Annotated in this window: 52 protein-coding genes, 2 pseudogenes and 2 riboswitches (2 of these 56 cut by a window edge); of the genes and pseudogenes, 11 read left to right on the plus strand and 43 right to left on the minus strand. The window is 58.6% G+C overall.

What is annotated here, in order from left to right:
- Nucleotides 1–673: the 3' portion of an NCS2 family permease gene (locus ACKXF7_RS01280; protein ID WP_348584693.1), read on the plus strand. It extends 698 nt beyond the left edge of the window; only the last 673 of its 1,371 coding nucleotides appear in the window; its start codon lies off the left edge, out of view; it ends in the stop codon at nt 671–673.
- Between the two features lie 138 nt (nt 674–811).
- Here ACKXF7_RS01280 and ACKXF7_RS01285 read toward each other — a convergent pair whose 3' ends face one another.
- From ACKXF7_RS01285 to ACKXF7_RS01345, 13 genes are all read right to left on the minus strand, one after another.
- The gene (locus ACKXF7_RS01285) at nt 812–1,015 is read right to left on the minus strand and encodes a hypothetical protein (RefSeq protein WP_249238125.1); all 204 of its coding nucleotides are present in this window, start codon (nt 1,013–1,015) and stop codon (nt 812–814) included.
- Nucleotides 1,016–1,065: 50 nt separating this feature from the next.
- Nucleotides 1,066–2,253 (minus strand): sodium/glutamate symporter, encoded by a 1,188-nt coding sequence (gltS, locus tag ACKXF7_RS01290; RefSeq protein ID WP_423741916.1) that lies wholly within the window; start codon nt 2,251–2,253, stop codon nt 1,066–1,068.
- Nucleotides 2,254–2,267: 14 nt separating this feature from the next.
- On the minus strand, nt 2,268–3,254 hold the full coding sequence (locus tag ACKXF7_RS01295; protein WP_423741917.1) for a TAXI family TRAP transporter solute-binding subunit: 987 nt from the start codon (nt 3,252–3,254) through the stop codon (nt 2,268–2,270).
- Nucleotides 3,255–3,354: 100 nt separating this feature from the next.
- Complete coding sequence (locus ACKXF7_RS01300) at nt 3,355–3,675, minus strand: hypothetical protein (RefSeq protein ID WP_423741918.1); 321 nt, start codon at nt 3,673–3,675, stop codon at nt 3,355–3,357.
- Nucleotides 3,676–3,774: 99 nt separating this feature from the next.
- Complete coding sequence (locus tag ACKXF7_RS01305; RefSeq protein WP_120080912.1) at nt 3,775–4,773, minus strand: ABC transporter permease subunit; 999 nt, start codon at nt 4,771–4,773, stop codon at nt 3,775–3,777.
- Nucleotides 4,774–4,791: 18 nt separating this feature from the next.
- Nucleotides 4,792–6,330, minus strand: coding sequence for a sugar ABC transporter ATP-binding protein (locus tag ACKXF7_RS01310; protein ID WP_423741919.1), 1,539 nt, complete (start codon nt 6,328–6,330; stop codon nt 4,792–4,794).
- A gap of 163 nt (nt 6,331–6,493) precedes the next feature.
- Complete coding sequence (locus ACKXF7_RS01315; protein ID WP_348584688.1) at nt 6,494–7,540, minus strand: substrate-binding domain-containing protein; 1,047 nt, start codon at nt 7,538–7,540, stop codon at nt 6,494–6,496.
- 238 nt (nt 7,541–7,778) lie between these two features.
- Nucleotides 7,779–7,976 (minus strand): hypothetical protein, encoded by a 198-nt coding sequence (locus ACKXF7_RS01320; RefSeq protein WP_423741920.1) that lies wholly within the window; start codon nt 7,974–7,976, stop codon nt 7,779–7,781.
- Nucleotides 7,977–8,036: 60 nt separating this feature from the next.
- Complete coding sequence (gene mgtE, locus ACKXF7_RS01325; RefSeq protein WP_423741921.1) at nt 8,037–9,398, minus strand: magnesium transporter; 1,362 nt, start codon at nt 9,396–9,398, stop codon at nt 8,037–8,039.
- Between the two features lie 344 nt (nt 9,399–9,742).
- The gene (locus tag ACKXF7_RS01330) at nt 9,743–12,496 is read right to left on the minus strand and encodes an insulinase family protein (RefSeq protein ID WP_423741922.1); all 2,754 of its coding nucleotides are present in this window, start codon (nt 12,494–12,496) and stop codon (nt 9,743–9,745) included.
- Between the two features lie 388 nt (nt 12,497–12,884).
- Nucleotides 12,885–14,141, minus strand: coding sequence for an MFS transporter (locus ACKXF7_RS01335; protein ID WP_423741923.1), 1,257 nt, complete (start codon nt 14,139–14,141; stop codon nt 12,885–12,887).
- A gap of 300 nt (nt 14,142–14,441) precedes the next feature.
- The gene (locus tag ACKXF7_RS01340; RefSeq protein ID WP_348584682.1) at nt 14,442–15,239 is read right to left on the minus strand and encodes a zinc dependent phospholipase C family protein; all 798 of its coding nucleotides are present in this window, start codon (nt 15,237–15,239) and stop codon (nt 14,442–14,444) included.
- A gap of 225 nt (nt 15,240–15,464) precedes the next feature.
- Entirely contained in the window at nt 15,465–16,502 is a 1,038-nt protein-coding gene (locus tag ACKXF7_RS01345) for an NAD(P)H-dependent glycerol-3-phosphate dehydrogenase (protein ID WP_418268251.1), read from the minus strand.
- Between the two features lie 356 nt (nt 16,503–16,858).
- Between ACKXF7_RS01345 and ACKXF7_RS01350 the strand changes: the two genes are divergently transcribed.
- From ACKXF7_RS01350 to ACKXF7_RS01360, 3 genes and pseudogenes are all read left to right on the plus strand, one after another.
- Nucleotides 16,859–17,542: an amino acid ABC transporter permease gene (locus tag ACKXF7_RS01350; protein ID WP_423741924.1), complete on the plus strand. Its 684-nt coding sequence runs from the start codon at nt 16,859–16,861 to the stop codon at nt 17,540–17,542.
- An 18-nt stretch (nt 17,543–17,560) separates the two neighbouring features.
- A pseudogene (locus ACKXF7_RS01355) lies at nt 17,561–18,374 on the plus strand (amino acid ABC transporter ATP-binding protein).
- 181 nt (nt 18,375–18,555) lie between these two features.
- Nucleotides 18,556–19,404: a transporter substrate-binding domain-containing protein gene (locus ACKXF7_RS01360; protein ID WP_423741925.1), complete on the plus strand. Its 849-nt coding sequence runs from the start codon at nt 18,556–18,558 to the stop codon at nt 19,402–19,404.
- Between the two features lie 238 nt (nt 19,405–19,642).
- On the opposite strand, the gene uvrC is transcribed toward ACKXF7_RS01360, so the two are convergent.
- The 8 genes from uvrC to ACKXF7_RS01400 all read right to left on the minus strand — a co-directional run bounded on the left by uvrC (nt 19,643) and on the right by ACKXF7_RS01400 (nt 26,346).
- Nucleotides 19,643–21,490, minus strand: coding sequence for an excinuclease ABC subunit UvrC (uvrC, locus tag ACKXF7_RS01365; protein WP_423741926.1), 1,848 nt, complete (start codon nt 21,488–21,490; stop codon nt 19,643–19,645).
- A gap of 67 nt (nt 21,491–21,557) precedes the next feature.
- Entirely contained in the window at nt 21,558–21,821 is a 264-nt protein-coding gene (locus ACKXF7_RS01370) for an HPr family phosphocarrier protein (RefSeq protein ID WP_005920365.1), read from the minus strand.
- A 330-nt stretch (nt 21,822–22,151) separates the two neighbouring features.
- Nucleotides 22,152–23,399, minus strand: coding sequence for a tRNA (guanosine(37)-N1)-methyltransferase TrmD (gene trmD / locus ACKXF7_RS01375; protein WP_423741927.1), 1,248 nt, complete (start codon nt 23,397–23,399; stop codon nt 22,152–22,154).
- A 3-nt stretch (nt 23,400–23,402) separates the two neighbouring features.
- A complete protein-coding gene (gene rimM / locus ACKXF7_RS01380) occupies nt 23,403–23,939 on the minus strand; it encodes a ribosome maturation factor RimM (protein ID WP_249238110.1) in 537 nt (178 codons plus the stop codon).
- Between the two features lie 60 nt (nt 23,940–23,999).
- Entirely contained in the window at nt 24,000–24,233 is a 234-nt protein-coding gene (locus ACKXF7_RS01385; protein WP_005920371.1) for a KH domain-containing protein, read from the minus strand.
- Nucleotides 24,234–24,250: 17 nt separating this feature from the next.
- A complete protein-coding gene (gene rpsP, locus ACKXF7_RS01390; RefSeq protein WP_249238109.1) occupies nt 24,251–24,493 on the minus strand; it encodes a 30S ribosomal protein S16 in 243 nt (80 codons plus the stop codon).
- A gap of 92 nt (nt 24,494–24,585) precedes the next feature.
- The gene (gene ffh, locus ACKXF7_RS01395) at nt 24,586–25,941 is read right to left on the minus strand and encodes a signal recognition particle protein (protein WP_423741928.1); all 1,356 of its coding nucleotides are present in this window, start codon (nt 25,939–25,941) and stop codon (nt 24,586–24,588) included.
- Between the two features lie 24 nt (nt 25,942–25,965).
- Nucleotides 25,966–26,346, minus strand: a complete 381-nt coding sequence (locus ACKXF7_RS01400) for a sigma factor-like helix-turn-helix DNA-binding protein (protein WP_249238107.1) — start codon at nt 26,344–26,346, stop codon at nt 25,966–25,968.
- A gap of 309 nt (nt 26,347–26,655) precedes the next feature.
- Between ACKXF7_RS01400 and ACKXF7_RS01405 the strand changes: the two genes are divergently transcribed.
- Together ACKXF7_RS01405 and ACKXF7_RS01410 are read left to right on the plus strand one after the other, a co-directional pair.
- Nucleotides 26,656–27,570: a pyridoxal-phosphate dependent enzyme gene (locus tag ACKXF7_RS01405; protein WP_423741929.1), complete on the plus strand. Its 915-nt coding sequence runs from the start codon at nt 26,656–26,658 to the stop codon at nt 27,568–27,570.
- Nucleotides 27,571–27,649: 79 nt separating this feature from the next.
- On the plus strand, nt 27,650–28,984 hold the full coding sequence (locus tag ACKXF7_RS01410) for an MATE family efflux transporter (RefSeq protein ID WP_423741930.1): 1,335 nt from the start codon (nt 27,650–27,652) through the stop codon (nt 28,982–28,984).
- A 204-nt stretch (nt 28,985–29,188) separates the two neighbouring features.
- Here the strand turns inward: ACKXF7_RS01410 and ACKXF7_RS01415 are convergent, their stop codons facing one another.
- The 12 genes from ACKXF7_RS01415 to hemW form a co-directional block, all read right to left on the minus strand.
- The gene (locus tag ACKXF7_RS01415) at nt 29,189–30,331 is read right to left on the minus strand and encodes a ribose-phosphate pyrophosphokinase (protein WP_423741931.1); all 1,143 of its coding nucleotides are present in this window, start codon (nt 30,329–30,331) and stop codon (nt 29,189–29,191) included.
- Nucleotides 30,332–30,617: 286 nt separating this feature from the next.
- Nucleotides 30,618–32,366 carry a right-handed parallel beta-helix repeat-containing protein gene (locus tag ACKXF7_RS01420; RefSeq protein ID WP_423741932.1) on the minus strand — a complete coding sequence of 583 codons (1,749 nt, stop codon included), beginning with the start codon at nt 32,364–32,366 and terminating at the stop codon, nt 30,618–30,620.
- A gap of 336 nt (nt 32,367–32,702) precedes the next feature.
- Entirely contained in the window at nt 32,703–33,857 is a 1,155-nt protein-coding gene (gene metK, locus ACKXF7_RS01425; protein WP_423741933.1) for a methionine adenosyltransferase, read from the minus strand.
- A gap of 117 nt (nt 33,858–33,974) precedes the next feature.
- Nucleotides 33,975–34,073: riboswitch (SAM riboswitch) on the minus strand.
- Between the two features lie 166 nt (nt 34,074–34,239).
- On the minus strand, nt 34,240–34,905 hold the full coding sequence (deoC, locus tag ACKXF7_RS01430) for a deoxyribose-phosphate aldolase (protein WP_339395377.1): 666 nt from the start codon (nt 34,903–34,905) through the stop codon (nt 34,240–34,242).
- Between the two features lie 15 nt (nt 34,906–34,920).
- Complete coding sequence (locus ACKXF7_RS01435) at nt 34,921–35,055, minus strand: hypothetical protein (RefSeq protein WP_005944717.1); 135 nt, start codon at nt 35,053–35,055, stop codon at nt 34,921–34,923.
- A 230-nt stretch (nt 35,056–35,285) separates the two neighbouring features.
- Nucleotides 35,286–35,903: a GtrA family protein gene (locus tag ACKXF7_RS01440; protein ID WP_423741934.1), complete on the minus strand. Its 618-nt coding sequence runs from the start codon at nt 35,901–35,903 to the stop codon at nt 35,286–35,288.
- Between the two features lie 244 nt (nt 35,904–36,147).
- A complete protein-coding gene (locus tag ACKXF7_RS01445) occupies nt 36,148–38,055 on the minus strand; it encodes a bifunctional 4-hydroxy-3-methylbut-2-enyl diphosphate reductase/30S ribosomal protein S1 (RefSeq protein ID WP_339395380.1) in 1,908 nt (635 codons plus the stop codon).
- Nucleotides 38,056–38,058: 3 nt separating this feature from the next.
- Nucleotides 38,059–38,670, minus strand: a complete 612-nt coding sequence (locus tag ACKXF7_RS01450) for a lysophospholipid acyltransferase family protein (RefSeq protein ID WP_348584669.1) — start codon at nt 38,668–38,670, stop codon at nt 38,059–38,061.
- A 214-nt stretch (nt 38,671–38,884) separates the two neighbouring features.
- Nucleotides 38,885–39,550, minus strand: a complete 666-nt coding sequence (gene cmk / locus ACKXF7_RS01455) for a (d)CMP kinase (protein WP_423741935.1) — start codon at nt 39,548–39,550, stop codon at nt 38,885–38,887.
- 299 nt (nt 39,551–39,849) lie between these two features.
- Nucleotides 39,850–40,656 carry an NAD(P)/FAD-dependent oxidoreductase gene (locus ACKXF7_RS01460; RefSeq protein WP_423741936.1) on the minus strand — a complete coding sequence of 269 codons (807 nt, stop codon included), beginning with the start codon at nt 40,654–40,656 and terminating at the stop codon, nt 39,850–39,852.
- Nucleotides 40,578–41,141, minus strand: a complete 564-nt coding sequence (locus ACKXF7_RS01465; RefSeq protein WP_423741937.1) for an NAD(P)/FAD-dependent oxidoreductase — start codon at nt 41,139–41,141, stop codon at nt 40,578–40,580. The genes ACKXF7_RS01460 and ACKXF7_RS01465 overlap by 79 nt, the downstream gene beginning before the upstream one ends.
- Before the next feature lie 87 nt (nt 41,142–41,228).
- Nucleotides 41,229–42,311, minus strand: coding sequence for a radical SAM family heme chaperone HemW (gene hemW / locus ACKXF7_RS01470; RefSeq protein WP_423741938.1), 1,083 nt, complete (start codon nt 42,309–42,311; stop codon nt 41,229–41,231).
- Nucleotides 42,312–42,421: 110 nt separating this feature from the next.
- Between hemW and ACKXF7_RS01475 the strand changes: the two genes are divergently transcribed.
- Together ACKXF7_RS01475 and ACKXF7_RS01480 are read left to right on the plus strand one after the other, a co-directional pair.
- The gene (locus ACKXF7_RS01475; RefSeq protein WP_339395384.1) at nt 42,422–43,132 is read left to right on the plus strand and encodes a Bax inhibitor-1/YccA family protein; all 711 of its coding nucleotides are present in this window, start codon (nt 42,422–42,424) and stop codon (nt 43,130–43,132) included.
- Between the two features lie 329 nt (nt 43,133–43,461).
- A complete protein-coding gene (locus ACKXF7_RS01480) occupies nt 43,462–44,229 on the plus strand; it encodes a peptidoglycan DD-metalloendopeptidase family protein (protein WP_418265543.1) in 768 nt (255 codons plus the stop codon).
- A gap of 100 nt (nt 44,230–44,329) precedes the next feature.
- Here ACKXF7_RS01480 and ACKXF7_RS01485 read toward each other — a convergent pair whose 3' ends face one another.
- Together ACKXF7_RS01485 and ACKXF7_RS01490 are read right to left on the minus strand one after the other, a co-directional pair.
- Nucleotides 44,330–44,905: an ATP-binding cassette domain-containing protein gene (locus ACKXF7_RS01485; protein WP_423741939.1), complete on the minus strand. Its 576-nt coding sequence runs from the start codon at nt 44,903–44,905 to the stop codon at nt 44,330–44,332.
- Complete coding sequence (locus ACKXF7_RS01490; protein WP_423741940.1) at nt 44,899–45,666, minus strand: ABC transporter permease; 768 nt, start codon at nt 45,664–45,666, stop codon at nt 44,899–44,901. The genes ACKXF7_RS01485 and ACKXF7_RS01490 overlap by 7 nt, the downstream gene beginning before the upstream one ends.
- Nucleotides 45,667–45,905: 239 nt before the next feature.
- On the opposite strand from ACKXF7_RS01490, the gene brnQ reads away from it, so the two are divergent.
- Nucleotides 45,906–47,183 (plus strand): branched-chain amino acid transport system II carrier protein, encoded by a 1,278-nt coding sequence (brnQ, locus tag ACKXF7_RS01495; protein WP_423741941.1) that lies wholly within the window; start codon nt 45,906–45,908, stop codon nt 47,181–47,183.
- A gap of 75 nt (nt 47,184–47,258) precedes the next feature.
- Here brnQ and ACKXF7_RS01500 read toward each other — a convergent pair whose 3' ends face one another.
- The 8 genes and pseudogenes from ACKXF7_RS01500 to ACKXF7_RS01535 all read right to left on the minus strand — a co-directional run bounded on the left by ACKXF7_RS01500 (nt 47,259) and on the right by ACKXF7_RS01535 (nt 56,113).
- Nucleotides 47,259–48,644: an alanine/glycine:cation symporter family protein gene (locus ACKXF7_RS01500; protein WP_423741942.1), complete on the minus strand. Its 1,386-nt coding sequence runs from the start codon at nt 48,642–48,644 to the stop codon at nt 47,259–47,261.
- 233 nt (nt 48,645–48,877) lie between these two features.
- The gene (locus tag ACKXF7_RS01505) at nt 48,878–49,015 is read right to left on the minus strand and encodes a hypothetical protein (RefSeq protein ID WP_339395390.1); all 138 of its coding nucleotides are present in this window, start codon (nt 49,013–49,015) and stop codon (nt 48,878–48,880) included.
- A 256-nt stretch (nt 49,016–49,271) separates the two neighbouring features.
- The gene (gene thiC / locus ACKXF7_RS01510; protein ID WP_044953845.1) at nt 49,272–50,582 is read right to left on the minus strand and encodes a phosphomethylpyrimidine synthase ThiC; all 1,311 of its coding nucleotides are present in this window, start codon (nt 50,580–50,582) and stop codon (nt 49,272–49,274) included.
- A gap of 202 nt (nt 50,583–50,784) precedes the next feature.
- Nucleotides 50,785–51,421: pseudogene (gene thiE, locus ACKXF7_RS01515) on the minus strand (thiamine phosphate synthase).
- A complete protein-coding gene (gene thiM, locus ACKXF7_RS01520; RefSeq protein WP_339395391.1) occupies nt 51,408–52,229 on the minus strand; it encodes a hydroxyethylthiazole kinase in 822 nt (273 codons plus the stop codon). The pseudogene thiE and the gene thiM overlap by 14 nt, the downstream one beginning before the upstream one ends.
- A gap of 15 nt (nt 52,230–52,244) precedes the next feature.
- Nucleotides 52,245–52,760, minus strand: coding sequence for an energy coupling factor transporter S component ThiW (thiW, locus tag ACKXF7_RS01525; protein WP_339395392.1), 516 nt, complete (start codon nt 52,758–52,760; stop codon nt 52,245–52,247).
- Nucleotides 52,761–53,045: 285 nt separating this feature from the next.
- Nucleotides 53,046–53,154: riboswitch (TPP riboswitch) on the minus strand.
- 189 nt (nt 53,155–53,343) lie between these two features.
- A complete protein-coding gene (locus ACKXF7_RS01530; protein WP_423741943.1) occupies nt 53,344–55,779 on the minus strand; it encodes a GH36-type glycosyl hydrolase domain-containing protein in 2,436 nt (811 codons plus the stop codon).
- A gap of 67 nt (nt 55,780–55,846) precedes the next feature.
- A complete protein-coding gene (locus ACKXF7_RS01535) occupies nt 55,847–56,113 on the minus strand; it encodes a hypothetical protein (protein WP_423741944.1) in 267 nt (88 codons plus the stop codon).
- A gap of 172 nt (nt 56,114–56,285) precedes the next feature.
- On the opposite strand from ACKXF7_RS01535, the gene ACKXF7_RS01540 reads away from it, so the two are divergent.
- Together ACKXF7_RS01540 and ACKXF7_RS01545 are read left to right on the plus strand one after the other, a co-directional pair.
- Nucleotides 56,286–57,293, plus strand: a complete 1,008-nt coding sequence (locus tag ACKXF7_RS01540) for a LacI family DNA-binding transcriptional regulator (RefSeq protein ID WP_249238082.1) — start codon at nt 56,286–56,288, stop codon at nt 57,291–57,293.
- Between the two features lie 89 nt (nt 57,294–57,382).
- Nucleotides 57,383–57,514: the 5' end (the start) of a carbohydrate ABC transporter substrate-binding protein gene (locus ACKXF7_RS01545; RefSeq protein ID WP_423741945.1), read on the plus strand. 1,308 nt of this gene lie beyond the right edge of the window; 132 of the gene's 1,440 nt are visible here — the first part of the coding sequence; it begins with the start codon at nt 57,383–57,385; the stop codon falls past the right edge of the window.

Below are 57,514 nucleotides of genomic sequence, written 5' to 3' on the forward strand. Positions count from 1 at the left end.
TCCCACCGCCTTCGTCAGCTTCGACTTCTCCGCGCTGGGCAAGACCTTTGGTCAGGTGTTCAAGACCGATTTCTCCGGCGTTGGCATCCTGAACTTCTTTGCCGTCATGTTCTCCTTCCTGTTCGTTGACCTGTTCGATACGCTGGGCACCCTGATCGGTGTTGCCTCCAAGGCCGACATGCTGGACGAGGACGGCAAGCTGCCCCACATCAAGGGCGCACTGATGGCCGACTCCATCGCCACCTGCGCAGGCGCTGTGCTGGGCACTTCCACCACCACCACCTTCGTGGAGAGCGCTTCCGGCGTCACCGAAGGCGGCCGCACCGGTCTGACCGCTATGACCACCGGCATCCTGTTCCTGCTGGCCACCATCTTCAGCCCGCTGTTCCTCACCATCCCGTCCTTTGCAACGGCTCCCGCCCTGATCATCGTGGGCTTCTACATGATGGGCTCTGCCGTCAAGATCGACTTCAACGACCCCAGCGAGGGCATCCCCGCCTTCCTCACCATTCTGGCCATGCCCACTGCCTACAGCATCTCTGAGGGCATCGCCATCGGCGTCATTTCCTGGACCATCATCAACGTCGTCTCCGGCAAGGCCAAGGAAAAGAAGATCAGCCCGCTGATGTACGTGCTGACCGTGCTGTTCATCCTCAAGTACGTGTTCCTCTAAGCCGCTGATCTTACCGCAAGCAAAAAAGCTCCCGTCCTGATGATGGACGGGAGCTTTTTTGCTTCCTGTGATCCGGAACAGCCTGCGCATTCGCTCCGGGCTGTCCGGCGTGGAACTATTCTTTTTTAGTGATCAGAGTTATTTGCGCCGCGGGTGGATATGCACTTCCGGGATCGCTACGTTATCGTAGTGGATCGGCTTATCTGCCGCCGGAGTACCGTCCGCATCCGTATGATGTGCCACCTTGCCGGTATGGATCTCCGGCAAGGCCACGGTTTCTTCCTCATGGGGATGCTCCTGCTTTTTTCCGAGCCACGTTTTCAGATGGTGATAAAGCGACATTGCACGTCTCCTTTCCCGGTGCGGCTCTCCGCCCGGACCGCCAGATACACTCAGATAAAATTGATGAACACCGTAATGACCAAACTGTTCAGGAAGTCCGCAAACAGACTGCCCACCAGCGGGATCAGCAGATACGCCTTGACCGAGGGCGAATATTTATCGCAGATGGCCTGCATGTTGGCCATGGCGTTGGGCGTTGCACCCATGCCAAAGCCGCAGGTGCCGGATACGATGACCGCCGCATCGTAATCGCGGCCCATGATGTTGAACACCACCAGCACCACATACAGGATCATGAACAGGGTCTGCCCGGCCAGCAGTACGATCAGCGGCAGGGCCAGCTCTGCCAGCTGCCACAGCTTCAGGGTGATCATCGCCATGCCCAGGAACAGCGAAAGGCAGATGCCGCCAATATCGTTGATCTCGCCCATATACACGGTGTACTGGCCGCTGTATTCGCCCACATTGCGGATGATCGCCGCCGCGATCATGGCACCGATATAGATGGGGAAGGTCATGCCCGTCAGGCTCAGAAGTCTGGACAGCACCGTGCCGATGCCCATGGCGACGATCAGTTGAAAGCTTGCCGCCGGGTACATGGTAGTGTGGCGCTCGTGCTTCATTTCTTCTTCCACCAGCAGGCTGTCATCCTCCGGTACCACCGTGGCCAGCAGGTTGTGCCGCTCAATGAGCATCTTGCCGATGGGGCCGCCCATCATGCTGCCTGCGATCAGGCCATAGGTGGCCGCTGCCGTGCACAGGGTGGTGGCCCCCTGAATGCCAAAGTCCTCCAGCACCGGGCCAAAGGCACCGGCGGTGCCGTGGCCGCCCACCATGGGGATGGAGCCGGTGCAAAGGCCCACCAGCGCATCCACGCCCAGCAGCTTTGCCAGCCCCACGGCCATAAAGTTCTGGCTGACGATCAGCACGATGACCACGCCCAGAAACACGATCATCGCTCTTCCGCCGCTTTTCAGCACCTTGAGGTTCGCCTGAAAGCCCACTGAGGTGAAGAACATCACCATGCAGACTTCCTTTAAAATATCATCAAATGCAAACTCGGCAACGCCGGTCACATAGCACACGCAGGTAAAAATGGCGAACAACACGCCGCCAATGACCGGGGCCGGAATGCAGAAGCGTTCCAGCACCTGCACCCTTGCCCGCAAAAACTTGCCCAGCATCAGCACCAGCACGGCAACGGCCAGTGTCTGATACATATCCAATTCGATCTTCATTGCTCTACTTTCCCTCAGTTCCCAGCCGTTTGATCGACCGTAATTCCTGCCGCCTTATAGTATGCGGCCGCGCCCGCATGGAACGGGATGCCAACGCCCTCTACTGCGTTTTCCTCCGGGTCCAGCGGGATGCCCAGCTGCTCTTCCAGCCCCTCCCGGCTGGAGAACAGAAGCTGTGTCAGCTGCTGCACCTGCTTTGCGGGCAGCGCGTTGCTGGCCAGCAGAACGGCTTTCACACCCACCGTCTGCACCTCCTCCGTCTGGCCGGGATAGGTGCCTGTCGGCAGCGTGACCGTGTTGTAGGCGCTGTAAGCGCTCATCAGGCGCTGTGCCGCCGCGCCGTCCACCTTCAGCAGCCGGATGCCGCACTCGCCTGCCAGAGCGGTCAGCACCGGGCTGGGCGCACCCACCGTCATAAAGATGGCATCCACCCTGCCCGCCTTCAGCTGGGCAGCGGCATCCTCATAGTTCAGGTTTACCATGCTCACCATCTTGTCGTTCAGACCATAGGCAGATAAAATCTGCAGCGCGTTCTGCTCCGAGCCGGATTCTTCCGCGCCAATGCTCACCGTCCTGCCGTGCAGGTCCTCAATGGACCGGATGTCGGAACCCGCCCGCACCACCACCTGACAGGTCTCGGTGTACAGCGCCGCCACGGCACCAAAGCCGCGGTCCTCCTCCTCGTCGGCAAAGATGCCGGTCTGGTCATAGGCATCCTGCACAAGGTCTGCCTGTGCAATGGCCAGCTGCAGGTATTCGCCGGTCAGCAGGCGCAGGTTCGCTGCGGAACCGGCGGTAGCCTTCAGCTCCACCTGCCCGTTGTCCGTCTCGTTTTCCAATGCTGCGAACCGCTCACCAAACTCCCGGTAGATGCCGCCCTCGCCAGCCACACCGAAGCGCAGCCGTTTGGCCTTTTCTGTCGATGCACATCCGCTCAGAACCGCAGCTGCCAGCAGAATGCCTGCCAGTGCCGCCGCGAGCCATTTCTTTTTCAAAATCACCACTCCTCTTCCTGCCGCCGCAGTGCGGCAGAGCTTTTATCCTAAATTATACGCATATTGCGGATGAAATGCAATCACCTGCTGCAGAAAAGGAATGCACTTACCCTCCGAACAGCCCGAAGAAGCTGGTATGGGTCACCCCCAGCACAAGGAACAGTGCGATCAGTGCAAACAGTACCCCGATGATAATATCCATCTGGTGCACTGTCAGCGGAAAATGGTCGTACATTTTTTCCTTCGCATTCACAAAGTTTTTGTCGCCGTTGTTCAGCAGGCTCTTTTTTCCTTCCTCAAAGTCTGCCTTCCGGTCTGCCAGCTCCGCCTGTTCCTGCGCCAGCTGTGCTTCCCGGGCCGCAAGGGCAGCTTCCCGCCGGGCAAGCTCAGCCTCGCGCTCTTCGGGCGTCTGTTTTTCCTGTGCCATAACGTACCTCCTGATGGTGTTTTTATTATAATACCACACAAATGCAGATAAAAAAAGCGGGCCGCCTGCCCAAAAGCAGACGACCCACAGAAAAAGCTCTTACTTCTTTGCCAGATACTTGCGGATATCGATGGCCACAGCCACAATGATGACCAGGCCCTGAACGATGTAGGTGTAGGAGGAGTTCACGTTCATGAACTGCAGAGCCACCTTCATCAGCTCAAAGACCAGAACGCCGACCAGAACGCCGGGAACAGTACCAACGCCGCCGGTGGTGGAAACACCGCCGATGGTGCAGGCTGCGATGGCGTCCAGCTCATAGCCCATTGCAGTGTTGACGGATGCGCCGCCGGACTTTGCAGCCAGCAGGCAGCCTGCCAGACCGAACATGCAGGAGGCCAGGATGTAGATGCGGATCTTGGTAGCGTGCACGTTGACACCGGCCACCTCAGCAGCAGCTTCGTTGCCGCCGATGGCGTACATGTACTTGCCGTGGCGGGTCTTGTTGTACAGGAACCAGAAGCATGCAGCCACCACCAGTGCAATCCAAATCAGCACAGGCACACCGATGATGGTATTGGAGGCCAGAGAGGTGAAGTTTTTGTTCAAAGAGCCGATGGGGGTACCGCCGGTGTACACAAGGCAGATACCGTAGACCACCTGCTGCATACCCAAGGTAGCAATGAAGGGCTGCACCTTCAGGTAGCTGACCACCAGTCCGTTGCACAGACCCACGATGGCGCAGATGGCAATGACCAGAATGAACACCACGGGGGTGGACAGGGTGGGCATATTGGGGTAGAACTTGCCGGAAGCGCCTTCGGTCTGCGCAAAAATGCAGGCCAGACATGCGGCAAAACCAGCCAGACGGCCAGCGGACAGGTCGTTACCGGTGGTGATCAGACAGCCGGAAATGCCCAAAGCGATGATGTAGCGGATGGACACGTTCTTGAACAGGTTGATCATGTTGGTGCCGGAGAAGAAGTTGGGGTGCATGATGCCAACGATCAGAGTGATGGCCAGCATCATCATAATAATGGCGTTGTTGCTGAGCCACTTGCCCACAGCCTTGCCATTCAATTTTTTGGTAGCTTCCACGATAGACAGCCTCCTTATTTACTGATTTGCCGCAGCGGTGGGTGCGGTCTCGAACTGGGTAGCCAGTGCCATGATGTTTTCCTGCGTAGCGTCCTTGCCGTCGATAAAGCCGGTGATACGGCCATCGCACATGACCATGACACGGTTGGACATACCGATGATCTCGCTCATTTCGGAGGAGATCATGATAATGCTCTTGCCCTGCTTGGCCAAATCGGCGATGATGCAGTAAATTTCATACTTTGCACCGACGTCGATGCCGCGGGTAGGCTCGTCCAGAATGAGAACATCGGGGTTGTTGGCCAGCCAGCGGGCGATCAGCACCTTCTGCTGGTTGCCGCCGGAAAGGCTCTTGATCTGGGTCTTGGGGCTGGGTACCTTGATGGCCATCTTTTCCTTGTTGGTAGCCACCAGATCCAGGATCTTCTTGTTGTCCAGCATGATGGGGCCCTTGCGCAGGGCATCCAGCGATGCAATGGAGATGTTATCCGCAACACTCAGCACACCCATGATGCCGGTGGCACGGCGGTCCTCGGTCAGCAGAGCCACGCTCTTCTGGATGGCGTCGCGGGGCTGCTTGATGTTCACCTCTTCGCCCTTGATCCACACCTTACCGGAGGTATGGGCACGCAGGCCGAAGATGCCTTCCATCAGCTCGGTGCGCTGTGCGCCCACCAGACCAGCCACGCCCAGGATCTCGCCTTTTTTGATCTCAAAGCTGCAGTGGCGGAAGGAACGCGGATGGATGGAGGTAAAGTCCTCCACCTTCATCATGACCTCGTCCGAGGGATGGTTCTCCAGCGGGGGATACAGGTTCGACAGCTCACGGCCGACCATCTTTGCAATGATCTGCTCCTTGGTCATGTTGGCAACGTCCCACTTACCGATGTACTGGCCATCGCGCATGATGGTGACTTCGTCCGCGATCACCTTGATCTCGTCCATCTTGTGGCTGATATAGACCAGTGCCACGCCCAGAGCCTTCAGCTCGCGCATGATGCGGAACAGCGACTCAACTTCGTTTGCGGTCAGCGAGGAAGTGGGCTCGTCCAGGATCAGCACCTTGCAGTTTGCGGAAACAGCCTTTGCAATTTCCACCATCTGCATCTGTGCGATGCTCAGAGAGCCAAGCTTTGCATGAGGATTGATCTCCAGCTTCAGCTTTTTCAGCAGTTCCTCCGTATCCTTGTACATTTTGGCGTGATCCACCACCGTAACAGGGCCGTACTTTTTGATGGGGTAGCGGCCCAGCCAGATGTTCTCGGCCACAGTACGTGCCGGAATCGGCTGCAGTTCCTGATGCACCATGGCAATGCCGCGGTTCAGTGCATCCAGAGGGGTGGTGATGGTAACTTTTTCGCCCTCGTATTCAATTTCGCCCTCGTCCATCTTGTAAATGCCAAACATGCATTTCATCAGTGTGGACTTACCGGCGCCGTTTTCACCCATCAGCGCCATGACCTTACCGGGGCGAAGCTCCAACTGGGCGTGATCCAGCGCTTTGACGCCGGGGAAGGTCTTGACCACGCCTTTCATTACCAGACGGTATTCTGACATTCCGCAGAGCCTCCTTGTCGTTTATCATCAGGCCGCAGAAAAACCTTTTTTTCAAAACAAGGCGCGTGCGCGGAGAATATTTCTCGCACGCACGCGCTTTATAGCTTTGTTCAAGCCGTCAAGGTCCACTGCGCACCTTGCATTGTTTCCGGAAACTTTGGTCTTACTTCACGTACTCGGAAGCGTTGTCCTTGGTCACCTTGACATAGTCGACCCAGTAGTACTGCTCGACCTTGGAGCCTTCAACGTACAGCTTGGTAGCCTCAGCAGCTGCGGTAGCCTGACCCACGTCGTCGTTCAGAACGGTACCGGTCATGTTGCCATCCAGAACGTCCTGAACAGCCTCAGCCAGTGCATCGACACCGACCAGATAGATGTCCTTGCCGACGGTGCGGCTTGCCTGCTGGATGGACTGCAGAGCGCCCAGTGCCATTGCGTCGTTGTTGCAGAAGACGACTTCGATCTTATCGCCGTACTGAGACAGAGCGTTTGCAACGTCCTGCTGAGCGGTGGTCTGATCCCAGTTGTCCAGGTACTCGTACAGGCACTCAACTTCCTTGCCTGCATCGGTCAGGGCCTTGATGGAGTACTCGGTGCGGTACTGAGCATCGATGTTCTCGGGGTCGCCCTTGCACATAATGTAGGTGATCTTGCCGTCGCCGTTGATATCGCCCTGAGTCTCGGTCTCCAGGATCAGCTCGCCCTGATAAGTACCGGACTGACGTGCGTCAGCACCAACGTAGCAGCACTTGTCTGCGTAGGAGTCCAGAACGCTCTTGTCGGGCTCACGGTTGATGAAGACGATAGGAGTCTCAGAGGGCTTGACGGTATCAACGATGGTCTGTGCGGAAGTGGTCTGCACGGGGTTGATGACCAGCACGTCCACGCCCTGCTGCAGGAAGGTGTTGATCTGCTCGGTCTGGGTGTTCTGGTCGTTCTTGCCGTCCATGATGGTGACGGAGTAGCCCATATCCTTCAGGTACTCTTCCAGATCGGAGCGGTACAGGGTCATGAAGTTATCAGCAAACTGATAGATGCACACGCCGATGTTGGCAGAGCCGTTGGTAGCAGCGGCAGAAGCAGCGGTGGAAGAAGCAACGCTGGAAGCAGCGGTGCTGGTGGAGGAAGAGCCGCCGCAGGCGGTCATAGCAGCAGTTGCACCAACAACAGCAGATGCCTTCAGGAAGTCACGACGCGAAATCATTTTCATAATAGTGTTCTCCTTCAATTCGTATCTCAGCATTTTCACAGGAGCATTCTTGCACGTTCCTGTAATTCCTGTTCGTATTATACCCTTGCAGAGCCCCCCTGTGCAAGAGAACAAGTTCACAAGATTGAAAGAGTTTTTTTGTGCCATTTCAACAAATGCTTTTTGGACTCGCCAATTTCTTTTCTCGAAACATCACAATTTTTCATGCATTTGCAACCTTCCTACAAAAGCAAAAAAATTATGTCATTTTTCTCTCAAAAAGATTACAAAATGTTGCATGGTCTCTTTTGGGGACGCCGTGCATTTCTTGTATATCTTGAAAAATATTTTCAGGGACAGTTCTGCCGTCACTTTTTGCGGTTTTGATCGCTTTTCCCGCAAATTTCTGCAAATATCTTCCGTTCCCGGCAATGCCGCGCATCGTATTTTGGCTCAAAAAAGCTCCCGGAAGGTCATACGGCCTTTTCCGGGAGCTCAGACAGTGGTTCTTTCAGTTTTACAGATGCAGCAGTGCCTTTGCAATGTTGAAGTATACCAGCAGCGTGGTGGTATCCACGATGGTGGTGATCAGGGGCGAAGCCATCACAGCGGGGTCTACGTGCAGCTTTTCTGCTGCCACGGGCAGGATGCCGCCGATGATCTGCGAGAGCAGGATGGTGCAGATCAGGGTCAGGCACACCACCAGTGCCACCGGAGCCGCAATGCGGTCGAACAGCAGCATCTTTGCAAAGTTGCACACCGCCAGCGTGCCGCCGCACAGCAGGGCCACACGGCTCTCGCGCCACAGGATGCGGGGCAGATCGTGGGGCTGGATATCGCCCACCGCCATGCCGCGGATGATGGTGGAGGTGCTCTGGCTGCCCGCGTTGCCGCCTGCATCGGTCAGCATGGGGATGTATGCAGTCAGCACGGTCACAGCGGCCAGTGCGTCCTCGTAGCCGCGAATGACCAGACTGGAGAAGGTGGCGCTGATCATCAGGAACAGCAGCCACGGCGCACGGCTCTTGTACAGGTCCCACATGCTCTGCTTGAAGTAGGGCTTGTCGGATGGGCCGATGGCGTTCATTTTTGCGATATCCTCGCTGGCCTCATCCTGCAGGATGCTGATGGCATCGTCAATGGTCACGATGCCCACCAGCCGGTTCTCGGCGTCCACTACCGGGATGGCCAGAAAGCCATATTTCTCGAACAGCTTGGAGACGTCCTCCTGATCCGTGGTGGTGCTCACGCTGACTACATTGGAATCCATCAGGTCCTTGATAGGCTCCTCCGTGTTCTTTGCCAGCACCAGCGCCCGCAGGGAGACCACACCCACCAACCTGCGGCTGCTGTCGGTCACATAGCAGTTGTTGATGGTCTCCTTATCAAAGCCGTTTTCCCGGATCGTGTCCATGGCCTGTGCCACGGTCATATCCGGCCGCAGCGCCATCAGCTCGGTGGTCATCACGCCGCCGGCCGAGTCCTCCGGATACTTGAGCAGCTCGTTGATCATGCGGCGGGTAGCGGGATCTGCCTGCGCCAGAATGCGCTTGACCACATTCGCAGGCATCTCCTCCACAAGGTCAGTGGCATCATCCACGAACAGTTCATCCACCACCGCCTTCAGCTCGGTATCGGTCAGGCCGTCGATGAGCTGCTGCTGGGCCGCGGGCGTCAGCTCGGCGAACACATCTGCCGCAAGGTCTTTGGGGCACAGACGGAACAGCACCGGGAGCTTTTCCGCAGGCAGATCCTCGAACACTGCAGCCAGATCGGGTGCAGGCAGAGTCTCCATCACGTCCCGCAGGCTCTGGTACTTTTTGGCATCATCCAGATTTGCCAGCATGGTCTTGAGGGTATCGATCGAAATTTCAGACATAAAAAAGCTGCCTCCTTTTCAGTGGCAGCTCTCGTTTCTTCTTTTCAGGGAACACAAACACGCACCGTGTGCATTCACACACAGCAGGGTCTGCGCAAAGCAGAAACGGCGGCTGCCATCCTATAAAGTAATCGGGGAGAAAGACTGCTGCTACTGCCAGCAGGTTCCATGACAACCACCTCGTTTTCCTGTTGTAAAAAGACACTTTTTGCCTTTTCCGCCCATTACTTTACCACTGCTTTTTTGCCGCGTCAACCCTGCTTTTAAAATTTTTCCGTTTCTTTACAAAAAGTAAAAGTGCCCGACGACATTTTTCGTATCATCAGGCACTTTTTAAAATTCATTTACAATGTTTCCACCGTATCAAACAATTCTTTTGCGGCTTCCACAGCATCCTTGCTGCCAAACACCACCCGCACGCCGTTTGCCATGGCGGCACCCAGCTCTGCGGCCTGCTCCTTCAGCAGGGCAGCATCCACAGCGCACAGGGCTCCGCGGTCGGCCGACACCATCTCGTCCGTGATGCCGCAGAAGTACCGGCGGTCGATCTCCCGGGCCTCGGCGCGGGGCTTGCGGGGAGTGTCCAGCTTGGCTGCGGCACCCACGATAAAATCGTTCAGATCTTTTTCGGTGTACTCCCGGGCTGCCAGTTCTGCCGGGCCTTTTGCAAAGGTGTCGTAGCTTTCCTTTACATGGGGGTCGCGGTAGGTGTACAGGTACTCCACGCCGTCCGAGGAGAGCATTCCGGTGCCGTAAGCGCCGCCCACCTCGCGGATACTGTGCCACAGGTATTCGTAGCTCATCACGCGGGCCAGCACCTTGCGGTCGCTGCGGCGCTCCATGGGCCACACCAGCACATCGTAGTTCACGCCGCCATCGATCACGAAGGCTTCATTCACCGGCGGGGTCAGCGGCTCGGTATAGGGTCTTGCCGCAGCACGGCCCTCGGCGGCAAAGCGGCTTTCCGGCAGCAGGGTGCGCAGTCTGGCAAAGGCATCCTCGCTGCCGTGCAGGCTGACGGTGAGCTGCGCGTGCTGCAGCACCTCGGTGCGCAGAGCATCCAGTTTTTCGCCCAAAGCGGCCCAGTTGCCCCGCTCCTGCACGCCGCACAGGAACTTATAGTAGCTCACGCCGCTGCAGCGCTCGCTCACCGCACCGTCCACCGTGTAGTGGGCACCGGCGCGGGTGGCTGCGTATACGTTGCCCTGCTGGATGAACTGCTGTTCCATGTTCAGCTTCTGCTGGCTCAGCACCCGGGCAAAGGCAGCTTCTGCCGCCGGGCCGGTGAGGATGGTGTCATACAGCCACTCGCCGCCCAGCTCCACTGCCTTATCCAGACTGCGTTCCAGAAGGCTCAGGCACAGGCTCAGCTTTGCGTGGCAGGGTGCGCCCTCCTGACGGCCGGTCCAGATGTCCAGCTGCACGCGGCTGTCGCCCAGCCATGTGCTGCGCAGGGTGTTCAGCTGCCGGGCGGTGTGACTGCTGCTGTCCAGTTCGTCCAGCACATCGGTCAGCAGATCAAGATACTGCATGTCCTCGGGCTTCACATTGCCGAGGTCATAGTAGAAATTCAGATACAGGCTGCCCGCCGAGGGGTGATGCAGCAGCTGTGCCCCGGCCAGCAGTTCCCGCGTTCCGGGTGCGGTCTTTGCGCCGTCGCCAAGGTCGGCGGCGGTCAGCGGGTGTTCCAGCACCAGCTTGCCGTCGGTGCGGACAGGCGCGTTCTCCTCGTCCTTTCCGGGCAGAGTGGGCACCTGCACCACCTGCACCGGGGCCGGTGCAAACAGCTCACGCAGCAGCTCATCGAACCAGCCGTCGGCCATCTTTTCCCGCAGGGAAGCAAACAGCCTGTCCGTGTGCAGCAGCAGAGCCGGGTCGCCGGTGTGCAGCCAGCCGGTGGAAGCGTTGATGGCATCCAGCACGCCGTCCGGCAGGCTGCCCGGGCGCTCAAGGGACGCAAACTCTGCCGCGTTCAGCGAGGCCAGCAGCAACTCCTGCGGGATGCCTTCGGCCAGAATGCCGTCCACAGCCTTGCGCACAGCGGCAGAGAACCGGCCTGCAGTCTCTCTGGTGGCACCGCGCAGCACCAGCTCCAGCACCGGCTGCAGGGTGCTGTCATCAAAGCCGATGTCGATATCCGCACCCAGCTTTTCCGCCAGCAGCGCGGCTTTCAGCGGCGAGTTGTTGGTGCCAAGCAAGGCGTCCAGCAGGACCTCCACGCCCAGCTGACGCTCCCGGTCCGCAAAGGCACCGGTGTACCATGCCAGTGCACACTGCACCTCGTCCGGCTCCGGGTTCTCCGTGTAGTAGGGCAGCTCCACGCAGGCTCCAGCCTGCTCGTCCTGCACGGTCAGCCGCGGACGGCTGGTGCCCTTGGGCATTTTAGAGAGATAATCCCTGTCCAGCAGTTCCAGCTTTTCAGCTATATCCATCCTGCCGTAAAGGGTAATGCAGCAATTGTCTGCACTGTAATGGCGGCGGTACACCCGCTTATATTTTTCGTAGGTCAGTGCCGGGATGCTGGCCGGGTCACCGCCGGAAACAAAGCCGTAGGCTGTATCCGGGAACATGGCCCGTTCCAGTGCATTTTCCAGCTGTGCATCCGGTGCGGCCAGCGCACCCTGCATCTCGTTGTACACCACTCCGCTCACGGTGCCGTCGGCACTGCGGTGCCAGCCCTCCTGCTCGAACACCGCCTTGTCCACCATAGCCAGCGGGCAGAACACCGCGTTCAGGTAGACGTCCATCAGGTTCTTGAAGTCGGTCTCGTTGGGGGTAGCAAAGGGATACACGGTCTTGTCCGGGAAGGTCATGGCATTGAGGAAGGATGCCATGCTGCTTTTGAGCAGCTGCAGAAACGGCGAAGTGACCGGGTACTTCTCGCTGCCCGCCAGCACCGAGTGTTCCAGAATGTGGAACACACCGGTGTCATCGGACGGGAAGGTACCGAATCCGATGCCGAATGCCTTATTGATATCTTCATTTTCCACCAGCAGCACGGTGGCACCGCTCACATCATGGGTGAGCACGGTCAGGGTCCCGTGCTGTTCCGGGCAGGGCTCGGTGCGCAGGGTGGTATAACCGGGAAATCGTTCCATTTCGTTTTCTCCTTTGCGGTTTTGAAGTCATTGCCCCTATTGTATCATTCGAGGGCGAAAAACACAATTACAGGTTTGTTAATTATAACCAGCAGAACGATTTAAAATGGCCTCCGTTACACTCTGGCCATATTCAGCGGAAATTTTATTTTTATTTCGCGTTTGTCGCGGCCTGCGGGCCGCTCCAAACGCACTTTCACGAATAGAGTCGCTGCCGAAAGCTGCATCTTTACTGCGCAATGGCAGCAAAATGCCGTTTGCCGTTACGCTCTTCCCGTAAAAAAGCAAATAAGCCAGCCCCGCAGGGCTGGCTTGTTCGCAAAATTATAAAACAATCTTTCCTCTGATATTGCCAGAGCAACCGCGTCGGCTGTTCTAAATCGTGTTATTACACCTGTTTTGCGTCCTCAGTCCTGCAGGAGACCCGGAACAGCACAAAGCCCACCGCAAACAGCACCGCCAGCATTCCGATGCCCACATTGGCGCTGCCGGTCAGCTGGCTGCCCACACTCACGATCATGGTGCCAAGGAAGGATGCGCCCTTGCCGCAGATATCGAACAGGCCGAAGTATTCGCCGGATTTCTCCACCGGGATGATCTTGGCAAAGTGGCTGCGGCTGAGCGCCTGCACGCCGCCCTGGAACATGCCCACCAGCACGGCCAGCACCCAGAACTGCCACTGGCTGGTCAGGAAGAAGGCGAACACCGCAATGCCGGTGTAGGCTGCGATGCAGACCGGGATAAGCTGGCTGGACGGATACTTTGCGCTCAGACGTCCAAAGATCAGCGCCGACGGGAAGGCCACGATCTGCGTCACCAGCAGGGCCAGCAAAAGGCCGGTGGTCTCCAGCCCCAGTGCCGTGCCGTAAGCGGTGGCCATATCGATGATGGTATACACGCCGTCGATGTAGCAGAAGAAGGCCAGCAGGAACCAGAACACCTGCTTATCCTCGTACAGGTGCTTGAGGGTGTGGCCGATGCGCACAAAGCTCTGCTGGATGGCGTGCTGTTTCACCTCCACATAGTTGATCTGCTTATACTTCCGCAGCAGCGGCAGGGTGGTGCCCAGCCACCACACGGCGGTGATGAGCAGTGCCACGGAAAGGGCGGTCATCTGGCTCAGGCCGATGGCCCCGCTGCCCAGCACCAGCGCCAGACACACCACAAAGGGCACGCAGCTGCCAATGTAGCCCCATGCATAGCCCTGCGAGGACACAACATCCATGCGTTCCGGGGTGGTCACATCGCCCAGCATGGAATCGTAGAACACCAGACTGCCCGAAAAGCCGATCTTTGCAAGGATGAAGATGAGCAGGAACGGCAGCCATGTCGTGGCAAGGCCCATAGCACAGCAGCCTGCCACGCCCACGAACAGGCAGAGCATGAAGATGGGCTTCTTGAAGCCTCTGGTGTCGGCCAGCGTGCCCAGAATGGGTCCCAGCACGGCGGTGATCACCGTGACCACCGAGCTTGCGTAGCCCCAGTAGGCCAGATAGTCCACCGAGCTCAGCCCGCCGGCCTCAGCCAGCGCGTTGAAGAAGATGGGCACCAGCGTTGCGATCATCAGCACAAAGGCCGAGTTGCCCACATCGTACAGGATCCACGCGCGTTCCAGCGGTGTCACCTTGAATTTTTCATGTTTCATCTTGTTTCCTCTCGCACCGCCGGGCGGTGCCCCCTCTTTTTAGATTTCACCATTTAAAATGGCCGCCGCTCACGTTCTGGCCATATTCAGCGGAAATTTTATTTTTATTTTCGTGTTTGTCGCGCTCTGCGGAACTTGTCGGGGCAAAGCCCCTCCATCTGCTAACGCAGACCGCTCGCCGCTTAAAAGCCCCACTGGGGCTTTCATTGCTGTGCAAACGCGGAGCGCTCCAAACACATTTTCACCAAAAGGGTCGCAGCGGGAAGCAGCATCTTTCCCTGCTGGCCTGCATCGACTTACTCAGAACTCCCCAAAGGTATGGTCGTAGGCCTTATCCAGCGGTTCGTCAGTATCAAGCTTTGCCATAAACTCCAGGATCAGCGTTTCTGCCAGCGGCAGAGCCTTGGCGTACAGTGCTTCCAGCTGCTTGCCGCTTTTCATGCACTTCGGGTTCGGCTGCGGATTTGCCACAAGGCCGTGCAGCATATCATATTTGCCCACCACCTTCATGCCGGTCAGCACCACCCAGCGCTTGACCGGGTTGGACGCCTGCAGGAGTCTGTGCACCGAGATCATGCCCTTGAGTGCTTCCAGCGCGGTCTGCTCCGAGATGCCCTCGTAGAACGGCGCAATGATCCCCGCATTCTTCTCCGACGGGTGGATATGGCTGGCCGTGAAAAACTTCAGCGGGTCGTATCCGTCCCGGCGCAGCAGCATGTTGTCGAACTCGGTCTCGATCTCGCAGTGGGTCACACCGCTTTCCCGGGTGAACTGCTCCACATAGGGATGACAGGTGCTGTCCAGCGCAAAATGGCAGACAAAGCCCAGCGCATAGGCCAGCGCAGCATCCCGGTCCGCCTCGCAGTGCACCACCCTGCGCGCCCGGTCAAAAAAGACCCGCCCCGGCTCCTCGTGCATGGCATTGCCCAGTGCACCCACCGGGTTGGACTTGGCCGCATGGTAATAAAACAGCAGGTCCGGCCCGTGCAGGCCGATATCGTAAAGCTCACGGTTCTGTTCCAGCTGAGCACGCAGTTCATCCGGCAGATGTTCCAGCACATTGGCGCCAAAGCGGCGGTGCGCATAGGTTGACGGCATGGCAGATTCCTCTCTTTCTCTCCGGCAGGGTGCACAAAACGTCCCCCGGTTTTTGCGTTCTGTTTCAGTATAGCAGAAAGTTTCCCGACCTTCTACCCTTTTACGTCTGATTTTGGTAAAAAATTTGAATTATTTTGTGTTTTCGGTGTCTGCAGGGCAGCCGGGCTGCCCATAAAAAGGACAAAAGGCAGCCGACCCTGCGGTCAGCTGCCTTTTCACTGGTTTTTACCCGTTGTTTTCGTATCCCTGCGGCATTTCGTTTTTGCGGTTACGATCCATCAGGGTGCGCAGAGCATCGCTGGCGCTCATGCCCTCCTTCACGATGGCGTTCACCGTCTGCACAATGGGCATTTCCACATTGTACTTTGCAGCCAGCTCCATAGCGGCAGGCAGTGCATTGATGCCCTCCACCACCATGCCGACTTCCTTGACGGCCTGCTCCGGACTTTCGCCCTTGCCGATCAGGATGCCGGCGCGGTTGTTGCGGCTGTGCATACTGGTGGCCGTCACGATCAGGTCGCCGATGCCGGCCAGACCCGCAAAGGTGTGGATGTTGCAGCCCATGGCCACGCCCAGCCGGGCGATCTCGGCAATGCCGCGGGTGATGAGGGCCGCGCGGGCGTTGTCACCGTAGCCAAGGCCGGTGGAGATGCCCACGCCCAGCGCGATCACGTTCTTCAGCGCACCGCTCAGCTCCACGCCTTTGATATCGGGGTTGGTGTACACCCGCATACAGGTGTTGCTGAACACGTCCTGCACAAATTCTGCAGCCTGTTCGTCCGGGCAGGCCGAAACGATAGTGGTGGGCATGTCCAGCGCCACCTCTTCGGCGTGGGTGGGGCCGGAGAGCGCTACCAGCTTTACTCCTTTGGGGCCGCCCTCACGGTTCAGCTCGTCGGCGATGACCTCGGTCATGGTATATAAGGTATCCGGCTCCATGCCCTTGGCAACGTCCACAAGGATTTGTCCGTCCGGGATATAGGGCCGGGCCTTGGCGGTGGTGGAGCGCACAAACACCGACGGCACTGCAAACAGCAGCACATCCTTGCCGGTGCAAACCTCCTCGATGCTCTTGGTGAACTGCAGCTCTGCCGGGATCTTCATGCCCGGCAGGTTGGGGTGCACCCGGGCAGCAGAAAGGCTGTCCACCTCGGCCGGCAGTGCCGACCACACCTGCACCTCATTGCCGCTGACGCACAGCATCCGTGCCAGCGCCATGCCCCAGGTGCCTGCGCCCAAAACGCCGATTTTTTTCTTTGTCACGTTCGTGTCCTCCGTGTCTGCACCGCACAGGGCAGCTGTGCCCGGCGGTAAATTTGCGCCCATGCCGGTGCTTTGCCCGGTGCGCGTTGTCACGTCCATTGTACACGAAAGCAGGTGCGCCGTCAACCGCTTGCCGCATTGCACAAAGTTTTCCAGATGGGTCGTCCGTTTTTGTACACATCACGCGTTTTGCGCAAACCGTTTGCACTCCATCCGGATTCATGCTATAGTATTCTGGTAGGTTTTGTAGGGATTTGGCAAAAAGCCTTGACTTCAAGTGTACTTCAAGGTTTATAATACCTTTATTCCGGACAACACAGAGAGTATCTGAACACCGTTCTGAGGGAACATTTTTCATGTTTGAAGCATTTTTTGCAAACCGCACGGTCAGCGTGCTGGCGGAGGCCCTGCCGCGTATCCTGACAGCCGGCCTGACCATGACCATCCCGCTGACCCTTGTCTCCTTCTTTTTTGCCATGATCATTGCCGTGGCCGTCGCGCTGGTGCAGTACGCCAATGTGCCGGTGCTGCGGCAGATCGCACGGTTCTACATCTGGGTCATCCGCGGCACGCCGCTGCTGGTGCAGCTGTTCATCATCTTTTATGGTCTGCCCAGCGTGGGCATCATGCTGGACGCTTTCCCGGCTGCGGTCATCGCCTTTGCCTTCAACGAGGGTGCCTACTGTGCCGAGACCATGCGCGGTGCGCTGGAAAGCGTGCCCCAGGGCCAGCTGGAAGCCGGTTACTGCGTGGGCATGAGCTGGTGGCAGATCATGCGCCGCATCGTGCTGCCACAGGCCCTGCGCACGGCAGTGCCTGCCCTCTCCAACTCGCTCATCGGCATGATCAAAGACACCTCGCTGGCGTCCAATATCACGGTGGCCGAGCTGTTCATGGCGGGCCAGCGGGTGGCCGCCCGCACCTACATCTTCCTGCCCATCTACTGCGAGGTGGCTGTGGTGTACCTGCTGTTCTGCACGGTCATCACCAAGCTGCAGGCTTTGCTGGAGCGTCGGCTGAATGCCCACGGCTTCCAGTGAGAAAGGAGTGTGGGTTTTATGGCAATGTTAGAGATCCGCAATGTGCAGAAAACATTCCGCACCAATGCAAAGCCCGGCCTGCATGCGGGCATCTTCCACCGTCCCAGTGCGCGGAAGGCTGCCCAAGAGCTGCAGGTGCTGCGCGGGGTGGACCTGACCGTAGAAAAGGGCGATGTGGTGGCCATTCTCGGCCCCTCCGGCTCCGGCAAGACCACCCTGCTGCGGTGTCTGAACTTTCTTGAGACTGCCGACGCTGGCCAGCTGATCCTTGACGGCGAGAGCTTTGATCTGGCCCATGCAAACCGGGCTGACATCGCCCGCCTGCGCAAAAAGACGGCCTTTGTGTTCCAGAACTACAACCTCTTCCGGAACAAGACCGCTCTGCAGAACGTGACCGAGGGGCTGATCGTGGCCCGCAGGATGCCCAGAGAGCAGGCGGACGCCGTGGGTATGAAAATGCTGGCAAAGGTGGGCCTTGCCGACCGGGCAGACGCCTACCCTCGTCAGCTTTCCGGCGGTCAGCAGCAGCGCGTGGCCATTGCCCGGGCACTGGCCTCCGACCCGGAGAATGATCTATTTTGACGAGCCCACCAGTGCGCTGGACCCGGAATTGACCGGTGAGGTGCTCTCGGTCATGCGGCAGCTGGCCGAAGAGGGCATGACCATGCTGGTGGTCACCCACGAGATGGGCTTTGCCCGCAATGTTTCCTCCAAGACCGTTTTCATGGAGAACGGCGTAGTGGTGGAGCAGGCTCCCTCCCGCCAGTTCTTTGCAGACCCGAAGGAGGAGCGTACCCGCGAGTTTTTGCGCAAGATCGCACACACTGAGTAAAGTTTAACCAACTCCCCCAGCCTGCTTCGCAGACAGCCCCCTCTGAGATGGGGCCTTTGGCAAAACCAGAAAGTCTCCCTCTTTGCCAAGGGCTCCCTCTTTGAGGGAGCTGGCGCAGCGTCAGCTGTGCCTGAAGGAGATTATTTCACAAATATTTTTATAGAGGAAAGGGAATCCAACTATGAAACGCAGAACCTTTATTTCTCTTATGAGCGTTATGGCCGCTGCCGGTGTGCTGACTCTGGCTGGCTGCTCCAACTCTTCCGGCAGTACCGCTGCTTCCGGCACGGCCGCCTCTGTGGCTCCTGCTGCCGGCGACCAGCTGTCCAGCATCCAGTCCAGTGGCAAGCTGATCGTTGCGCTGGAAGGCGCATGGCAGCCCTGGAGCTACCACGACGAATCCGATACTCTGGTGGGCTACGACGTGGAGGTGTCCCGCGCCATTGCCGAAAAGCTGGGTGTGGAGCCGGAGTACGTGGAAAGCGACTGGGACAGCCTGTTTGCCGGTCTGGACGCAGGCCGCTACGACATCGTGTGCAACGGCGTGGAAGTGACCGACGAGCGCGCCAAGACCTATGATTTCACCGAGCCCTACGGCTACATCCACACCGCCCTTGCCGTCCGCAAGGACAACGAGGACATCACCAGCTTTGAAGACCTGAAGGGCAAGACCACCGCCAACAGTCTGGCTTCCACCTACATGGAGCTGGCCGAAAGCTATGGCGCCACCGTGCAGGGCATTGACACGCTGGAAGAGACCATCCAGCTGCTCACCGCAGGCCGCATCGATGCCACCCTGAACGCCGATGTTTCCTTCTACGATTACCTGAACGTCCATCCGGACGCAGATTTCAAGCTGGTGGCCCAGACTGAGGACGCTTCTCACGTTGCCATCCCCCTGCGCAAGGGTGATGCCAGCGCCACCCTGCTGGAAGCCATCAACACCGCCATTGAGGAGCTGCGTACCGACGGCACCCTGAAAGAGCTGGGCGAGAAGTATTTCGGTCAGGATATTTCTGCGGAGAACTGAATCATTTGAATGCCCTCCGCTTTGCTCTGGGCATTTTCAGCGGAAAATTCATTTTAATATTGCAAAACCCGGCAGACTGCGGTCTGCCGGGTTTTGCCTTTTCACGGAAAGGGCCGTAACCGGTAAATGCATCAATCGCGTTTTTTTCAGCTCTGCACATTCATTGCATCTGAATGCAAAAAGCTCTCCCTTTCGGGAGAGCTGGCATCGCGCAGCGATGACTGCGAAGGTTTTGGTTTTATGCGTGAAAATACTCGTAGATGGTCTGTGCCGTCTGTTTCCCCACACCGGGGGTGTTTTCCAACTGGTCAGGCGTGGCTTCCTTCACCGCGCTCACGCTTTTGAACTGGGCCATCAGTGCCTTGGCTGTCTTGGGGCCGATGCCGGGGATCTCGGTCAGGGTGGAGGAATAACTCTTCTGCTTCATCTGCTGCTTGCGGTAGGCATTGGCAAAGCGATGGGTCTCGTCCTGAATGGCCGTGATAAAAGTAAAGGTGCCCCGGTTCATGTTGATGGCGATCTCCCGCCCCTCACTGTCCACGATGGCACGGGTACGGTGGTGGTCGTCCTTCACCATGCCGTAGAGCGGCACATCCGCAAGGGCAGTCCCGGCCAGTGCTTCTTTTGCCGCGCTCACCTGCCCCCTGCCGCCGTCCATCAAAAGCAGATCCGGCTTCTGCCCGAACCAGTTGCTGCAGGGCTCTCCCTTTTTTGCAAGCTCTGCGTACTTTTCGTACTCTGCCGCCCGCCGGGAGACGGTCTCTGCCAGCGATGCATAGTCGTCAGTGCCCGCCACCGTCTTCATTTTGAATCTGCGGTAGCCCGCCTTATAGGGCTTGCCATCCCTGAAGGTGACCATGCCGCAGACGCTGGAGCCATCGCCCCAGTTGGAGATATCGTAGCTTTCAATAGCCCGGGGCGGCTTTGCAAGGCCCAGCACCTGCGCCAGCTCGTCCAGCAGTTTTTCCTCCCGGGCGTAACGGCCGCTCTCCCGGGCAAGACGCTCCACCGCGTTGGTGTGGGCCATCTCCACCAGATGGGCCTTATCGCCCCGCTGGGGCACATACAGCTGCACCTCGCTGCCGCGCTTTTCGTTCAGCGCCTGCTGCAAGGCATCGCTGTCCGGCGGCAGCTCGTCCACCGCAATGATCTTGGGGATCTGCTCGTCATCCAGATAATACCGGGGCAGAAATTCCTCCCGCACAGCGGCGATGTCCGAGGTATCGTGGAACAAAAACTCCCGCTTGTCAGTCAGCCGTCCGTCCCGGAAGCGCAGCACCGCCGCACACACGCTGTCCGGCGTGCCTGCCAGCGCCACCACATCCATCTCCACATCCGGGTCCACAATGACCTTCTGCCCGGCGCTCACCTTGGTGATGGCTGCGATCTGGTCCCGCAGCAGGGCCGCCGTCTCAAATTCCAGCCGGTCCGAGGCCTCCTGCATCCGCTCGTTAAGGATCTTCAGGATGTCCTTTTTGCCGTAGCGGATCAGGTGCACGGCATTCTTGACCGCCTCGTTGTAGGTCTCGCAGCGGATCTTTCCGCTGCACACCGCCATGCACTTGCCGATGTGCGCATTCAGGCAGGGGCGTCCTTTGCCGATTTCCTGCGGGAAGCGCTTATTGCAGCGCGGCAGCAGAAAGGCATCCATGGCCGTTTCCGCCATCTGCCGGGCCGCAAAGCTGGAGGTATAGGGGCCGATATACTCGGCATCGTCCTCCTCCTTTTGCAGCACGAAGGAGAGCCGGGGCCATGGCTCCTTTGTCACCTTGATATAGCTGTAGCCCTTGTCGTCCTTCAGCAGGATGTTGTACTTGGGAGTGTGGGCCTTGATCTGGCTTGCTTCCAGCACCAGTGCCTCGAACTCGCTCTGGCACACGATGACGTCAAAGGCATAGGCGTGGGCGATCATCTGGCTGACCTTGTTGTCGTGGGGCACGCCTTCGCGGAAATACTGGCTCACCCGGATGCGCAGCCGCTTTGCCTTGCCGATATAAATGATGGTGTCGCTTTTATCCCGGATGATATACACCCCGGGCAGCAGCGGCAGCATACAGGCCTTCTGGTAGAGTTCCGCTTTGGTCATGGCATCTCCTTAAGCAAAAAACAAAAAAGCGGCAGGTTCCCCCGCCGCTCCATTTTATTGGTACAGATTACTCCGCAAAGCCGGACTCCACCAGCTTGATCAGGCCGTCCACTGCAGCCTGCTCATCAGCGCCGTCAGCGATGATACGGATGGTGGTGCCGCCCACGATGCCCAGAGACAGAACGCCCAGCAGGCTCTTTGCGTTCACGCGGCGTTCTTCCTTCTCGACCCAGATGGAAGACTTGAACTCGTTAGCCTTCTGGATGAAGAAGGTAGCCGGACGAGCGTGCAGACCAACCTGATTTTCAACGGTAACTTCTTTCACGTACATAGTAAAGCGCTCCTATCTAATATCGTTTTGGGTATAGAATCTGTATAGTGTACCTGTTGCGTTACGATTATTTTAGCGCAAGTCGAAACGGTTGTACAGCCCTCCGGCGTATTTTTGGCGGTTTCTCCAATGAAAAGGGGCCCATTTTTCATTATTTGTACAAAGATAATAAAATTATTCCCCGAAGGTTAGAGGGTAAATACAAAAGTTTTCAACATTTTTTCGACCGTCGGCCCATAACTCTGTCATTTTTGTACGTTTTCGGCACCTGCTGCCATACTTTGCGCACCCGTTTTCCCGCTTTTGTGCACCCTTGGCCGGGGCCGGGGATCACTTCTGTGCGCCGCCCTCGTACCGCATCCAGACCAGTGCGCACTTTTTCACCACAGCCGGATACTGCTCCGGCGTGAATTCCAGCTCGGTGCCGCTGGTCATTTCCCAGCCCATGCGGGTGTAAAGCGCAATGGCCCGGGTGTTGGTGTTCAGCACGCTCAGCACCGGGTGCTCGTGCTCGCTGAGCTTTTTGCGGGCAAAGTCCAGCATCTTCATACCGATGCCCCTGCCGCGCGCCTCCTCGGTGACGAACAGATGTTCAATGTGCCCCACCTTGTGGTTGATGCTCACGATGCCGTCCGGCACCTCCTTGGTGGTGTGCAGATAGCATGCCCAGCCGGCGGCCTTTTCCTGCCGCAGCTGCAGCAGGTACTCTTCCTCGTTGAGGCTGGTACAGTATTCCGGGGTCCAGTTCTCGGCACAAGTCGCACGCCGTCCCTCCACAAAGATGCGGGCGGCGGCGGCAAACTGCTCATCGGTCTTGACAAGGCGCATGTTCTCGCCGCGCTTCCACTTGGGCAGTTCCTCCACAGGGTGGCTCCTGCACCACTGCTCATACAGCTCCGGGCGGCGCAGGCGGGTGCGCTCCCGGCTCTGCTCACTGCGCCATGCATCGATCTTCTGGTGGTCGCCGCCCAGCAGCACCTGCGGCACCGCGCGGCCCTCCCACACCTCGGGGCGGGTGTACTGGGGATACTCCAGCAGGCCGTCCCAGTAGCTTTCTTCCTCGTAGCCCTTCTGCTCTGCCAGCACGCCGGGCTTCAGGCGCAGCACGCTGTCTGCCACCACAAGGCTGGCCAGCTCGCCGCCGGTGAGGATGTAGTCACCGATGGAGATCTCCTCGTCCGCAAATGCCTCGATCACGCGCTCGTCGATGCCCTCATAGTGGCCGCATACCAGTGTCAGGTTATCATACTGGGCCAGCCGCTTTGCGTGCTCCTCGGTGTAGCGCTGGCCGCCTGCCGTCAGGAACACGATATGCGGGGCCGGACGGCCCTGTGCAGCCACTTCCTGCTGCACAGCACGCAGGCAGTCTGCGATGGGCTGGGCATACAGCACCATGCCACAGCCGCCGCCGTAGGGGTAATCGTCGGTCTGCTTCTGTTTGTTCAGGGTATAGTCCCGAATCTGGTGGCAGTGGGTCTCAATAAAGCCCTTCTTTGCCGCGCGCCCGATGATGCTGGCATCCAGCACCTGCTGGCACATTTCCGGGAACAGGGTCACGATGTCCACGCGCATCCCCATAGCTCACTCTTCCTCCCGTTCGCTGTCAAAGTCGTCATCCAGCAGGCCCGGAATGGGGGTGACAAGGAGATAGCCCTCCGGCGGGTTGCGCTCTTTCAAAAAGGCGTCCACGCCCGGGAACATATATTCCTTGCCGCTGGGGGCTTTGACGGTGTAGATATCCTGTGCACCGGGATGGTCCACGCTGGTCACAACGCCGTACACCCTGCCGGTGTCGGCATCCCGCACTTCACACCCGATGAGGTCGGCCACATACCAGCGGCCTGCGGGCAGGGTGGCGTCATTGCGGTCAAAGTAGAACACCTGCCCGCGCAGCGCACGGGCGGCGTCCATGTCGTTGACGCCCTCCAGCTGCAGCAGCGCCATCTGGCCCTGCGCACGGATGGAGACGATCTTCCATGCCCTGCCGCCCTGGGCCGATGCGTACAGTCTGCCCACCTTTTTCAGAAAGTTGACGCCGTCGCACCAAAGCTCCAGCTTCATTTCGCCGCGCACGCCGTGGGTGGTCACGACCTTGCCCGCTTCCAGATATTGCTGCATATTTTTGCTCCTATAATCAAAAAGGCCCCTTGCCGCAAGGGCAAAGGGCCTGTAGGGTGCTCAGTCGATCTCAACAAGGACCTTTTCATCGACCCGCACAGCAGCCGCGCGCATCACCACACGAATGGCTTTTGCGATCCGGCCCTGCTTGCCGATGACACGGCCCATATCTCCCTCTGCCACGCTCAGGTGGTAGACGATGGTGCCGTCCTCGCGGGGCTCGTCCACCGTGACCTTGACGGCGTCTTTGTCCTCCACGAGACCGCGGGCAACTGCCAGCAACAGCTCCTGCATGAGTCAGCCCTCCCTACTTACAGAACGTTGGACTTCTTCAGCAGGACGCGAACGGTATCAGTGGGCTGTGCGCCGTTGGCGATCCACTGCTTTGCCTTCTCAGCGTCGATCTTGATCACAGAGGGCTCCTGGTTGGGATCGTAGGTGCCGATCTCCTCGATGAAACGGCCGTCGCGGGGGAAGCGGCTGTCAGCAACAACAACACGATAGAAGGGAGCCTTCTTGGCGCCGACGCGGCGCAGACGAATCTTAACTGCCATGGTAAATATCCTCCAAAAATTGTTTTGTGCGGCCCTTGCGGGCGCGTTGTTTATATTGTACAAACCCGCAAGGGGGTTGTATCACAAAAAAATCATTTCAGCCCGCGGAAGGCACCGGGATTTCCCATCATGCCGCCCAAGCGGCGGGCAAAGCCCTTGGGGCTCTTTTTGAACTGCTTCATCATCTTCTGCATCATCTCAAACTGCTTGAGCAGCTTGTTCACGTCGGCCACGGTGGTACCGCTGCCGGCCGCGATGCGGCGCTTGCGCTTGGGGTTGATGATGGAGGGCTTCTCGCGCTCTTCTTTGGTCATGGAATAGATCATGGCCTCAATGCGGTCGAACGCCTTTTCATCGACCTGACTGGGATCGATGCCGCTGCTGCCGGGCAGCATGCTCAGCATCGCGCCTGCACCGCCCATCTTGCGGATCTGTGCGAACTGGTCCAGCATGTCGTTCATGTCGAACTTGTTCTCCATCATCCGCCGGGCGGTCTCCTCGGCAGCCTTTTCGTCTGCCGTTTCCTGTGCGCGCTCAATCAGGCTCAGCACATCGCCCATGCCCAGAATGCGGCTTGCCATGCGGTCGGGATGGAACACATCCAGATCGTCCAGCTTTTCGCCGGTGCCCTGGAACTTGATGGGCTTCCCGGTGACGGCCAGCACCGAAAGTGCCGCACCGCCGCGGGTATCGCCGTCGGTCTTGGTGAGGATGATGCCGTCGATGCTCACCTTCTCGTTGAAGGTCTTGGCAACGTTCACGGCGTCCTGACCGGCCATGGCGTCCACCACCAGCAGGGTCTCGTCCACAGGAACGGCTTCCTTGATGTCCACCAGCTCCTGCATGAGCACATCGTCGATCTGCAGACGGCCGGCGGTGTCCAGGATCACGATGTCATTGCCGTAATCCCTGGCGTGTGCCAGCGCCTTCTTTGCAATTTCCGGCGGCTTTGCACCCGGCAGCGTGAACACCGGTGCGCCCGCCTGTTTGCCCACCACCTGCAGCTGATCGATGGCCGCAGGGCGGTAAATATCGCAGGCCACCAGCATGGGGCGGCGGCCCTGTTTGATAAAGTATTTTGCCAGCTTTGCGGCATGGGTGGTCTTACCATTGCCCTGCAGGCCGCAGAGCATGATGACGGTCTGGCCCTTGTTCTTGATGTTCAGGCGGGCCGCCTCGCTGCCGCCCATCAGGGCAACCAGCTCTTCGTTGACGATCTTGACCACCTGCTGGGCCGGGGTCAGGCTCTCCATGACCTCCTGACCCATGGCGCGCTCGGACACCTTCGCGCAGAAGTCCTTGGCGACCTTATAGTTGACATCCGCTTCCAGCAGTGCCATGCGCACCTCGCGCATGGCGGCCTTGATATCTGCCTCGTTCAGCTTGCCGTGACCGCGCAGCTTTTTGAACACACCGGCAAGGCGGTCGGTAAGGGATTCAAATGCCATTGTGCGGTGCTCCTTTCACAAGTTTCAGCTCTCGTTCGCTTCGTCGATGGAACGGATCAGCTTCAGCATCCCGGTCAGCTGGTGTTCATACTCGGTGGTGGTCAGGCCATTTGGGCCGGTGCACTCGAACCGTGCATCAATGACCATCTGCTCCAGTTCCTCCAGCTTCTGCTGCACCCGGCGGTAGCGGGCCGCAAACCCGACCTTTTCCTCCAGCTCCTTCAGCGCATTCTCGCCATGCTTGATGGCGTCCCGCGCACCCTGACGGGTGATGCCGAAGTTTTCGCCGATCTCGCTCAGCGAAAGGTCGTCGTTGTAATACTGGCGCAGCATCTCGCGCTGCTTTTCGGTGAGCACCTCGCCGTAGAAGTCCAGCAGATAGCCCATTTCCAGATCTTTTGCCATCCTCTGACCCCCGGTTTTGTGCCTGTGCTTTCGAGAAGTGATGTAAAGTTCATCTGCTTTACGGATGAATTATAGCAGATACCCTGTCTGCTGTCAAGGGCATTCCGGGATTTTTTCCAGAAAATCCGGCAAAAATTCGCTGTTTTTGCCAAAATACCGCTTGACGCACCGGGGTCTTTTGCGTTAGGATAAGATTGTTGTATCCAAACAAATCCTCTCAGTCTTGCTGCGTTCGGCAGCTCTCCCGAAGGGCTGGCCTCTGCCAAACACCGTCTGATCAGGATGCATCCTCTTGAAAGGAGTTTTCCCGTGCCGATCTACCCCAATTTTTACCAGACGCTCAGCGCCTGCCCCATCGTGGAGCTGCGGGGCTATGCCGCCGCCTGCGGGCTGAAAGGGCGTTTGTATGCCTATCTGGACTTTGCAGGCCCCACCGGCACCGCCCGGGACGGCCTTGCCGAGGGGATGCTCGCCCTCGCCATTGAGAAAAAGAAGCTGAGCACCGGCCAGCCCATCATCGAAGCAGCCTCCGGCCCCTTTGCCGCCGCGCTGACGCTGGCGGGCCTTACTGCCGGGCATCCGGTGGTGCTGGTGATGCCGGAGGACGCCCCTGCCCTGCGGCAGGAGACCCTGCTGCGGCTGGGTGCCCAGATCCGCCACAGCCCGGCCCGCAGCGGTGTGAACGGTGCCCGCCGTCTGGCGGCACAGACCGCCGCCGCCAACGGCTGGTACTACATGGACTGGCTTGCCAACGATGACAACCCCGAATACCACCGCCGCGTCACCGGCCCGGCCATCGTGCAGAACATCGCCCGTGAGGGCAGGAGCGCCGTGGATGCCATTGTGATCGGCGTGGGCAGCGGCGGCACCGTAACGGGCGTGGGTGAGACCATCAAGGCCTGGACCAACGATGTGCGCATCGCCGCCGTGGAGCCCTACGAATCGCAGGCGCTGGGCGGCGGTCTCACCGGCCACCACGGCATCAGCGATCTGGGTTATGGCTTTGTGCCGGAAAACTTCAACGCCTATGTGGTGGACAACGTGGTAGCGGTGAACACCACCGACGCGCAGCGGGCCGCGCAAAAGGTGCTGCACACCGATGCAATCCCGGCTTCGGTGGCGTCCGGTGCTGTTCTGCAGGCGGCCGCGCAGCTCATCCATGTGGGGGCCAGCCGCTCTGCCCTTGCCATCCTGCCCGGGCGGCAGCTGATCAACACATTATAATATTACAGCAGGCCGGTCGCATCCGCTCCGTCCCGCTTTCTCTTCCCCATCTTATAAGAAAGGACCTCCCCAAATTCCAATGACGAACGATATGACAAAGGGAGCCATTACTCCGCTCCTGATCCGTTTTACCATCCCGCTGGTGCTGGGCAATCTGTTCCAGCTCACCTACAACGCCGCCGACAGCATCATCGTGGGCAAATTCGTGGGCGAGGAAGCCCTTGCTGCTGTGGGCACCTCCAACCCACTCATGACTCTGGCCATCCTGTTCATCAACGGCATGTGTCTGGGTGCCGGCATTCTGGTCAGCACTGCCTTTGGTGCAGGCGACACCCGACTGGTGGAACGTCAGGTGTCTACCACCGCCATCGCGGGCACCGTGTTCTCGCTGGCATTCTCGGCGCTGTGCGTCATTCTGGCCACGCCCCTGCTGCAGCTGATGCAGGTGCCCGCCGATATCCTGCCCATTGCGGTGAACTACCTGCGCATCGTGTTTGCGGGCCTGATCTTCACCTTTTTCTATAACTTCCTTGCCGCCACCATGCGTGCGCTGGGCGACAGCAAAAGCGCGCTGTATTTTCTGATGATCAGCTCGGTGCTGAACATCGGCGGCGACCTGTTTTTTGTGGAGGTTCTGAACTGGGGCAGCAACGGCTGCGCCCTTTCCACCGTGATCAGCGAGGCACTGTGCTGCGTGCTGTGCGTGCTGTACATCCGCTGGAAGGTGCCCATCCTGCAGTTGGGCAGGCGCTGGCTGGTATTTGACGGCAGTCTGCTGCGCAAAACAGTCAGTTATGGCTGGGCCAGCGCCATGCAGCAGGCCACCGTGCAGCTGGGCAAGATCGCGGTGCAGGCCATCGTGAACACTATGGGCGTGAGCACCATGGCCGCATTTACCGCAGCTTCCCGCATCGACGACTTTGCCTACACCCCGCAGCAGAACATCGGCCACGCCATGACCACCCTGATGGCACAGAACCGGGGCGCCGGCAAGCATGACCGCGTGAAGCAGGGCTTCCTCTGCGGCATGCGCATCGAAGGTGTTTACGGTGTGCTGATCGCCGTGGTGTGCTTCGGCGGTGCGCCCTTCATCATGAAGCTGTTCGTCACCGACCCGGAGGTCATCCATCTGGGCGTGCGTTTCCTGCGCACCGTGTCCCTGTTCTATCTGATGCCCGCCTTCACCAACGGCATTCAGGGCTTCTTCCGCGGCGTCGGCGACCTGAAGGTCACGCTGGTGTCCAGCACCATCAACATGCTGTTCCGTGCAGCCGCAGCAGCCGTGTTCGTGCTGATGTGGAAGCTGGAGATCGAAGCGCTGCCCTACAGTTATGTCGTCGGCTGGGTCGTCATGCTGGCCTACGAGCTGCCCCTGCTGGTGCGGTATCTGCGCAGCCATGAGGACGAGCTGTAAAATCATTTTCATGCTCTCCGCTCTGAGCATATTTAGCAGAAATTTTATTTTTATGGATAGAGCAATTCCCGGCAGACTGCGGTCTGCCGGGAATTGCATTTTCACGGGAGAGGTCGTTCAGACAAACGGCATCGTCATTTTTTTCAGAATGCGCGCAAAAAGCCGCCGTATCGTTTGATACGGCGGCTTTTGTTATGCGATGGATTATTTACGGCTTGCCAGCAAGTTCTCGATCTTCTTCAGCGGGTCGATGATGCTGGAAACAGACATATCGTGGTTCAGCGCCACCACGAAGTATGCAGCGTACTTGGAAACGTCCACATCCACATACCAGTCGCGGGTGAGCAGCTCAGGCATCCGGTAGGTCAGGTTGGTGCCCACAACATAGGTCAGCTTGCCCTCGGCCACAGCCTTGTCGAACTTGTCCAGACCGCTGGTGAACAGGGGGAAGGTCGCGTTGGCGATGATGCGGTCTGCACCACGCTCCTTCAGGTTGCCGGCAACCTCCAGCATGCTCTCGCCGGATGCGATGATATCGTCAGCGATGAAGACGGTCTTGCCCTCCACGCTCTCGCCCAGATACTCGTGGGCAACGATGGGGTTGCGGCCATTCACCACGCGGGTGTAATCGCGGCGCTTGTAGAACATGCCCAGATTGCAGCCCAGCACGCTGGAGAAGTACATGTTGCGGTTCATAGCACCCTCGTCCGGGCTGACCACGGTGAACTTGCTCTTATCAAAGGAGATGTCCGGGTCCTTCTTCAGCAGGCTCTTCAGCACCTGATAGGTGGGCATTGCGTTATCAAAGCTCATCAGAGGCACAGCGTTCTGCACGCGGGGGTCATGAGCATCAAAGGTGATGATGTTGCGCACACCCATGGTCTGCAGCTCCTGCAGGGCCACAGCGCAGTCCAGACTCTCGCGCACCACGCGGCGGTGCTGACGGCCGCCGTACAGGCTGGGCATAATGACCGACACACGGTGTGCCTTGCCAGCCACTGCCTGGATCAGGCGCTTCAGGTTGGCGAAGTGATCGTCCGGAGACATGTGGTTCTCGTAGTTGAACAGCTTGTAGGTCACACTGTAGTTGCCGGGATCGACCACGATGAAGATATCGTCGCCGCGCACCGACTCCTTCACCAGACCCTTGGCGTCGCCGCTCTGGAAGCGGGGGCAGTCGCAGGGGATGATAAAGGTCTCCTTATCGATGCCGGCTTCTTTGGCCCAGCGGGTCAGGTGCTTGTCGATCAGGCCGGTAAGCTCCTCCGCACCGGGGCAGGCGATGAGACGCATATCGGCCACGCTGGGCTGCTCAAAGAACGACTTCGGGGAAATTTCAATGGACATAATCACAACTCCTTATTGCTACTGTACAATCCGAATGATCGTCACACGAAAGTGCATATCTATCTTTATTTTATCACAATTTGACATTTGTGCCATATCAATTTGTTTCCGGTTTTCATTTTCTGCGCCTTGCACAGCTGTTTTTCGGTTTTTCGGCACAGTCTGTGTGTTTTTTACAAAAAGCACACTTTTCCTTTGCTTTGGTCGCAGCCGCCCCGCGCAAAAGGCGCTGCCGCACAAAAATGCGGCAGCGCCTTTTGGATGTCTGTCAGTCAGTATCGTGGGTTCATGCGTTCGTGCTCTGCTGCTCGTTCAGCAGTTTTTCCAGCTTGTACCACTTGACCAGCGACTGGGGACGGAACACATAGCCATAGGGTTTAAATTTGACCGTCTGGGTACCGTCGGAGTTGGTACGGGCAAAGTCCTTCATCAGGTCCTGCTCCACGCACCAGCGGGCGGCGGCCTGTGCGTCGGTGTCGTCCTCGTCAATGTCGGGGTACAGCTCGGTGCTCACCGGGGCCGGGCAGTCGGCGCGCTTCCACAGAGCCATTGCCAGCTCGATGCGGTTGGCGGGCACAAAGCCAAAGGTGCTCTCCAGCCACAGGCGGGTGCCCAGCAGGTAGCCCGCACCGCCCAGCAGAGCGCCGGCAACCACGGCGCCTGCGCCGCCGTCGCCGGAGCCGCCGCCGGCCGGCTCCACAGGCGGCACATCTCCCCACTGTGCGGTCAGCGTGGTGTTGGCCGTCAGCGTGATGGTGGCATCGGCATTATACTGCTTGCCGTTTCCGTCCTCCCAGCCAAGGAAATAAACACCTTCCTGCGCCGGGGCCGGGGCGGCAGCAAGCGTCACCGTTTTGTTTTCTGCCACGATCTTTTCGGTATAGTCCGCCCCTGCGGCAGCCGTGCCGCCGTTCAGTTCGTATGCCAGCTTGTAGCCGTTCTCGTCTTTTTCTTCATTATAGCCACAGTATTTACAGGTCTTGATCACATGGCGCTTATAATGGCCGTCTTCTTCAACCCACCCATTGGGATTGCTGCTGCTATACGTGATATTATATGCGTTATCCTTTTCGCCATCGGTATAGTCATGGGTCAGCATTTCGCCCTCGCGCCACACGAGTTCCCCATCAATCTTTACATTCGTAAAGTGACCGGGATGTTTGATTTGAGGAATATTTCTGAATCCGAACAGTTTTGAACAGGTCATCTTGTACGTAGCCGCATTAACATTATTGCTGCCCGTAATATTGATCGTGTATCTATTGCTGCTGCTCTCATTGTCCAGCACAAGTTCATCGATATAGATTGCCGGGTGGCTGGGCGAATTTTCTACAGTGCAGTTATTAAAGTTGACTGTAACGCTCTTATCCTTTTCGGTGTAGACCTTGACGCCTCTGCCCGCAGTGAATGTGCAGTTGTCAAATGTTGCCTCCTTCGAAGAGTACACCCAGATTGCGTCCTTGAATAGACTCGGTTTAAACGTTGTGTTTGTAAACTCAGCACTGTTATCTCCCCAGTAAGCAGTCCATCCTACGATTTCACACTTATCAACTACTGTTTTATTGGGCCGGATAAAGCCAAGTTTAGTATTCGGGTCCGTAGTTGTGCCGGAACGAAGCGTCATATTCTCGAAGGTAACGGTGCCTGCACCGTCAAAGCTGTAGTCACCATTATACTCTCCGGTCTTATTAGGGTCGGCTACATCTTCACCGATATGCCAAACTGTCTTATCGGTTCCCTGTCCCACAAAGGTCAGGTTCTTGCCCTTGGTCGTTCCGGTGGTCGTTCCGCCGTTCGTTCCGGTGCCGTCAACGTTGTACAGGGTATAGTTTCCCTCGCCCAGCTCGATGGTAGCATCGCTTCCGGCGGCTTTTACCGCTTCCATTACGGAGTTGTATACTGTATCCCCGATCTTTGCCTGTCCATTTTCCAAATGTATATCCTCTGCCGCAAATGCCATCATCGGAAGCATCTGAAACATCATGGCAACCGCCAACAACGCTGCTAGGATCCGGTTCTGCTTTTTCTGTTTCACTGTTTGTTCTTCCTTTCTTTTTTTATTTCACAATTCCTGTGTACGATCCGATTCCTGCCCTGTCACCTCCTCTGACGCATTTTCCCCTTTTTATTCAATTTCATATTCTACCCCCCCCCCCCCGCATATTTTGCAAGAGTTCTACGAAAAATCGTTTCTTTGCATAAAATGCGTCCGGTTTCTTTGGTGATTTAGCAGATTTTATAGCGGTGTTGGATCCTTCTGTTCTCGATGGTCAGATTTCCTTTTGCGCAAAAAAATCCCCCTGCCTTTTCAGGCAGAGGGACTTCTCTTCACTTACCTTCTATCCAGAAGGAAAACATTTTTGTGTTCCGTTTACAGGGCAGCGACCGCAGCCTTCAGGGCATCCACGCGGTCGCTGTTTTCCCACTTCACGCCCAGATCCTCGCGGCCCATGTGGCCGTACGCAGCCAGCTTGCGGTAGATGGGCTTGCGCAGGTCGAGTTCGCGGATGATGGCGGCGGGGGTCAGGTCAAACACCTTCTCCACAGCCTTCTCAATCGTTTCATCGGCAACAGTGCCGGTGCCGAAGGTATCCACCATGATGGACACGGGCTTTGCCACGCCAATGGCATACGCCACCTGCACTTCACACTGCTTGGCAAGACCTGCGGCCACGATGTTCTTTGCCACCCAGCGGGTCGCATAGGCAGCGCTGCGGTCCACCTTGCTAGGGTCCTTGCCGGAGAAGGCACCGCCGCCGTGACGGGCATAGCCGCCGTAGGTGTCCACGATGATCTTGCGGCCGGTCAGGCCGGTATCACCCTGCGGGCCGCCCACGACGAAGCGGCCGGTGGGGTTGATATAGTACTTGGTGTTCTCGTCCAGCAGCTCGGCGGGGATGGTGGTCTTGATGACCTTTTCCATCACATCGGCGCGCAGCTGTTCCATGCTGACGCTCTCGCTGTGCTGGCTGGAGATGACCACAGCATCCACACGCACGGGCTTGTTGTTCTCATCGTACTCCACAGTGACCTGACTCTTGCCGTCCGGACGCAGATAGTCCATCTCGCCGTTCTTGCGCACCTCGGTCAGGCGCTTTGCCAGCTTGTGAGCCAGACTGATGGGCATGGGCATCAGCTCCGGGGTCTCATCGCAGGCATAGCCGAACATCATGCCCTGATCGCCTGCACCGCCCACCTGATCGTTGGTGCCCAGTGCGATGTCGGGGCTCTGGCCGTCGATGTTGGAGATGACGGCACAGGTATCGGCGTCAAAGCCGAACTTTGCGCGGGTGTAGCCGATATCTGCCACCACCTCGCGGACGATCTTCTGGAAATCGACATAGCAGTTGGTGGTGATCTCGCCCATGATGTGGACAAGGCCGGTGGATGCGCAGGTCTCGCAGGCCACGCGGGCATTGGGGTCGTGGGTCAGGATCTCGTCCAGAATGGCATCCGAGATCTGATCGCAGATCTTGTCGGGATGTCCTTCGGTGACGGACTCAGAAGTAAACAGGTGTCTTGCCATTTGTTTTGCCTCCTAATTTTTTACAGCAGGGTGTGTATTTCTTGCTCCAACATTCCGTTCAAGCTTTTTTGCGCGAAAAATAAAAGCGCCCAGAGCCCGAAAGCTCTGAGCGTTGCACTCTTATCTCTCGGTTTCCCGCAGGATTTGGCACCTTACGCTCACGCGCAGGTTGTCGGGCTTCACAGGGCCTGTCCCCTCAGCCGCTCTTGATAAGTCGGTATTCAGTTGGTACGTTGAATATTCTATCATTGCTTCGTCAGATTGTCAAGAAGAGTATCACTCTTTTTATACATTCTTCCAATTTTGATGAAGCTTTTGCGGCTTTTGGGGCCCCAAAAAAGAAAAAGCACAGCCTCAGCCGTGCCTTTTCCATAAAGTTTGCTCAGTAGCCCTTTGCCTGTTCGCCGTTCAGGATCTTGACGGCACGGGAGGTGCCCAGACGGTCGGCACCCAGCGCAAGGAAGGTCTCCATATCCTCCACGGTGGAGATGCCGCCGGCAGCCTTGACCTTGCAGCGGCCATGCACGCCCTTGACCATCAGCTCCACATCGTGGAAGTTGGCACCGGCAGTGGAGAAGCCGGTGCTGGTCTTGATGTAGTCAGCGCCTGCCTCGCAGACGATATCGCACATCTTTTCCTTTTCTTCATCGGTCAGCAGGCAGGTCTCGATGATGACCTTCAGGATCTTATCGCCCACAGCCTGCTTCACGGCGCGGATATCCTCGCGCACGGCATCGTACTCCTTGTTCTTCAGGCGGCCGATGTTAATGACCATATCCACCTCGGCGGCGCCGTTCTCGATGGCAGTCTTTGCCTCAAAGGCCTTGCTGGCAGTATCCATGGCACCCAGAGGGAAGCCCACCACGCAGCACACCGGGATACGGCCTGCCATATACTCCACCGCCTGCTTCACATAGCAGGTGTTGATGCAGACGGATGCGGTATGGTTTGCAATGGCTTCATCGCACAGGGTCTGGATCTGGGGCCAGGTAGCCTCCGGCTTCAGCAGAGTATGATCGACATGGGAGAGAATTTCTTCACGATTCATCTTGTTTCCTCCGTTTTACTTGCTGGCACGGCGCACCTTTGCCATGCCGACAGCACTCAGGGCAATTGCAGTTGCAGAGACCGTTGCACCAATGATGCCCAGCACCAGACCGGAAACCAGAAATGCAAAACCTTTCAGACCACGCTTCATAAAACCGTACCTCCTAAAGTGTTGATGATTTGTAAAACCCTCTCCGTCATCTCGCATACGCTCGATGCCAGCTCCCCCGAATGGGGGAGCTTTATGCTCGCAGGAGAAGTTTTTCTTCTCCTGCAAAAAAGCTCGCCCTTCGAGGAAAGACTTCCCCCGTCCGGGGGAAGATGCCGCGCAGACGGCAAAAAGGGGAATCTGTCGCCGTCAGGCGACTGAGAGGGTTCTGCTTACTTTTTCTTAAAAATGATCAGCTTGCTGAACACATAGTTCAGCACGATCACCAGTACATTGGAAAACACCTTCACGGCAAGGCCCCACAGTGCCTGCGCATTGTAGCGGCTGGTAACGAAGATCGCCGTGGGGCCGTCTGCACCGCCGATGACGGCAATGGCGGCAGAGCCATCCGTGACCCCCGCCGGTGTGCCCGCATAGGATGCTGCCATCTGGATGGCCGTATCCGGGCCAAACCAGTGGGACACCACGCTCAGTGCCCCCTGCATTAAGTTGTCCATCAGCGCTGCACCCTGCGCAGCCAGCAGATTGCCCAGCACCAGCATGATCGCTGTGTCCAGCAGCATCGTACCCAGACGGCAGGTGACAAAGGTACCAAACTCTTTTGCCATGGCTTTGCCGGCAGTCTTGCTGCGGAACACAAAGGCGCGGTTGGTGGCGTAGGCGAACAGGATGCACAGGATGTTATCCAGCACATTGCCCCAGCTGTTGGCGGCAGTGTAGCCGAACAGCTTATTGAACAGTGCATACAGCACAATGTTCAGCAGGGTGCACAGCACGCCGAAAACCAGATAGCTCAGCACTTCCCAGTGCTTCTTGAAAAAATTTATCATAGTTCGTCAAACCCTCTCCGTCCGCTCGCGCTGCTCGCGTCCACCTCTCCCGAAGGGCGAGGTTTTATTGCGGGCGCGGCGAGCCTGCCCTCTTTTGCCAAAAGCTCTCCCCTTCGGGGGAGCTGTCACCGCAGGTGACTGAGAGGGTTCTCTCCTTAACAAAAACAGCCCCGCCGCCGTTTTCCCGGCAACGGGGCTGTTGATCGCATTGTGTCAGAAGCTTTTCTTCCGAACGAGGGGCTGATTACTCAGCGTCGTTCAGCAGAGCCTTCATGGACAGGCTGATGCGCTTCTTGTCGAAGTCAACATCCAGCAGCTTCACATCGACCATATCGCCGACCTTCAGTACGTCGGAGACCTTCTCAACGCGGTCATTGCTGATCTCGCTGATGTGGACCAGACCGTCGATACCCGGCAGGATACGGACGAATGCACCGAACTTGGTCAGGGACACGACCGGAGCATGGAAGGTGCTACCGATGGGGTAGTTGTTCTTCAGCTGCTCCCAGGGGTTGTCCTCAGCCTTCTTGTAGCCCAGAGAGACCTTGTGGTTCTCGGTGTCGATGTCCTTCACATACACCTCGATGGTGTCGCCAACGGAGACGACCTCAGAGGGATGCTTGATGCGGTTCCAGCTCAGCTCGCTGATGTGGCACAGGCCGTCCACACCGCCGATATCGACGAATGCACCGTAAGAAGTCAGGCTCTTGACAACGCCGGTGTAGGTCTTGCCCACCTCAACGTTTGCCCAGAACTCTTCACGCTTTGCCTTGTTCTGCTCAGCGGTCACCTTATTGATGCTGCCGACGATCTTACGGCCGGAGCACTCGGTGACAACCAGCTGAACGTGCTGGCCAACCAGAGCGGTGTAGTCCTCATCACGGCGCATAGTAGCCTGAGAACGGGGAACGAACACCTTGACGCCCTTGACGTTGACCACAACGCCGCCCTTGTTGAACTCGGTGACGTCGCCCTCGACGACCTCGCCGGACTCAGCGGCCTTAGCGATCTCTTCCATGCCCTTGCGAGATGCGAGCTTCTTGCGGGAGAGCTGGATGACGCCATCCTGATCCATAACCTTCTCGACGATGAGGTCCAGCTCATCGCCAACCTTCACCAGGTCTTCGACCTTGGCGGAGGAATCATCGGTCAGCTCGCTCAGCTTGACAAAGCCGGTCTGCTTCGCTCCGATATCCACCTGGATCTCGTTGGCAGAGATGCTGGTCACGATTCCTTTCACAATACTGCCTGCATGAACACGCTTTTCCTCGGATGCATTCAGCATCTCCTCAAAGCTCATGCTGTCATTGATTTCTGCGCTCATACTGTTAAGTACCTCCTCAATAATAGACGATGGCGTTGAAGCCCCGGCTGTCACGCCCGCCACTTTAACATCTGCAAACCATTCCGGCCGAAGTTCGCTCGCTGTCTCGACCGTTACGGCACGCGTGTGTTTTGCGGCGACCTGTACCAGCTTTTGGGTATTGGAAGAATGATGACCGCCAATGACAACAATGATATCGCATTTTTGGCTGAGGTCTTCCGCTTCCTGTTGCCTCGCCCACGTCGCATTACATATTGTATCAAAAATCCGGGCGTTTGTATAGGCTTTTTTGAGAAACTCCGAACTTTCTTGCCATTTTGTAACCTGAAATGTGGTCTGTGCAACTGCAAACAGGGGTTTTTGCGGGTCAGAGGGGCCTTTCCACGCCTTCAATTCGGCCAGATCGGCAAAAACGAACACCTCTCCGCGGGTGTGACCCACGATCCCCTGCACCTCCGGGTGGGTCTTATCGCCCGCCACCAGCAGCACTGCCCCGGCTTTTTCGGCCTCGGCGGCGATGCGCTGGATCTTCTGCACAAAGGGGCAGGTGGCGTCATGGTAGCGGATGCCGCGGGCCGTCAGCTCGTCATAAACGCTGCGGGGCACGCCGTGGCTGCGGATGACTACCTCGTACCCGGCAGGCACATCCTGCACGGTATCCACCACCTGTGCGCCCTTGCGCTGCATATCCTCCACCGCCTGCGGGTTGTGGATCAGCGGGCCCAGCGTAGCGACCCTGTGCCCCTCTGCCAGAAGTCCATAGGTCAGCTCCACGGCGCGGTTGACGCCAAAGCAGAACCCTGCCGTTTTGGCAACTCGGATCTCCATCTTTTACGCTCCCATCTTTTCCCACGCATCCAGCAAAGCCTGTTTGTTGGCACGCAGCTTTTTGGTATCCCGCCGGCCTTCCATAGCAAACTGGGCGGCAGGCATGGGCTCGCCGTAGATCACCCGCACTCTGCAGAACAGATGCATTTTTCCGTCCGGCGTATCGTACAGGATGCGGCAGGGCACCACATCCACCCCGGCTCCCGCCGCAATGACGAACAGGCCGCTCTTGGGCGGCAGAAGCTTTCCTTCCTTTTCGCGGGTGCCCTCCGGGAAGATGAGCAGGGTCTTGCCGTTTTTGCAGGCCTCAACGGTCTGCTCAATGGCAGCCATCTCATCCTTTGTGCCGCGCACGCACACCGCGCCGCAGCACCGGAAGAACCATGTCAGGAAGCCGTTGATCTCGAACAGCTCCTTCTTGGCAAATACGACCATCCGCCTGCTCCACCGGGTGACCACGATAAACACCGGGTCGATGGCGGAAACATGGGTCGGCGCAAGGATGCAGCCTTTGGTCTGCACCTTTTTCAGGTTCTCGCGGCCCTCTACGCGGATACGGAAACCGATGTGCCACAGGATCCATGCAAAGGGTACCAAGATGTAATATAATATCATAGTGTCGTTTTATTCCTTAAATTTATACGATTCTCGATTTCGCGAGCGGGCCGAAACCGGACAATGCAGCAATTTTTGAAAATGTCGTTTTTCGATACAGCTTTTCTGGTGAAAGCGTGTTCTGGAAACGACCGCAGTCGTTTCCAGAGCACAAGAAATAAAATAAGCTTCCGATCAATATGCCCAGAGCGAAGCGGAGGGCATTTTAAATCGTTCAGCCTGCCCTCTCCGCAATGATCTTCTTCATGGCGGCAAGGCTCTGCTCGAAGTCCAGCTCCGAGGTATCCAGCAGCACGGCATCCTCCGCCTGCTTCAGGGGTGCGGCGGCACGGTGGGTGTCCTGATAGTCCCGCTGCTTCACATCGGCCAACACCTCTTCATAGGGAGTATCGATGCCCTTGGCCTGATACTCCTTCCAGCGCCGGGTAGCGCGGGCCTCCGGCGTGGCGGTGAGGAAGATCTTCACCGTGGCATCCGGCAGCACTACCGTGCCGATGTCGCGGCCGTCCATCAGCACATCCTGCTTTTTGGCCATATCCCGCTGCAGTTCCAGCAGAAAGGCGCGCACAGCCGGGTTTGCGCCCACGGCAGAAGCAGCCATGCCTGCAGCCTCGGTGCGGATGGCGGTGCTGACGTCCTCTTCCTTTAAATAAATGTGCTGCTCCCCCTCAATGGAGGCCAGCCGCAGCTTGATCTGGGGCAGCAGTGTGTTGACCGCTGCGTTGTCCTTGGGGTCCTTGCCCGCACGCAGGGCATACAGGCCGATAGCGCGGTACATGGCACCGGTATCCACATAAATATAGCCCATTTCAGCCGCCAGACGGCGTGCCAGCGTAGATTTGCCTGCACCTGCAGGCCCGTCGATTGCAACAGATACCATTTTATATCTTCTCCTTTTTAAGCGGAAAATTATTTTAAATATTTACAAATCTGGAAAATCTGCGGATTTTCCAGATTTGATTTTTCACAAGCGGGGCCGCAGCGGCCAACTGCATTGTTGCTCGTTCCCTTCGGGAACAGTTGCGCAGTGGTCTGTGAGACTATCCCGGCAACAACCCTTTTTGTGAAAACGTATTTTGAAAACGACCGCAGTCGTTTTCAAAATACAAATCAAAAAATCTATTCCTATAAATATGCCCAGAGCAGCGCGGAGGGCATTTAAAATTGTTTTATCTATAATTACAGATTATTTGCAAAGCTCTGTGCGGTGCAGAAGGCGATCTGCAGATTGTAGCCGCCGGTATAAGCATCCACATCCAGCACCTCGCCCGCAAAATACAGGCCCAGTGCCTTTTTGCTCTGCATGGTTTTGGGGTCCACCTCCCGCACCGACACGCCGCCGCTGGTGATCACGGCATGGGCAAGGTCGCCCCGGGCATCAATGGACACCCGCCAGTGCTTCATCAGCTGCACCAGCTCCCGCTTCTGTTCCCGGGTGATCTGGTTGGCCCTTGTGGCCGGGTCGATGCCCCAGCGTGCCACCATCACCGGCTGCATGCTGGAGGGCAAAAGCTTGACCAGCGCCCCCTGCGCCGCGTGGTTTGCCAGCAGGGCAAAGTCCCGGGTGATGCGGTCGTACAGCTGCTCCTCGCTGAGGGCCGGCTTGAGGTCGATCTCCGCATGATACCGGTGTTTTTTCATGTCCCCCAGATGGCTGGATGCGCTCAGGGTCAGCGGGCCGCTGATGCCAAAGTGGGTGAACAGCATCTCGCCCTGCTCGTCAAAGATAGCCTTGTCGTCCTCGAACAGGGTCAGGGTGACGTTTTTCAGGGCCAGACCCATCATTTTTTTGCAGTCGGCGTCATGGCTCACAAGGCTGACCAGACTGGGCACCGGCTCCACAAGGGTGTGCCCGGCCTGCTGCGCCAGCCTGTAGCCATCGCCGGTGGATCCGGTGGTGGGGTAGCTCACGCCGCCGGTGGCCACCAGCACCGCGTCTGCCCGGTACTCCCTGCCAGAGGTGCCCCGCACGCCGATGCACCGCAAGGCCGGGCCTGCCTTTTTCTTTTTGGGGTGGCGCGGGTTTTCCGGTGCAGCGGGAGCTGCTTCCGGCTCCGGCACCACCTCTTCCAGCAGCAGCTTTTTTGCGCCGTCATGGACGATGTCGGCGTCCTGCGCGTAGCGCAGAAGGGCCTGCCGATCTCCTCTGCCTTGTCGGATACCGGGAACACCCGGCGTCCGCGCTCCACCTTCAGCTCCACGCCCAGACCCTCGAACAGTTCCATGGTCTTTGCGGGCGGGAAAGCCCCCAGCGACGAATACAAAAAGCGCGGGTTGGTGCGCACATGGCGCAGAAACTCCTCTGCCGGGCAGTCGTTGGTCACATTGCAGCGGCCCTTGCCGGTGACAAGGATCTTCTGGCCGGGCTTGTCCATGTGTTCCAGCACCGTCACCTGATGCCCCTGACGCACAGCGGCACCCGCTGCCATCAGGCCCGCCGCGCCTGCACCTACGATCAACACCTTCGCCATCTGTTTTCCTCCAAATTCCCCTATTGTATCAAGTATATCATACCAGAACCGGCACGCAAAAGCAATGTTCTGCCGTATTTCTACCAATTACAATAGCTGGGCAAGGATGCTGTTCTGCACGATGAGACCCGCCGGGGTCAGGGCAAGGGTGTGGCCGTCAAAGCTTGCATAGCCTGCCCGGACGCAGTTTTGCACAAAGGCCAGCTGTGCGGTGGAAAATTCTTTCCCGTAAAGTTTTTTGTATGCATCCAGCGAAAGGCCTTTGCGCAGACGCAGCTGTAAAATAAGGTAGTCCTCTGCGCCGCAGCTGCCGTCCATCACCGGGGCAGCGGCATCGTTCAGGAACGCAGCGGTATCCGGCGGATAATAGAACCGCCTGCCGCCCATGCAGGAGTGCGCTGCCGGGCCAAGGCCCAGATAGTCGCCGCAGTCCCAGTAGATGAGGTTGTGCCGCCCCTCATAGCCGGGCTTTGCAAAGTTGGAGATCTCATACTGCCGGTAGCCGTGGTGTTCCAGCTGTTCCACCGCGTAGAGGTAAAAATCAGCCGCCTCGTCGCCGGTAGGCAGACCCTCGGGCGGGTGCTTTCCAAAGGCCGAATCCGGCTCGATCTTCAGCAGATACGCGGAAATGTGGGTGGCTCCGCCGTCCTCGATCAGTTCCAGCGTTTCGTCAAACTCAGCTTCGGTGTAGTGGGGCAGTGCCAACATGATGTCGCCGCTGATGTTCGCAAAGCCTGCCCGCCGGGCGGCGGCAAAGGCAGCCCGCGCCTGCTTTGCCGTGTGCGGCCTGCCCAGTGTGCGCAGCTGGGTGTCCCGGGCAGACTGCACCCCGAAGGAGATGCGGTTCACTCCCGCCTCCCGGAAGCCCGCAAGGCTCTGTTCGGTCACCGTCTCCGGGTTTGCTTCCAGCGTGATCTCTGCCCCGGGCAGGGGCCGGGCCGCATCGATGAGCCGCTTTGCCTGCTCCAGGCGCAGCAGACTGGGGGTGCCGCCGCCAAAATAAAGGGTGTCCGGCTGCAGGGGCCTCTCCGGTGCAAAGCGGTCAAGCTCCCGCACAAGAGCCTCCACATAGGCATCCGGTACGTCGCGCTCACCGGGGTGAGAATAGAAATCACAGTACCTGCATTTGGAAAAACAGTAGGGTATGTGTAAATAAAGTCCAAGGGACATACAATATCACAGCCTTTTTCATGAAACGTTCATTTCTATGCAGTATACTATATTCCGTAGACCGGAGCAAGAAAAAAGTATTCCGGCAGAAAGAGACTGGAGGAGTCCCTATGGATTACAATTACAATGGTTACGATCGGGGCTATACAGAGCCTGCTATGACCTCGGCTGACTATATGAACCGCACCTACCGCTGGATGGCGGTGGGCCTGCTCATCACCTTTGCAGCCGCCTTTGTCACAGCTGCCACCCCGTTGCTGTACGTGGTCAATTCGCTGTATCTGGTGTTCACCATCGCCGAGCTGGTTCTGGTATACGTGCTGAGCTCCCGGGTGCAGAGCATGTCGGTGGGCGGCGCAAGAGCCACTTTCTTTGCCTATGCACTGCTCAACGGCATGGTGCTGAGCTATTATTTCCTGGTGTTCGATCTGGGCACTCTGGTGCTGGCCTTCCTTGCCACCTCGCTGTACTTCGGCCTGATGGCCGTCTACGGCACCACCACCCACCGGGATCTGTCCGGCTGGGGCCCCAAGCTGATGATGGGTCTGTTCGCGCTCATCATCACCGGCTTTGTGGGCATGCTGTTCGGCATGAGCTTCCTTACCACGGTGCTGTACAGCGCTGTCGGTCTGGTAGTGTTCATGCTGCTGACCGCCTACGACACCCAGAAGCTGAGCCAGATGTTCTCCTATTACGCCTATGACGGCGAGCTGGCCGAGAAGGCTTCCATCTACGGCGCACTGACCCTGTATCTGGACTTCATCAACATCTTCCTGTATGTTGTGCGTCTGCTGGGCATGAACAGCCGCCGCCGCAACTGATTTTTGATCTGCAAAGGCTCTCCCGAAAAGGGAGGGCCTTTTTGTTTGGTAATATCATTTAGAATATCCTCCGCTTCGCTCCGGGTATCAACACAGAAGGCCACAGAGGGAAGATGCATTTTCCGGCTGCGGCCCTTCCCGTGAAAGTACAGCCCAGCCAGACCCGCAGGTCTGGCTGGGCTGCTATATTACAAAATATCATTTCCTCTAAATATGCCCAGGGCAACGCGAAGGGCATTTAAATAAAAGAATGCATAAAACCTGCCCTGCTGTCCAACACTAAGCCCAGAAGCAATGCGTACACAATGCAGCAGATGGGAGTAACGACAATGGAGCAGATCAAAAAGTTTTTGCGCAGCAGGGGCTTTGCACTGGCACTGCTGGCCTGTCTCGTCGCAGCCGCAGCGGCGGGAGTGTGGGCAGTGCGCACCGTGCGGGATGAACTGAAAAAGAGCTACGACGACCTGACGACCCCGCAGGAAGAACCTGCCCCGGAGCCGCAGCTCACCCTTGACCCACAGGAGGACGATGTATGGCAGCAGCCCGTGACCGACGCCGCAGAATCTGCGGCAAACGTACCCAAGCCCGAACCGCCCGCACCCTCTGCGTCCTCTTCTGGGGCGCGGTCTGGCTCTGGTTCGGTGCACGAACCCTCCGCACTGCAGGGCGCATCCTCGCCTGCCAGCAGTTCAGCTGCGCCTGCCTCCACGCAGCCCGTCTCGGGCAGGGTCTTGAACGCCTACAGCGGCGATGAGCTGGTGTACAGCAGCACCCTTGGCGACTGGCGCACCCACAACGGCGTGGACTACGCCTGCGCACAGGACGCACAGGTGTGCGCCCCTGCCGCCGGCAAAGTGACCGCCGTGGACACCGATGGCCGCTGGGGCAGTGTGGTGTGCATCGAGGACAGTGCCGGGCGCATCTGGCGGGTATGCGGCACCGCTGACCCTGCCGTGCACACCGGCGACGAGGTGAGCGTGGGGCAGGCTCTGGGCCGCGCAGGCAGCATCCCCAACGAATGCGCCGAGGAGACGCACATCCATCTGGAAGTGATGCAGGGCGACACCTACCTCGACCCGGCAAAGCTGCTAGGCTGACCTTTTTGCATCCTCTGCGTATTTTTCTGCAAAACATTCTCAAATAGTAAAGGGCCGCTGCACATCATCCGGTGCAGCAGCCCTTTTTATTTAAAGCCTTTTACAGCGCTTCCAACTCGATCACCGGCCAGCCCAGCAGCCGGATGGCCTCCCGGTCGTGGGTGGCAAGCAGCACCGGCTCCGTCCCGCAGCGGGTGCGCAGCAGCGCCGCAGCGGCGGCAAGGGTGTCCGGGTCCATGCCGGTGAAGGGTTCGTCCAGCAGCAGGGTGTCACTGGGTGCCCACAGGGCCCGCAGCAGGGCGGTGCGCCGCTTCTGCCCGCCGGAAAGCCGTGCTGCAGGCAGAGTCAGCGCCGCAGCATCCATGCCAAGCTGTTGAAAATCCGATTTAATTTGCTCTTTGTATTGTTTTTCACTGCCGGGCAGCACCAGCGTCACGTTCTGGAGCGCCGTCAGCTGCGGGCAGAGCCTGTCCTCCTGAAACACTGCCGCGGCCCGGCCCACGCCCCGCACCCGGCCTGCAGTGGGCGTGTCCAGCCCCATGAGGATGCGCAGCAGGGTGGTCTTGCCCCAGCCGCTGGGGGCCCACAGCACCGCCGGGCCGTCCACCGTGAGGCAGAGACCCCGGAAGAGCGTTTTCTCCCCGAACTGTTTTGTCAGATGCTCGATGGTCAGCATTGCGGCACCTCCCCGGTCACAGCGCGGGTCACGCGGTCCAGAAGCAGCAGAAACAGCTTTTCAAACCCGGCGCTGAGCAGGATGATCACAAACGTCCATGCGAACAGCTCCCCGGTGGAAAGGGTGATCTTGGCCCGGTAGAGTGCATCGCCGATGCTGCCATTGGGCAGACCGATCACCTCAGCGGCTACGCCGCTCTTCCAGCAGATGCCAAGGGCCACGCTGCACCCCTGCCGGAAAGCCGGCAGCACCGCAGGCAGCCACACAGCCCGCAGACGGCGGGCAAACGGCAGGCGGAACACTTTTGCCATTTCCAGCAGCTGAGGGTCTGCGCTCCGGATGCCGGTGCGCACCGCGCCGTACAGCACCGGCAGCACCATCAGAAAGCTGATGAGCACCGAAAGCGATGCTCCCCGCACCCACACCAGCGCCAGAATGATGAAGCTTGCCACCGGCGTGGCCTTGACCAGCTGCAGCACCGGTGCCAGCAGCACCTCTGCCGCGTGCCACGCCTGCGCCGCCGCAGCCAGAAACACGCTGACTACCACGCCCAGCCCGAAGCCCAGCAGGATGCGTCCGGAGCTGAAGCCCACCCGCTGCCAGAACTCTGCCTGCGGCAGAAGCTGCAAAAGGGTGCGCAGCGCCTGCACCGGCGAGACCAGAAACACCTCCTGTCCCACGGCCATGGCAGCGCACTGCCACACCGCCAGCCAGAAGGCTGCAGCAGCCAGCCGCTCAAAAAGTTGTTTGTGTTGGTTCATGGTTCTTTCCTGCTCCTGACAGTCTGAAATGGCCTCCGCTCTGCGGATCGTATAAGTATCATACCACATCTTTTTCCAAACGCCAATGACCGGTGCACCGCAATGCATCCAACATTGTCATGCCAGACGTTACATTTCTTCACGTTTTTAGTTCTTGACATGAAATGTATAAAACGATAAACTGAATTGTATCAATTCCTGTCATCCTTGATGCAGGAAAGAAACGAGGTGTCTGTCCTATGCAGAAGCTCTCCGGAAAAAGCCTGCTTTTGGTCAGTTTTACGCTATTTTCCATGTTTTTCGGAGCCGGGAACCTGATTTTCCCGCCGCATCTGGGCGCACAGGCCGGTACCAGTCTCTGGCCTGCCTTTGCGGGCCTTGCCGTCAGCGCCGTCGGCCTGCCCATCGCAGGAGTCACGGCGGTGGCCCGGGCGGGCGGTCTGGACAGGCTTGCCGGCCGTGTCCATCCGGTGTTCGCCACGGTGTTCACCATTCTGGTGTATCTTTCCATCGGGCCCTGCCTTGCCATCCCCCGCACCGCCAGCACCTCCTTCCAGATGCTGGTGCCGCTGATAGGCGGCGGTGCCGGGCTGCAGCTGGCCTATTCGGTGGTGTTTTTTGCAGCGGCCTTTCTGGTGGCACTGCGGCCGGAAAAGCTCACCAACTGGCTGGGCCGCATCCTCTGCCCCAGCCTGATTTTGCTCATCGTGGTACTGTTTGCCGGGTGTCTGGCCCACCCGCTGGCCGCGTACTACGGCGCACCCAGTGCAGAATACGCCGCGCTGCCCACCGTGCAGGGCATCCTGTACGGCTACCAGACCATGGACACTCTGGCCGGGCTGAACTTTGGCGCGGTCATCGCGCTGAACATCCGGGCCCGGGGCGTCACAGAGAGCCGCGCCGTGGAGAGCGGCACCATCCGGGCCGGACTTCTGGCGGGCGGGCTGCTGCTGGCCGTTTATGCCATGCTGAGCCATGCCGGTGCCCAGACCGGGGCGGTATACCCGGGCCTTGCCACCGGTGCCGAGGTGCTCACCGCTCTGGCACAGCAGCTGTTCGGCCGGGCGGGCCTTGTGCTCATTGCGGCCATCTTTGTCATTGCCTGCTTCAACACCTGCGTGGGCCTTATCGCCTGCGTGGGACAGTATTTCCACCAGCTGCTGCCCCGCATCCCCTACCCTGCCCTTGCCGCCTTTTTTGCTGCGGCCAGTATGCTGGTGTCCAACCTTGGCCTTGCCGCCATCATCCGGCTGTCCACCCCGGTGCTCAACGCCATCTACCCCGCCGCCATCGTGCTGATCCTGCTCTCCTTCCTGCCGGGCCTTGAGCAGCGCCGGGCCGTGTACCCGCTGTGCGTGGGCCTGACCGCCCTGCAGAGCATCGCGGCTGCCCTGCCGCTGGGGGCCCTGTCTGCCGCTGCCAATGCTCTGCCGCTTGGCAGCATTGGCTTTGGCTGGGTGCTGCCCGCACTGGCCGGGCTTGCAGGCGGGCTGCTCCTCAGCCGTTTTTCCCATTGAGCCCTGCCGCCCACATCCTGAATACAGACCAAAAGGGGCTGATGCACATCTTCCGGTGCACCAGCCCCTTTGCCGTTACTGCAGCTTTTTGCGTTTTTCGTAGTCGTTCAGGGCGTCCAATGCCTCATGCGCCATGGGCACCAGTGCCAGCATATTGAAAATGGTCATCAGGCCGATGCCCACGTCGCCCAGATCCCACACCACCGTGTAGGCCTGCATTCCGCCGATCACCAGCATGACCAGCGCGATCAGCTTATATGCGGTCTGGCTCCACCAGTTGTCGCCGCACAGGTAGGCCACATTGCCCCGGGCGTAGTACAGAACGCCCAGAAAGGTGGAAAAGCTGAACAGCGCCAGCGTGACCGCAATGAACACGATGCCAAAGCTGCCCAGATGGTACTGCATCGCCTTCTGCAGAAGGTCCATGCCCGCCATCCCGGCGGTAAGCTCCTGCGGCACCAGCAGCATCAGGAACGCCGTGCAGCTGCAGATCACCACCGTATCGATCAGCACGCCCAGCGCCTGCACAAAGCCCATCTTGACCGGGTCGTCGCACTCTGCGGCGGCAGCCGCACAGGGGGCCGAGCCGCTGCCCGCCTCGTTAGAAAACAGGCCGCGCTTGACGCCGTTCATCAGCACGGCACCAAAGCCGCCCGCCACGGCCTGCCGCAGGCCAAAAGCCTCGGTAAAGATGCGTCCGAGCACCGCCGGGAGCTTGGGCAGGTTGAACAGCACGATGCCCACGGTAATGACAAAATAGCACACCGCCATGATGGGCACCATCACGTCCAGACTTTTCACGGTGGCGTTCCGGCGCAGCACGATGACCGCTGCAATAGCCGTGAGCACCAGCGTTGTAGCCAGCGGCGGGATGTGGAAGGCATTTTCAAAGGCAGAGCTCACCGAGTTGGAGATGACCTGACTGATGCCGCACCAGCAGATGAGGCCGGACGCCGCGAACAGGGCCGCTGTTACAGACCGCTTGAGCTTTTTGCCGCGCTTGCGCTCAGCCAGCACATGCAGATAATAGGCAGGGCCGCCGCGCCAGCCGCCATACAGCGGGTCGGGCTGGCGGTATTTCTGGGCAAGGGTGGACTCGATAAAGGAGGTGGACGCGCCCAGCAGGGCCGTGACCCACATCCAGAACACAGCGCCCGCACCGCCTGCGGAAACAGCGGCCACCACGCCCACCAGATTGCCCATGCCTACGCGGGTAGCGGTGGAAATGATCAGGGTCTGGAAGGAGGAAAGGCCGTCCCTGCCCTGCTTTTTTTCACACACGGCAGCGATCATATCCCGGAACAGCCGCACCGGCAGAAGACGGGTGCGGCTGGTGAACCAGATGCCCGCCGCAAGCAGCAGCACCACCATGAACGAAATTCCGATGCCGCCGCCCAGCGGAAGGATGAACAGATCGCCCCACAAAAGGCGATAGACGGATTCGATAAGATTTACCAGCAAGGCAGATTCCTCCTGTAGATCAATGAAATGAAAACGATAACTTCATTATAGTACAGTACAGAAGAATTGTAAAATCTAAAATATTGATAGAAATAATCGATGGAACAGGATAACTTGACAAATCACATAGCTTCGATTATACTACAAACAGAAGGGGCGCTGACTGCAAAGGTCAGCTTTCCATCCCGTTAGTCAAAAAGATTGACCGCTCGAGTTGGGGAACTGTGAGGCGGTCAATCTTTTTTGTTATCATCGCTTTTCATCTGGGAAAACTTTGCCATAACCTCAACGGTCAGACGGATCACATCCACGATCAAGCTCAACAACGCGAGAATGAACGTGAGCAACGCGAGAGTCTCCAGCAGATTCATTCGATATCCCTCCCTTCGCCTTCAAGGCTCCGGGCAGGGTACTTTCAAAAAAAGTTTCCTCCCGGACCTCTGCTTGTTCTATGTAGAAATAGAAAAACCAGCGATACGGGATAGAAAGCATGACCACCAATTTTGCAATCAGCGCCTTATTGTTATTTTAACACAATCTTTTTGGAATTACAACACAAAAGCCGCCCGGCGGTCATACCGGGCGGCGGAGGAAGATGCGCGCTGCAGCGCGCAAAAGAGAAGATTTTTACAGAATATCGATGTACTCACCGGCCAGCGCCTTGTTCATGCTGCGCACGGCGCAGAACTTGCCGCACATGCTGCAGGTGTCGCTGTGGTCGTCCTCGGGCAGGCGGGCGTCGCGGATGGCCTTGGCGGTCTCCGGGTCCAGTGCGCAGGCGAACTGTGCATCCCAGTCCAGCACGCGGCGGGCATCGCCCATCTTGTCGTCGATATCCCGGGCGTGGGGGATGCCCTTGGCGATATCGGCGGCGTGGGCAGCGATCTTGGAGGCCACGATGCCCTGCTTCACATCGTCCACGTTGGGCAGAGCCAGATGCTCGGCGGGGGTCACATAGCACAGGAAGGCTGCACCGCTGGCGGCTGCCACGGCGCCGCCGATGGCAGCGGTGATGTGGTCGTAGCCGGGGGCGATATCGGTGACCAGGGGTCCCAGCACATAGAAGGGTGCGCCCATGCAGATGCTCTTCTGCACCTCCATGTTGGCCGCCACCTGATTCAGGGGCACATGGCCGGGGCCTTCCACCATCACCTGCACGTTGTGTGCCCATGCGCGCTTGGTCAGTTCACCCAGACGCACCAGCTCCTCGATCTGGCACACGTCGGTGGCGTCAGCCAGACAGCCGGGACGGCAGGCATCACCCAGCGAGATGGTCACATCGTGCTCGGCGCAGATCTCGCAGATCTCGTCAAAGTGCTCGTAGAAGGGGTTCTCGTTGCCGGTCATGCTCATCCATGCAAACACCAGAGAGCCGCCGCGGCTGACAATGTTCATCTTGCGCTTGTGCTTGCGGATCTGCTCGATGGTCTTGCGGGTGATGCCGCAGTGCAGGGTGACAAAGTCCACGCCGTCCTCTGCGTGCAGACGCACCACATCGATGAAATCCTGTGCAGTCAGCTCTGCCAGATCGCGCTGGTAGTGGATGACCGAATCGTACACCGGCACGGTGCCGATCATCACCGGGCACTCGTGGGTCAGCTTCTGGCGGAAGGGCTGGGTATTGCCGTGGCTGGACAGGTCCATGATGGCTTCGGCGCCCATGTTGACGGCGCTCATCACCTTCTGCATTTCCACATTGTAATCCTTGCAGTCGCGGGAAACGCCGAGGTTCACGTTGATCTTGGTGCGCAGCATGGAGCCGACGCCCTCGGGGTTCAGGCACTCGTGGTGCTTGTTGGCGGGGATGGCAACCTTGCCCTCAGCGACCCACTGGCGGATCTCCTCGGTGGTGCGGTATTCCTTTTTTGCCACGATCTCCATCTGCGGCGTGATGATGCCCTTGCGGGCAGCATCCATCTGGGTGGTATAAGTCTGCATACGCTCTGTTCCTCCAAATGACAGTTTATCTCTGAACAGCAGGGTGCTGGTCATACAAGGTTAGGGAAAGGCAGCCGTCATTCAGAAAAAGCAGAACGTTCTGGATGCCGGCACCTGCGCAAAATACGTTTTTCATGTTGGTTTTCTCCATGAATTTTATAACGCGGCCCAAGGTGGTGCCCCCGGTTTGCCGCGGGATCGGTCAGATGATCTGCTCAGAAAGCGCCTTCAGCTCCCGGCACTCGGTCTCAATGTCATCTGCTGCAAAAATGGCGCTCACAAGGGCCACACCGTCCACGCCGGTGCCCTTGAGCTGCAGGATGTTCTCCTTGTGGATGCCGCCGATAGCCACCACCGGGATGTCCACGGCGTCACAGATGGCCTTCAGGGTCTCGTGGGGCAGAACGTCCACATCGGTCTTGGTATGGGTGGCAAAAGCCGCACCCACACCAAGGCAGTCTGCGCCGTGCTTCACAGCTTCCTGCGCTTCCTCCACGCTGTGGACGGAAACGCCGATTGATCATTCCCTCGCCCACACGGGCGCGCACCTGCGCTGCGGCCATATCCTCCTGCCCCACGTGCACACCCTCGGCGTGGCAGCGGATGGCAATGTCCACGTTGTCGTTCACAAAGAACGGCACACCGTAGCGCTGGCACAGAGCATGGATCTCCACAGCCTCTTTCAGAAAAGCTTCGTCGTCCAGCTCTTTTTCACGCAGCTGCACACAGGTGACACCGCCCTTCAGGGCGCTTTCCACCTGCTCATAGAGGGACTGTTTTCCCACCCATGCGCGGTCGGTGACGGCATACAGAAGCATGTTCTGCTTATCGCACTTCATAGTTTGCTCCTTCTTCCAGCTGTTCCGGGGTCATATTGTAAATAGCATCGATGATGTAGCTGCGGTAGGTGGCGTTGCCGTCCTGCGGGGTGAGCCGCTTGTGGGCGATCTCGCCCGCAAGGCCCATAGCGCACACTGCGGCTGCAGCAGCTTCCAGCGGATGGCCGGGGTTGGCGGTAACGAAAGCCGCCGTGAGGGCCGAGAGCTGGCATCCGGTGCCGGTGATGCTGCTCATCATGGGATTGCCGTTGCGGATGACATAGGCTTTTTGCGCATCGGCCACGATGTCGATGGCACCGGTGATGGCAATGACGGCACCGGTCTGAGCCGCAAACTTTTTGGCAAAGGCCACGGCAGAATCCAGATTTTCCTCAGTGACTTTATCAGCCACATCGGCATCCACGCCCTTGGTGGTGCCCGCGCCGGAGGCCAGCGTTTTGATCTCCGAGATATTGCCGCGGATCACCGCGAACTTCACGTCCCGGAGCAGGCGGTAGGCCGTATCGGTGCGCAGGCGGGATGCACCCGCACCCACCGGGTCCAGTACCACAGGATGGCCCAGCGCGTTAGCCTTTTTGCCCGCCAGCAGCATGCTGGTGATGGTGCGGCTGTTCAGGGTGCCGATGTTGATGTTCAGTCCGCCGCAGATGGTGGTGATGTCCTCCACCTCGGCAGCATCGTCAGCCATGATGGGCGAAGCACCGCAGGCCAGCACCATGTTGGCGCAGTCGTTCACGGTGACGTAGTTGGTAATGTTATGGATGAGCGGGCAGGTGCGGCGCAGGTTCTCGAATTCTGTTTTGAACATTCGGGTGCGCCTCCGTCAGGAAAGACTGTTCTGCATGGAGCGCAGTGCGCCGGAGCGCTGCAGGCTGTACACCAGCACGCCCGCAATGATGGAACCCACGGCGGTGGAGATGAGGAAGGGCACGATGTAGGCATAGAACGCGATATCACCGGCGCTCTTGCCCATGAGGAAGATGGCCACAGGGTAGGCGCACAGACCGCCCAGAATGCTGGTACCGAACACCTCGCCCACCATGGTGGCAAAGATGTTCTTCGTCTTAGCGTACACAAGGCCGCACAGCAGGGCACCGAACATGCTGCCGGGGAAGGCCATCAGGCTGCCCAGACCCAGCAGGTTACGCAGCAGGGAGGCCACAAAGGCCACACCCACGCCCCACCACGGGCCAAGCAGCACGGCACAGGTCACGTTGACCATGTGCTGGATGGGTGCGCATTTGCTGCCGAACATGGGGAAGCTGAACACGCTGCCCACCACGCACAAAGCACACAGCATACCGGCCAGCGCCAGCTTTTTCACAGAGAGATTTTTCATAAGGCAAGGCTCCTTTCTCCTGCGGGAGCAGCAAAACCGTACAGCGCCCCCGCAAACAGCCCGTACCGGATGGCACAGGCAAGATCTACAAGCGGTCGAGACTTTCTGGTCTCCTCTCACGCCGGAACACGGCTTCCCATCGCTGACGATTCACGGCACTCAGGGCGCTCCCCCTCAGTCCGCTGCGGCAGTCCCCCCGCAGAAAGGTACAAGGCATCCTCCTCAGAACAGTAAAATAAGCTACAACAAAAAACAGGAGACCCCCTTCTGCGGGGCCTCCTGCAAAAAATCATATGGATGACTTCCTACGGCGGCATTATCCGCATCAGGTAAAAGGGTCGAAGTTCGGATACTTCCTCTCAGCCCGCTGTCACGAGCTCCCCTGTATTTGATTGTGACTGTATTCTACACCCTTTGCACCAAAATTGCAAGAGGGAGGGGAATGATCGTGAATGCGGAGCGCATTTTTGATCGTTATGCCGCCGGATAGTTCACGCCTTTACAGACCAAACCCGCCGTGCAGGGGTCTGCGCAGCGGGTCTGGCTATGAGGAGAATATTATGAAAAAGCAGAGAAAGTCGGTTTAACCCATGGTCACCCGCACCTGCACTGTAGTCCCGGCAGCAGCCAGCGGCAGCACATTGCCCGCAAGGGCTTTGCCGTCCACCGTGATGCTCTGCACACCGTGCTGCACGGCGGCGGTGTTGTCCACTGCAATGTGATACACTGCGCCCCGGTAGCGGCGGGTGACGGTGTAGCCGGTCAGGGTGTGGGGGATGCAGGGGTCTACCCGCAGGCCGTCCAGCGTGGGCTGGATGCCCAAAATGTACTGGCTCACATTGACGAAAGTCCATGCGGCCGTGCCGGTCAGCCAGCTGTTTTTCGCCTCGCCGAAGGCGGGCGCATCCCTGCCCGCCACCATCTGGCTGTAGACGTAGGGTTCGGTGCGGTGGATCTCGGAAATATCCTCGATGTAGGCCGGGCAGGTCTTGCGATACACCTCAAAGGCCCGGTCTCCATGGCCCAGCACGGTTTCAGCGCAGCTGATCCACGGATTGTTGTGGCAGAAGATGCCTGCGTTCTCCTTGTATCCCGGCGGATAGCTGGAAATTTCGCCCAGATTCAGCTGGTAGCTGGTGTAGGCGGGCTGGTGCAGCACCACGCCGTATGGGGTGTCCAGCCGCTCCTCCACGCTCCGGAGCGCCTGCGCGGCCTGCCCGGTCTCCCTGCCGATGCCTGCCATGACGCACATGCCCTGCGGCTCAATGAAGATCTGTCCCTCGGTGCACTCCCTGCTGCCCACAGGGTTGCCGAAAGCATCGTAGGCACGCCGGAACCATGCGCCGTCCCAGCCTGCGGTCAGGGCCGCCTGCTCCACGGCGTCGATGCTCCGGCGGGCAGCTGCGGCCTCATCGGCAAGCTGCAGGCGGTCGCACAGTTCTGCATACTCGCGCCCGTACTTGACGAACATACCCGCAATGAACACGCTCTCGGCCACCGGGCCCTCGCTGGGACCGGTGATCTGGAAGCTCTCGCCCGGGTGCTCCGAGAAGCAGTTCAGGTTCAGGCAGTCGTTCCAGTCCGCACGGCCAATGAGCGGCAGGCCGTGGGGGCCAAGATGGGTGCAGGTAAAGCGGAAGCTGCGGCGCAGGTGCTCCATAAGCGGCTGTGCCTTGCGCTCGTCGTTCTCAAAGGCCACCTGTTCTTCCAGAATGGACCAGTCGCCTGTCTCCCGCAGATAGGCGGCGGTGGCGGCAATGAGCCACAGCGGGTCATCGTTGAAGCCGGTGCCCACATCCCGGTTGCCCTTTTTGGTCAGGGGCTGATACTGATGGTAGGCGCTGCCGTCCTCGAACTGGGTGGCGGCAATGTCCAGAATGCGCTCCCGCGCCCGGGCGGGGACGATGTGCACAAAGCCAAGCAGGTCCTGACAGCTGTCCCGGAAGCCCATGCCGCGGCCGGTGCCGCTCTCGTAGTAGCTGGCCGAGCGGCTCATGTTGAAGGTGACCATGCACTGGTACTGATGCCAGAGGTTCACCATGCGGTCCAGCTTTTCCTCGCCGGACTGCAGCCGGTAGCCGGACAGCAGGCTCTCCCAGTGGTCGGCCAGCGCGGCGCGGGCAGCATCCACCTGTGCATCGTCGGCGTAGCGGGCCATCATGGCGTGGGCGCGGGTCTTATTGATGACGCCGGGGGCGGTGAATTTTTCCTCCTGCGGGTTCTCGATGTAGCCCAGACCGAAGAGGATCTTCTTTTCCTCCCCGGGGGCAAGGTTGACATGGATATGCAGCGCACCCACCGGTGCCCAGCCGTGGGCGATGCTGCCGCTGCAGTGCCCGGCACGGACGGCCTGCGGGTCTGCCGGGCCGCCGTACACACCGCAAAAAGCATCCCGGGCGGTGTCAAAGCTGGTGACAGGGGTGTTGGACCAGAACACCGCGTAGTGGTCGCGGCGCTCCCGGTACTCGGTCTTGTGGTAGATGGCACACGGCTCCACCTCCACCTCGCCGGTGGAGAAGTTGCGCTGGAAGTTGGTGCTGTCGTCTACAGCGTCCCACAGGCAGAACTCCACATAGCTGAACACGTCCAGCTCCCGGGGACGATCGCTGCGGTTGGTCAGGGTCAGCCGGTCCAGCTCACAGGCATCGCCCTTGGGCACGAACAGCTCCTGCGCGGCGCAGATGCCGTCCTTTTCACCCTCCAGAATGGTGTAGCCCAACCCGTGGCGGCAGCTGTAGCGGTCCAGCGGCGTCTTGGTGGGCTGCCAGCCGGGGTTCCAGACCGTGCCGCCATCCTTGATGTAGATGTGGTGGCCGTCCATGTCCAGCGGGGAGCTGTTGTAGCGGTAGCGGGTCAGACGGCGCAGCCGGGCGTCCCGGTAAAAGCTGTAGCCGCCTGCCGTGTTGGAGACCAGACTGAAAAAGTCTTCACTGCCAAGGTAGTTGATCCACGGCAGCGGGGTCTGCGGGGTGGTGATGACATATTCCCTGCGTGCGTCATCAAAATGGCCGAATCTCATAAATGCTTCCTCCTTATCAGCGGCCGTGACAGCCGGCTGCATCGTTTTTGCGAAAACGATTAAGAACTCAGGCAGAAGCATTCTCTTCGCCTTTAGCATAGCCGAAGCCGCGCAAAAAAGCAAGGGGTCCCGCAAAAAAATTTCCGGAAACAGCGTTCACAAATCCGCGTATCTTCATCTTTCTTGCGCAGTTCCGCTGCCGTTCTTCCCGGTGCCGGCGGGAAACGAAGCCGTCCGGACTCCATTTAGAGGTAATGATATCGGCAGCGAAACTCGCAGCGAAAATGTTTTCAATTTTCATCGAAATGTAACGAAATCCATCCGGAATGCACAATTCCGCTTCTCCGAAAACGGACAGAACGCCAAACTTTCATGAAAAGCAATGAAAGTTTTTCTCATGCGCTTGATTTTTGATGCACAATGCGCTATCATGAAATTGCGAAAACGATTAAGCAATCGACAGAGAACATCCCCGCACAATATTTCCTGAAGGAGGCAGCAAAGTGATGCCGTCCCTGAAAGATCTGGCCAAGGAATGCGGTGTATCGGTAGCAACGGTCAGCAAGGCGCTGAACAACCAGCCGGACATCTCGGCCGCCACCCGGGAGCGGGTGCGGGCCGCTGCGCACCGCATGGGCTACCTGCCCAACGCCGCCGCCCGTTCCCTCAAGACCAACCGCACCTACAATCTGGGCGTTTTGTTTGTGGACGAACGGCAGAGCGGCCTGACCCACGAATATTTTTCTGCTGTGCTGGACAGCTTCAAGGTGGAAGCAGAAAAGCACGGCTACGACATCACTTTCATCAACCACAATATCAGCGGCCGGAGCATGAGCTATCTGGAGCACTGCCGCTACCGCAATGTGGACGGCGTGGTGATCGCCTGCGTGAACTTCTACGACCCGCAGGTGGTGGAGCTGGTGAACAGCGAGGTGCCCGTCGTCACCATCGACCATGTGTTCAACAACCGCATGGCCATCCTCTCGGACAATGTTTCCGGCCTGAAAGCGCTGGTACGGCAGGCATGGGCCTGCGGCCACCGCCGCATCGCCTTTATCCACGGCGAAAAGACCGCCGTCACCGAGAACCGTCTGGCGGGTTTCTATCAGGCCAGCGAAGAGCTGGGCCTGAAGGTTCCGGAGGAATATGTGCGGGAGGGCATCTACCACGATGCCGACCGCTGTGCCGCCGAGACTCAGGCCCTGCTGGCACTGCCGCAGCGGCCCACCTGCATCATCTTCCCGGACGATTTCTCCGCGCTGGGCGGCTACAACGCCATCAGCGAAGCGGGCCTTTCGATCCCCGAGGACATCTCGGTGATGGGCTACGACGGCATCTACCTTTCCCGGGTGGTCAAGCCTCAGCTGGTGACCTACCGGCAGAACACCACCGCGCTGGGCCGCACCGCCGCCGACAAGCTCATCGAGTTCATCGAGCACCCCCGTGTGACCCTGCCGGAACAGATCCGCGTTTCCGGCAAGCTGCTGGACGGTGGGTCGGTCCGCAGCCTCTGATCCGTCTCCCAAGGTTCTGGTTCGTGGAGCCTTTTTTGAGAAGAAAGCTTTTTGCAGATAATGGAAAACCATGAAGGAGGTTTACCCTTATGAAAAAGATCTCTCGTCGTAATTTCCTGCTCGCATCCGGCGCAGTGACCATTGGTGCAGCTCTGGCTGCCTGCGGCGGTTCCTCCGCTTCCACCAGCACCGCTTCTTCCGCTCCCGCATCCAGCGCAGCC

It is taken from the genome of Faecalibacterium sp. 7 (assembly GCF_049562865.1).
GTDB lineage: Bacteria > Bacillota > Clostridia > Oscillospirales > Ruminococcaceae > Faecalibacterium > Faecalibacterium wellingii.

Bases quoted from the DNA above. Each gene is read 5' to 3' on its own strand.
- ACKXF7_RS01285 (WP_249238125.1), bottom strand. From the start codon at position 1,015: ATGTCGCTTTATCACCATCTGAAAACGTGGCTCGGAAAAAAGCAGGAG.
- gltS (WP_423741916.1), bottom strand. From the start codon at position 2,253: ATGAAGATCGAATTGGATATGTATCAGACACTGGCCGTTGCCGTGCTG.
- ACKXF7_RS01300 (WP_423741918.1), bottom strand. From the start codon at position 3,675: ATGGCACAGGAAAAACAGACGCCCGAAGAGCGCGAGGCTGAGCTTGCC.
- ACKXF7_RS01310 (WP_423741919.1), bottom strand. From the start codon at position 6,330: ATGTCAGAATACCGTCTGGTAATGAAAGGCGTGGTCAAGACCTTCCCC.
- ACKXF7_RS01315 (WP_348584688.1), bottom strand. From the start codon at position 7,540: ATGAAAATGATTTCGCGTCGTGACTTCCTGAAGGCATCTGCTGTTGTT.
- mgtE (WP_423741921.1), bottom strand. From the start codon at position 9,398: ATGTCTGAAATTTCGATCGATACCCTCAAGACCATGCTGGCAAATCTG.
- ACKXF7_RS01330 (WP_423741922.1), bottom strand. From the start codon at position 12,496: ATGGAACGATTTCCCGGTTATACCACCCTGCGCACCGAGCCCTGCCCG.
- ACKXF7_RS01335 (WP_423741923.1), bottom strand. From the start codon at position 14,141: ATGAAACATGAAAAATTCAAGGTGACACCGCTGGAACGCGCGTGGATC.
- ACKXF7_RS01340 (WP_348584682.1), bottom strand. From the start codon at position 15,239: ATGCCGTCAACCTATGCGCACCGCCGCTTTGGCGCCAATGTGCTGGAA.
- ACKXF7_RS01350 (WP_423741924.1), top strand. From the start codon at position 16,859: ATGTTTGAAGCATTTTTTGCAAACCGCACGGTCAGCGTGCTGGCGGAG.
- ACKXF7_RS01360 (WP_423741925.1), top strand. From the start codon at position 18,556: ATGAAACGCAGAACCTTTATTTCTCTTATGAGCGTTATGGCCGCTGCC.
- uvrC (WP_423741926.1), bottom strand. From the start codon at position 21,490: ATGACCAAAGCGGAACTCTACCAGAAGGCCTGTATGCTGCCGCTGCTG.
- ACKXF7_RS01370 (WP_005920365.1), bottom strand. From the start codon at position 21,821: ATGTACGTGAAAGAAGTTACCGTTGAAAATCAGGTTGGTCTGCACGCT.
- trmD (WP_423741927.1), bottom strand. From the start codon at position 23,399: ATGGGGATGCGCGTGGACATCGTGACCCTGTTCCCGGAAATGTGCCAG.
- rimM (WP_249238110.1), bottom strand. From the start codon at position 23,939: ATGCAGCAATATCTGGAAGCGGGCAAGGTCGTGACCACCCACGGCGTG.
- ACKXF7_RS01385 (WP_005920371.1), bottom strand. From the start codon at position 24,233: ATGCAGGAGCTGTTGCTGGCAGTTGCCCGCGGTCTCGTGGAGGACAAA.
- rpsP (WP_249238109.1), bottom strand. From the start codon at position 24,493: ATGGCAGTTAAGATTCGTCTGCGCCGCGTCGGCGCCAAGAAGGCTCCC.
- ffh (WP_423741928.1), bottom strand. From the start codon at position 25,941: ATGGCATTTGAATCCCTTACCGACCGCCTTGCCGGTGTGTTCAAAAAG.
- ACKXF7_RS01400 (WP_249238107.1), bottom strand. From the start codon at position 26,346: ATGGCAAAAGATCTGGAAATGGGCTATCTGCTGGACTTCTACGGCGAG.
- ACKXF7_RS01410 (WP_423741930.1), top strand. From the start codon at position 27,650: ATGACGAACGATATGACAAAGGGAGCCATTACTCCGCTCCTGATCCGT.
- ACKXF7_RS01415 (WP_423741931.1), bottom strand. From the start codon at position 30,331: ATGTCCATTGAAATTTCCCCGAAGTCGTTCTTTGAGCAGCCCAGCGTG.
- metK (WP_423741933.1), bottom strand. From the start codon at position 33,857: ATGGCAAGACACCTGTTTACTTCTGAGTCCGTCACCGAAGGACATCCC.
- deoC (WP_339395377.1), bottom strand. From the start codon at position 34,905: ATGAATCGTGAAGAAATTCTCTCCCATGTCGATCATACTCTGCTGAAG.
- ACKXF7_RS01435 (WP_005944717.1), bottom strand. From the start codon at position 35,055: ATGAAGCGTGGTCTGAAAGGTTTTGCATTTCTGGTTTCCGGTCTGGTG.
- ACKXF7_RS01440 (WP_423741934.1), bottom strand. From the start codon at position 35,903: ATGATAAATTTTTTCAAGAAGCACTGGGAAGTGCTGAGCTATCTGGTT.
- ACKXF7_RS01445 (WP_339395380.1), bottom strand. From the start codon at position 38,055: ATGGAGATCCGAGTTGCCAAAACGGCAGGGTTCTGCTTTGGCGTCAAC.
- ACKXF7_RS01450 (WP_348584669.1), bottom strand. From the start codon at position 38,670: ATGATATTATATTACATCTTGGTACCCTTTGCATGGATCCTGTGGCAC.
- cmk (WP_423741935.1), bottom strand. From the start codon at position 39,550: ATGGTATCTGTTGCAATCGACGGGCCTGCAGGTGCAGGCAAATCTACG.
- ACKXF7_RS01465 (WP_423741937.1), bottom strand. From the start codon at position 41,141: ATGGCGAAGGTGTTGATCGTAGGTGCAGGCGCGGCGGGCCTGATGGCA.
- hemW (WP_423741938.1), bottom strand. From the start codon at position 42,311: ATGTCCCTTGGACTTTATTTACACATACCCTACTGTTTTTCCAAATGC.
- ACKXF7_RS01475 (WP_339395384.1), top strand. From the start codon at position 42,422: ATGGATTACAATTACAATGGTTACGATCGGGGCTATACAGAGCCTGCT.
- ACKXF7_RS01480 (WP_418265543.1), top strand. From the start codon at position 43,462: ATGGAGCAGATCAAAAAGTTTTTGCGCAGCAGGGGCTTTGCACTGGCA.
- ACKXF7_RS01485 (WP_423741939.1), bottom strand. From the start codon at position 44,905: ATGCTGACCATCGAGCATCTGACAAAACAGTTCGGGGAGAAAACGCTC.
- ACKXF7_RS01490 (WP_423741940.1), bottom strand. From the start codon at position 45,666: ATGAACCAACACAAACAACTTTTTGAGCGGCTGGCTGCTGCAGCCTTC.
- brnQ (WP_423741941.1), top strand. From the start codon at position 45,906: ATGCAGAAGCTCTCCGGAAAAAGCCTGCTTTTGGTCAGTTTTACGCTA.
- ACKXF7_RS01505 (WP_339395390.1), bottom strand. From the start codon at position 49,015: ATGAATCTGCTGGAGACTCTCGCGTTGCTCACGTTCATTCTCGCGTTG.
- thiC (WP_044953845.1), bottom strand. From the start codon at position 50,582: ATGCAGACTTATACCACCCAGATGGATGCTGCCCGCAAGGGCATCATC.
- thiM (WP_339395391.1), bottom strand. From the start codon at position 52,229: ATGTTCAAAACAGAATTCGAGAACCTGCGCCGCACCTGCCCGCTCATC.
- thiW (WP_339395392.1), bottom strand. From the start codon at position 52,760: ATGAAAAATCTCTCTGTGAAAAAGCTGGCGCTGGCCGGTATGCTGTGT.
- ACKXF7_RS01530 (WP_423741943.1), bottom strand. From the start codon at position 55,779: ATGAGATTCGGCCATTTTGATGACGCACGCAGGGAATATGTCATCACC.
- ACKXF7_RS01540 (WP_249238082.1), top strand. From the start codon at position 56,286: ATGCCGTCCCTGAAAGATCTGGCCAAGGAATGCGGTGTATCGGTAGCA.